This is a genomic window from Allofournierella sp. (genome assembly GCF_048388525.1).
Classification (GTDB): domain Bacteria; phylum Bacillota; class Clostridia; order Oscillospirales; family Ruminococcaceae; genus BQOK01.
This window is the reverse complement of sequence record NZ_DBGCTQ010000101.1, coordinates 1-43,642: the sequence shown is the minus strand read 5'-3', so window position 1 is coordinate 43,642 and position 43,642 is coordinate 1. Positions and strand designations below refer to the sequence as shown.

Sequence of the window (43,642 nt, the reverse complement as noted above, 5' to 3'; positions counted from 1 at the left end):
ACGTAATTAACGTTGATAAAAGAATTGAAATAATATTGCTTGCCAGTGTGTAGGAAAAATTTTTTATTGCTTTCATGTTTCCTCATATTATAACCTTTATTTCCAAAACCATTCACCATTAAACACAGGAGCTATAGTATATTCTGGTGAACTGTATATCGTAAAATCAAAAAGCGCCCACCCTAAACATAAAAATATCGTAAAAAGCATTATCATCCATCTTTGCTTTATTTTATTCTGACAAAAATATCCATTCGAGTATACAGCCAAATTGAAATAGAGCAAATTCCTAAGTAACCTGTAAAAAGTAAGATTCATCATAGTCAAAGGTACCGCCACCACAAAGCAACAATTTATCATTAGAACAATATTTCCAAATTTTATTGTTTCTTCATTAAAGGCTGTGGTATGCATTTGCCGTTTTATAAATAGCAGGCCCCAGATTCCTAAAATGTAAAGCCCTACAGGTCCCAAAAATCCCCGAGTAGTTACACTGGAAAAGTAATTTTGTGCCCGCTGCTCTTCACCTAGTAAAAAAGAAATTATTATCGAAATATAAGGAATGCGGTTTCCATTCAAATAGGTCAACAGGGCCATCCCTGCACCTAAGCCAAATAGCGCTTTCGTAAAAGTTTTTCTGCCCCGAATAAGTAATAAAACAAGAATAAAATAAAAAATACTTGCTGTATGAATACCACACGCTAAAATAATACATATACAATAATATATTAAATTTTTTGAAGTTTTTAACTCACACACAAACCGAATAGAAAAAACCCAAATACTCACAGCCAAAAAATTTCTTAATTGCCCTGAATCCATAAAGATCAAATGAAAGCAGTAAAAAAACAAAACAAACTCAACATTTCTCGTATACTTTTTCAAGGTGGATATAATTAAAACGTATCCGATAATGGAAACAGCCGCTCGAAACTGATAGAAATTGAGCTCCACTGCTTTCCCCATAACCTCTAAGAGATGGTATAAGGGTTCTCGATTAAATGTTTTTGTTGAGTTATAGCTTCGCACATAATTTATAATGTCGTTCCCTTGGCGATTCGCCGAAACAATCAGCACAATACAAAGCACTGTTATAATTACAGCAATTTGATTCGCAATTTTATCTTTTTGAATTTTTCTGGAAAAAGCGCATATCCCAGAAAACGCCAAAGTCCCCCAATAGAGCGGCTCTATCATTTCTATTCCTCGCTTTTAGCTATGTTTCTATTCTTTGTCATTATTCAGCCCACATTGTTTTAAGAATTCATGATATCCATTAAAAATCGGTTGGGATGCGTGAAACTTATGCAGGCTTACCTCTCTATTTCCGCCCAAAGATAAAATTTTATCATAACTATCTATTAACTTTATTTCAGTTGAGCGCTCTTCAAACAAAAAGAAAAAGTCCCGAAACAAATCTTTCGGGGGATTTGTTCCATATCTTATTTGATAGCTTTGCAACAATTCCTTTGCCTCATCAACCTGCAATTTTTTTCTTTTCAAAAAGAATTCTTGTAAAGAACAAATTTTTTTTGCAGGAACTCCCGCATACACTGCGTCGGAGTCCAAGTCTTTTGTAACTACCGAGCCGCTTCCTATTACTATATTGTCTCCTATTTCGACCCCTTCTAAAATGATTGCATTGATTCCCACAAACACATTGTTTCCAATATGTACGGCCCTGTTACAGCCCAGCACGTCTCCATTTAGCTGTTTTTGCACCGCCCACGCTAAATCATGGCATAAGACAACGACACCTTTTGTGATTTCAACATTATTTCCAATTTCAATAAGTGTCGGCTGCGTTATGTCAATAACCGTGTCTCTGGGATCATGAAAAGTAACGTTTTCTCCTATTCTTACGCCCTTTTTCCGTAAATAAGTTACATATTTTTCAGAAGATGAGCGCCAATACTCAAATTTTAAATTTCTAAAAATCTGCTTTATCAGATCAAACATTGTCTTCTCCAAAGCGGTTTATCCAATTTGCAACTTCATAGTAATCTAGTTCTGCTCTAATGGAACGGTCAAAGGGTTCTTCCAAAAGTTTCGGTAGCATTTTCCATTCATCTACACCAATAACAAACACATTTTTGGGACTGTAAAAAGGGCACTCCATAATTTTTTGATTATTCGTAATTAATTTTTTCTCCAAGAACATGGCTTCCATTGGTCGTAGCGTCAAACCAGTTTGGCCATTTCTCGAAATATCTAATGCCGCTTTGCTGCATTGAAGCTCATAAAGCGCCTGTTTGTAACAAAGGTTCTTTTTATAAATAACACCATTGCGAAAATCACTCGTTTTATCCGCAACAATATGTATTTCACTTTTTAAGCCTAGCTTTGCAAACGTTCTTGCTAGCTCCTGTAAATAAGTCGCACGATTTTTATCCCCACCTATAAACCAGACATCCCGTTTTAAAGGAGCCGGGCGATAAGTTACCCACGCACTATCAAAATATTGTGTATTAAATTTCATTCCATATTGTTTGCAATCATCCGGGTCAAAGCTCCACAATTCACATCCTGAACAAATTGGATCTTCAGGCAAAATTGAGTTTTTGAAAATTTTATTCCAATGCCATAGAATGATCCGCGTTCCACTGCACGCATGCTTTTTTACATACTGAATTAAAGGAATATTTGCAATTAATGCTTCTATAATAATCACATCATATTGCTGAACACTTTTTGACCATGCACCTAATGCAAATCTTGAAAATTTCTCTCCACACAAAAACAATTTTTGTTCAAGCTTTCGTCTCGCCCTATCTTTATGCTTCCATTTCGTATCAATGATCGCCTCTTTTTCAATGTGCTTGCAGTGTATCATGTCGCCCGAACCATTACATAAATATAAAATCATTTACTATCTTCCTTATTTGCTTAACTATTCCGATTTATCCACCCCACATAATCAAAGCAGTCATACTCCCGCCGAACCAGTGAACCTTTTTTGTAGGCAGTCATAATAGGCACGCAAGGTTTACATTCACAGTTTGGAACCACAACAGCGCATTTGATTTCAGGATGCGGAATATGGGTAAAAACAATTTTGTGGGGATACGGCAATGCATCAAATTCCTCTAAATCTTTTTGTGTACAACCATTTCTATCGTTAAAAATATAGAATACATTATTCCAATCGATTCGCTTTTTTCTGGCATTCCATTTTTCCTGTGCTTCTTCCACCGTTTGATAGTGGACTAAATGAAGTACGAGCTCCCCCCCCCGTTCCCAATTTTTGCCATTTTATAAAAATGAATTTCATCCTTCACTTCCTGCATTAGTAAATCCAAATACGCTTGGGGGGCCGAAATAAATTTTAAATAATCCGTTGCAGAAAAGAACATATTGATTGTTGGGCTATTAAAACATTCTTTTAAATCATGATAGATCATCCCGCCAACACAGTCGCTCGCTATAATTGTAAAGCTGTGGTTCTTCAATCTCGCCCGGTTGGGGCGATTGATCAAGTGATCCCGCATCGCATACCGCAACGTTTTTAGCGTCTCTTTAACAACCATTTTATTTTCCCCCTAAGTTTGATTGCCTAAGCGTTTCCTCTGCATGCTGCTGTATCGCTTGCTGCAAAATCTCTTCCAAACGCTTTACTTGAGTCTCTTTTCCACAGTTTTCTTCTGCAAATTTTTTTCCTTGCTGGCCCTTCCATTCCCAAGCTTCTCCTTTGGCCAACTCTTCTAACGCCTTTGCCATTTTCAATGGGCCATCACAAACTTGACCTCCGGGGAGATAACGAACAATTCCCACATCGCTAGAAATCCATGCGCAGCCTGCCGCCATACCTTCGACTAAGCTGACTGGGAATATTTCGCTAATGCTCGTAAGAAGATAGATTTTAGATTTTCGCACTAAGTTAATTGTTTCTTCTCTGGATACCCCCACCAAAATATCAACTTCCCGATGTCCATATTTCTTTTCCAACGCTTGTTGTTGTCGCACCACTTTTTCATAATATTTACTTTTTGATGATCCAATAAGAATTAGCTTCCACTCGGGCAAGTCGGCTTGATAAAAAGCAGTTAAACAGGCGATTTGATTTTTTCCTCTTGCATATGTCCCCACATTGATAATTTGGTTTTGCTTCTGATTCTCTTTTTCAAAAAAAGCATCGTCCACGGCGTTATAAAGAATTTCTTCTTTCTCCACCCCATGCTTTTTGAAATATTGCGCTGCAAAATCCTCTTCATGCAAGTGTGCTACAGCATCATACTGCTTAATGTTTTCCCAATTGCAGGCAAAGAAAAACGGCCACCGAATATCTCCCCAAATTTTACGTGCAATTCCGTATAGACTTTTATCATGAAAATTCCTCCACCGAAAATCATGAATCCCATGAACCATCATCATTTTGGCGCAAGGCAATTGCTGTACAATCGGAAGCGTCCAAGCTCCATTCCAGCTCGTAGGGCAAACATTGATAAGCACATCTATTTTAGATGTATATTTTTTTAATAATGATTGATATCCTCGTTTATCTCCAAAATTAATCATCCACTCTTTGTTTGCATCAATGCGTAGAATAGTAACTCCATTGTGGATTTCTTTTTTTGCTAAAGTACTTTTCCCAATATAATAGCTTGTTATTATGGTGACCTCATGTCCTAGCTTTACAAGCCCTTCGGCTTGATACTGTGTCACATTTTGCACACCGTCCACACATGGATAGTAAGTTGCAACCCCAATTAGGATTTTCAATTTATCCTATCCTCCATAACACCTGTACTGACCTTGTTTCCATCCAAAAAATTTTTTAACTTACAACTGCATCGCCTTTTCCATAATGATATCCCAAGAAAATGTTTTGCGTGCAAGCTCTCTCATTTCATGCGCCACCGTTGCACAATCTTCATTAGAAATATAAAGTTCTCATGTTTTAAGAAGGTAAAATTCAACGTACCTTTATCATCTCGCACTTGAAAATATAACCTTTCTTATTCAAACTCTTCTTTGTCAGCCTGTTGACGCCATTTAAGAACTTTAGCAGGCACACCTCCCACAATCGCGTTGGCAGGAACATTTTTAGTTACCACTGCATTGCATCCAATAATGCCCCCCCCACAGTAACATCTCCAATGACTTTGGCTCCGGCATATATGATAACGTTGTTTCCAATGGTTGGATATTTTCCTCGATTTTGTCCCAATGTAACATCATGATATATTGTCACATTATCGCCTATAGTACATCCGCTTCCTAACACAATATTTTGTGGATGAGGAATCCTTAAATTGCAACCAATTTTTAAAGCAGTATCTCCACCGCCCAGTGAAATTTTATACGCTGAAAACAAATGTTGATTAACCATTTTTCTAATTAATTTCATCCAGTGCTGTGGGTGGTTTAAAACAAAATAGATTAAGCGTATCACCCGTACATTTCGCTTGAATAAAAAATCAGTAATTTTTCTCATTTTGTTTCAACTCACTTCTTCAAAAACATCTTTCATAATTTTTTTCCACGAATAATTTTCTTTTGCAAATTTTCGCATTTGTTCGGCGTGATTTTGAATTTTTTCCACCTGCTTCCAAAAGCAAAATACTTGTTCAAAATCTATACTGCTTTCATCTGAAGGAACTTCCATAACAAATGGATAATTAGGGGGGATCAACCGTTCCTCTCCAGCATAAAAATACGGAATTCCTCTTGCAAAATATTCTTTTGTTTTTAGCCCTGTATCCTTTTTTCCGCCAACTCGGTGTTGGCCCAATGGACCCACCGCCATGTTGCATTTTTTATAGATATTATCCAATTCTTCTCCATGGTTTTTTCCACACAAAACAACTTGGTTTTCAAGCTTCAATTTTTTTACTAAATCTTTTGTTTTATCGCTTATTTCTCCAACTAAATATAACTTTACGCTGTAATCTCTTGGGTTCTTGTAGTAACAATAAATACTGTAAATTAATCGATCATATCCATGGTAAACGGTTTCGTTTGCTACAGAAATCAAATTCAACGCATTTGATTGCCCTAGGTATCTATGCTTTTCATAGTTATCAACAACAACTCCATTTCCAAACGGAATTGCTTTACAGCCAAACATCGTTTCATAAGATCCTTCTTCTAACACAAGATCTAAATATTTCCCCGCCTTTTTTCCATTTAAAATGGTAAAAATTCCGATATATGCCCAGCCTAAACTTCTTCCCCAAATTTTTGTCCCCGGAACCCAACTTAGCGATTCTAAAAGAATCACCATTTTTTGTTGTTTCATTTTTTTTAAAATTTTAATAAAGCTACCATCAAACCCAAGATATCTTAAATATCCTATATCAAAGGTTTCTTTTTTTAATTTTAAAAAATCATTAATAGTTTTTATTAACTCAAATCGTCGGAACTTTTTTATGTAATATGAATTTTTAATACTCCATGGTCTATGCCATAGTAATTCGTCATACTCATTCCAAATACAAACTCCATTTGATTCGTATGCACTATAAACTACCCGTGCTCCCATAGCACGTAATGTTTGAATTTCGCCTTCTATTTTTTTTGTTATTCCAACGCTTCTGTCGTTTTTTTCATAATTCACCACCATTAATATTTTTTTGCCTGAAATATCCATTTTTTAATTTTACCTCCTTCTCATGAAATGCAAACCATATTGGAAACTAGTTGTTATTCCAGCACTTCTTTCCACGCATCGTGTGGTTCAAATTTCCATTCCTCTGGAAAGAAAGTATTCTCCAGCGCAGTTGAATTTTCGCCGTTTATGGTTACCTTTGGTGATGTATAGGGAACAATGGCTTTACCGCCAGTTAGGTTCTTTATCAGCGGAATCCATGCAAAGTTAAATCCCATAAGTTTACAAAGTGTCGCATCAAAGGCGGCGGGATCCTCCCCGGCAATTACTATACCTGACTCTTTGGGAAATGGGCTTACCGGTCCATTACGCTGGCCGGCAATAATCATATCTCCGAAATTGAGCGTCACACGCTGCGGCTTTTCTTGCAGCGACCCGGTTTTATCTGCATAACAAACGATGTAATTCAAATCACAAATAGTGCGCCAAATCGTATCGTTACCATACCAACTGCCAATGTAATATGGATCTTTCCCAATCTTACACGCTGTCACCAGCGCAACACCGTAGACATATCGCAACAGTGTTGCATAAAAGAAATTGCCTGCATTCTCGGCACGAATCTTTCTTGTCAAGGCATCATCTGCCACACGTTTCAAGAAACTTTTATTTTGATAAGCATCCCCATGTTCTTCTACAGATCCGGCGGAACGATGCGGCAGGCACACTTTGTTATAGGTAATCCCCACCATGTTTTTCATGGAAGCCGTCAACCCAGCTAGCCGATGCGTCTTTGGTTTGCAGAAATTGACAACAACATCCGCTTCCAAAATTTCCTGAATGATTTCATAATTATGCACAGTGTTATGGTGAAACGCCGCAGTATCCGCCTTATCATAATCACTGACTTGATAGATTTGATTTGAGCCGGAACCAAAGTGTTGGGATTTCTCCCCCATGTGCACTATGACACCTTTAGTGGCATTCAGTCTCTTGCCAACAATAACCTTGTTGCCGTTGAACTTTGACTCATACTGTCGGAAATCCTTTAATTCCACTTCAATACCGTGCTGGCGGTAAAATGCCATTATCTTTGGCAGACCGCTCTTTTCAAGTAATGCATCAAAGTTGCATCCCTGCATGGGGGCATCTCCAACCAGCAAGCGCCCCTCCCCCTTCAGCGCAATCAGGCAGTAATCGCAAATCGCTCGTATACAGGATGGGTGGGTAATTAGGCATTCAAAACCATTTTCTTTGACCTGCCGGTTTTCATTTACGTGCATAACCAGATTGGGCTTGATAACGACAAAATCCCCTGGTTTAATATATATACCCAACGGATTCCAGGCCGAACTATCAAAGTGCTCTGTATCCAGCCCCATATGGAAAAGGCAATTCCTTATTAGTTCGTAGGCATCATTTCCGCTTGGATTGACTTCCATTTCGCCAAACTGATACTCAGGATAATTTTCCCCTGGATTAAAATCCCCAATAGGATATGTTGCGTTATTTTTATGCTCAATTGCAATAAGCGGTGTCATTGCTTCCTCGCTTTCGGCAGTTTGAACGCTTTCCCCATCAAAAAATCAAACTCGTCCGGGCCAAATTTCATATAGCCGCTGCCATCAAAAAAGGTTATTTCCCCAAACAGAATTTGCCCATCTTGATCATACAGGTCGATTCTCGCGTGGGGGAACGGTGCGGCCAGTGTTTCCGCACAGGTCAGCAGCTTAGCGTAGTTTGCAGGCTTTTCAATGGTGCGTTCCAACGGTTTCTCGTCCAAGCGGGTGTAGGGTAACAGTTCAAACTCCGGGGTATAGATCCCAAATCCTGCCTTTTGTCCCATCTTACGATCCGCTATGCCATAAACATAGGCGGCTTTTCCGTTAAAGCAGAAGAACTTGTAGTCGATCAGACCGCCTGTCGCAGGGTCAGAGGGGATATATTTTTCCACAATGATCCTGTTTTTCCCCTGATCGTAGACCCATTCGCGGCCCGGATGTTTCCCAGCAGTTGACTTGATCCATTGAGCCATTTTTTCAACAGTTTCAAGGATATTCAAACTGCTTTTATCCCTACAGATGATAACGCTGTTACCGCCGCCGCCAAGGGTATCTTTTAAAACGAACTGGTTCGGCAGCTCGTCAAAATCGATCTCTTTGGGATCATCGTATACTCCATATAATTCGTTCAAAATGCTGGCATATCCCTTTTCAGTCACATATTTACGCACTTCATATTTATCCACACATTGCGCCATTAGCGGATCACGGTAATTTAGTTTGTACCATTGCAGCTTTTCGGTGTAACGCTGGGGGTTATCCAAATTCAGTTTGCGTCCCATCTTAATTCGATACTGTAGCTTGAGCATCGTTTTATCCGGAATAAAACTAAGCGCCCGCATAATTTTCACCCGGGCCTGCCGGCTTTTAACAATTTTTTTATAGTCCACTTTTTACTGCCCCTACTGCCTTGCCTATTTCATCTAAGTAGGCATTCACCACGATCTGCCGGTCAAATTCTTTCTCCACTTTTCTGCGCCCCGCCAGCCCCATATCCCTGCGCTGCTCCCCGCTTAAAACAAGGAACTTTTCAATTTGCCGTATCAAATCCCCTGTGTCCTGCTGGCGGCACACAAATCCATTCACACCGTCTTCCACCACTTCCCGGCAGCCGCTGCGGTCGGTCGTTATGATCGGCCTGCCGCTGGCGGCGCTTTCCAGCAGCACATTGCTCAGCCCTTCCGGGTAATAAGTGGGGTGGATCGTGCAGCTGCTCATTGCCTGGAATGGCCGAACGTCCGGCTGCTGGCCATGATATACAATAATTCCCCGTTCTTCCATATCCTTTAGCCGTTCCAGATAGGCCGGGTCGTCGCATCCGCCGATCACATGGAACACCGTATTGGGGTAGTCGTTATGGATACACGCCGCTGCTTCCAGATATTGATCGATCCCTTTTTCTTTCATTATTCGCGAGATGAAAAGGAATTCTGTTGTGTCCCCTTGCGGATAAGGTAAAAGCTTAAACTGTTTCAGGCTCACCCCTGACCCCGGGATCAAGCGGTGATGCCCAGGGGCCATATGGCGCTCGTTGAAAAACGCCTCATTTTCGGTATTTTGAAAGAATACGCACCGCGCTTTTTTGACCCCTGCGCGGTACATCCTTACGGTCAGGTGTTGCAGCAGGCCGGGAACCTCCAAAGGGGTTCCCAAACCGCATACATTTACCAGATACGGGATTTTTTTGTGTGCGCAGGCAAGCCCTCCGTAAATATTCGGTTTGATGTTGTAGGTAAGTACCACGTCGGGTTTTTCTTTGTTCAAAAAAGCCAGGTATGTAAAAAGTATATTCAAATCTTTCATTGGGTTTTTACCGTGGCGCTCCACCCTGATTGCCAGCAGTTTGCAGCCCATTTCGCGCAGTTGCTGGGCGTGCTGCTTTTCTTCGCATACCACCACGACCGTATTGCCCTCTTCGATCAGCGCCTGCAGCAGCTCACGCCGCAAATTGTATACATAGGTGCTGTCATTGGCTAAAAGCATGACTTTTCGCTTCATTGACCTTCTCTTTCTCTCCATGCTTTTCCCACTCACTCCCCGCTGTCAAATGCTCTTCGCTTACCCCCGCCGTACTCTCCGGTAAGAAAAGGATCTTCACCGTCATCATCATGATCTTCAGATCGTTCGCCATCGACTGGTCGGCAATATACATCAAATCCATCTGCAGCTTGTCATACGGGGTGCTGTTGTAGCGGCCGTGCACCTGCGCGTAGCCGGTCAGGCCCGCCTTCACCTGCAGCCGCAGGTCGAATTCCGGCATCTGCTGCGCGTACTGCGCCGCGATCTCCGGGCGCTCGGGGCGGGGGCCCACCAGGCTCATGTCGCCCTTCAAAATGTTCAGCAGCTGGGGCAGCTCGTCGAACCGGATCATCCGTATCACCTTTCCAATGGGGGTGATGCGGTCGTCGTTCTCGCTGGCAAGGCGCGCCACGCCGTCCCGCTCCGCGTCCGGGCGCATGCTGCGGAACTTCAAAATCTCGAATTGTTTTCCGTCCTTGGTCAACCGGTATTGCTTATAAAACACCGGTCCCCTGTCGTACAGCTTGATGGCAATCGCCATCAAGACCATCAGCGGCCACAAAACCGCCAGCGTCGTCAGCGCGGCGCACAGATCCAGCGCCCGCTTTGCCGCCAGGTACCACATCGAAGCGTTGCTCCTGGCGCAGTAAAGGACCGGCACATTGAACATCTGCACCCGCTTTGCGCTGCTCACCAGCAGATCCCCCAGCTTGGGGCGCAGATACACCTGCACCCCCTGGCTCAAACAATCTTTCAAAATAACATTTCGGGTCGAACTTGCCACCCCGCACACGAACACCGCTTCGGCGGCCGTTGCCCGGATGGTCTGCAGCACCGCCTCCACGCCCCGGCCAATGGGCACTGTATCCACCACATAAAATTTCCACGGCATGCTGGCAATGCCCTCCAGCGGCGCGAGCGCCTCCTCCCCTTCGTACACGATCAGGGTGCGCTTGGGCGGGAAAAGGCGATTATTCAGCTTGTTGGCCACCCGGCTCCACAGAATGCCCAGCATAAAATTAAGCCCCGTGCACCCCAGCAGCGGCATGGGGTCCGGCAGGTGCCGCGTGAGCAGCCAGATCACCACATAGATCAGCCCGCCGGTCATCAGCAGGGCCACCCCCTGCGAATACACCAGCTCTGAGATGCGGGCCAGCCCCACCTGGAACCCCCCGTAAAGCCGGCATAAAACGATGAACAGCGCAAAGTACAGCCCGATCACCGCGATATTGCCCTTGCCATAAAAGGGCCTGTAGATCATCTGGGCGTAAAAGCCCTCCCAGGTGGCCGCGAAGATCGCGGTGGCAAGGCCCGCAAAGGCCAGCTTCACCACATGCAGCAGGGCGTTTTTATTGCGCGTCCTGCTGCTTGTTTTCGGGTCGGCCAACATACCAAAACGCCCCCCTTCCGCCTTCACCTTAGGCCAGATACAGGCTGTGATACTCGTTCAGCGTGAGCCCCTGCCCGTTCAAAAAGCGGGCCAGCTCGGCCCCCACATAGCGCCAGTGCCAGGGCTTCGGCTCCATGCCGGTCACCTCCTGCTTGCCCTCGGGGTATCGCAGAATGAACCCATACTCCGCCGCGTGCTCGGTCAGCCACTGGTACTCCGGCGTGCCCGCAAAGGCGGCTTGCCGCTGATCCGCCATCGCCACCAGATCCACCGCCAGGCCCGCGTTGTGCTCAGAATAGCCCGCCGGCTCCTCATAGCGCACGGCAGTGGCGTAAGCCTCCTCCGGCGCAAGGCCCTCGCCGCGCCAATAGGCCACCTCCTGCTCGTGCAGCTGGGTCTGGCGGGCGCGGCTGCGGAAGCCGGAATCGATCTTCAGCCGCATCCCCGCGTCGCTGGCGGCCTGCAGCATGTCCAGCAGCTCGGCCGAGGCGCGGGAATCAAAATAGTAGCCCACCGGGTCCACCAAGTCGGTCTCGGGGTCATAGCCCTCCGGCAGGGGGTGCTCCATATCCACCAAAATGGCAAACCAGTCGTCCGCGCTCACGGCCGGCCCCTCCGGGGTGGGCCCGGGGGTTGGTTCCGGCTCCGGCGTTGGCTCCGCCGGTGCCGCCGGCTGGCTCAAAGGCACCGAGACCGGCCCGGCCGCCGGCACGCCCTGGCTCCCCTTGCTTCTGCTCTTTGCCAGCAGCAGCACAGCAAACAGCGCGACCCCCGCCAGCAGCAGCCCCGCCACCCACACCACGGGCTTCACGCGCCGCCCGCCGCCTCTCCGGGCCGCTCCCGGTTGGGGCGGCTGGCCCGCGGCGGGGCTTCCTGCGGCCTGCTCGTGCTCGCGGCGCTCCTGGTCGGTAAAGAAATTCATCACATGCGGCATCTCTGCACACTCGCCCCTCCGGCTTTTGCCCTAAACTTCGTCCTCCTCCTGCATGCGGTACGCCTGCCGCCGCAGGGCCGCGCGGTAGCGCCTGCGCCCCCGCAGCCAGGCCACCAGCAGCACCGCCGCCGTCACCGCGCACAAAAGGCCAAAATACACAAAACTGAAAAGCACGCCGTCCACATACACCGCCAGCATATGCCGCAGGATGCGCGGCTCCAGGTTCAGCCGTTCCACCTCCAGCGTCAGGCCGGCGATGGCCGGAACAGCAAAGCTGAACACGGCCGCGGCGGAAAAGGGGTAGATGGTCCAGCGCAGCCGGGCGGGCCCGCTGCGCTGCAGGCCAAACAGCACCCCCAGCGCGGCCAGCGCCAAAAAGCCCAGCGCGGTCAGCACCATCCGGCTCAGGGTGTGCAGCTTCAGCAGATACGGTGCCAGCATGCCCGCCATGGGGATGCGCACGTAGTTCTCGTAATCCACCTGGCAGCCGTTCGCCAGGTCCTCAATGCCCGCGCGGATCTCGTCGTTCATCTCGATCCCCCGCTCGGCCAGGTTCTCTTCAATGGCGGCCAGCGCGGCGGCGGCCACCTCCGGGTGCGCCTGCGCGGTGCGCTCGCCCCTGTAAAAGCGCTCCACCTCGCTGAACAGGTCCTGCTGCACCTCATCCTCGGTAATAATGGCTCCCATCACGCTCTCGGGGATGCCCCCCGCGTTGCCGTAGCTTTTATAGTTCTGGTCCAGCTGATCCCACACATCCCGGTGGTACCCGCTCTCCAGGATCTGCGATTTCAAAAAGCTGGGGTTGTTCACGGTGCAGACCAGCACCCCCAACAGCACTGTCAGGCTCAGGGTAAGGCTCAGCAGCCAGCTTACCAGGGCGGTCAGGGCCGCGCGCATGTCCACTTTTTGTTTCATACCTTGCTTCCTCTCTCGCAGCCTTTCAGCGTGTGGGGTCCAGCACCGGGCCCGAGACGTATTCGCCGTACACGAAATAGCGCTGTGGGGTAAAGCCCAGCGCGTCGAAGGGGTAGCAGGTATATAGGATCAGGTTCTCGTCGGTGCGGGTGAAATCGTAGGTGGTGGTGTCCTGGTAATCCGCGATCTTCATTTCGGTCACCCGGTACACATACTCGCCGTAATGGGTCGAGATGTGCACCAGCGCCCCCTCCTGCACATCCTGCAGGCCGTTGAAAAAGGTGTTGTTATGGCCCGCCAAAAGAATGGTCTTCTGCTGGCCAGGAATGCCCGCGCCCGCCGAGTCGGCATAGGTGGCGGCGCCCCGGTTCAGCTGCTTTGTGGAATCGCCGTAATACAGCGGCGCGTCCACGCTGGTGCCCTCCACCGTGATCTGGCCGTACCGGTCGCCCTTTTGGGGGTAGGCGATCCCGCTCAAAGGGATCACCGCGGCCTCCTCCGGCTGCTCGCCGCTGTGGGCAATGCCCTCGGCAAGCCCCGCGTACAGGTCGGTGGGCTGGGGCTGCACCTGGTCGGAACACAGGTATTTCGCCAGCCCCACATAGGGGCTCAGGATCGGGCTTGCCACCAAAAACAGCAGCAGGCCGTTCAACAAAACAAAGCACAGCGGCGCCAGAAAAAAGCCCGCCGCCCTGCGTTCCTTGTGCGCGTGGTCCATCTTGAAAGCCCCCTTTGGAAACCCTTTTATAAAAACAGGCGCATGGGCGCCCGGTGATCTCAACGAAAGAAGAGGGGAGTTAGCACAATGGGTTCCTCCCCCCTGCCTTGCAAGGCCTTGACAATGCAAGGGGATGGTCTGCTAACAGGTTAACAGATCAGTCCAGTTTGCGAGCCTTCACGGTCGCCACGCCCAGCACGCCGGCAATGGCCAGAATGACCATCACCACAGCGGTGGTGTCAAAGCCGGTGGCCTTGATCACGCTGGAGGCTGCTGCGGCGGTGTTGCTGGTGGTGCTGCTGAAGCCGGAGCTGCCGCTGGTGTCCTTCACCTTCTGCGCAGTCGCATTGGCGGAAACATTCACGGAATTGCCACCATCCACGGTCACGGTGCCCTCAACGGTCACCTTGCCAGTCATGGGGTCCAGGCTCAGCTTGCTCACTGAAACGCTGATGCCGGTCACAGCGGCGTTCAGGCGGTCAACCGCATTGGTCAAAACCTGGTCCACAGTGCCCGCCGAAGCGGTGTTGTTCAACGCAGCCTCAACGTCGCTCCGAATCGCCTTCACAGCGTCGGTGTCCACAGTGATAGTGGCGCTACCCATAGCGCCCACCACCGCGTCAAACGCGCCCAGCAGTTCGCTGGGAACTTCGCCGCGCTTCGCAGCCAGCTGCGTCGCATTGTAGGTTGTCGTGCCTGCCGCCAACGCCGGCACGCACAAAGCGCAGGCCAGCACCAGCACCATCAGCAGTGCAAATACCTTTTTCATGGGAATCGTCCTCCTTTCCTCAAAAATTTATACAAAGCGGGCCCTTGCAGGCCTGCCTTATATAGCACGGTTAAAACCAGCGGCCAAACAGCTTTTTGGGCTGCCGGGGCTCGGGCAGGTCCGGTTCCAGGCCGTCAAACACGGCCTCCCCGGTCTGCACCAGCCGCTCCGCCGCCGCCTCGCCGCACCAGTCCCCCGCCTTGCGCAGGGCCTGGGGCAAAAGCGGGGGCCGCTTTTCCAGGGAATGTGTATCGGTGGCCAGGCAGTGCGCCAAATCCCACCGCAAAAGCTTTTGGATCATGGCGGCGCGGCTGCCGCCCTTCAGCAGGCTGCCCGCGTTCACCTGCAAAAGCACCCCCGCCTCGGCCAGCTCGTGCAGCCGCCGGGGGTCGCTCAGCATGTAAGGGTAGCGCTCTATATGCGCCAAAAGCGGGGTGATGCCCCGCAGCTGCAGCTCATAAAAAATGTCTTTGGCCCAGGCGGGGTAAAACGAGGGGTGGAACTCCACCAGCAGGTAGGGCGTGCCCGCAAGGCACAGGGGGTCAAGATCCAGGTCGGGCAGCTCCGGGCTGAAAAACACCTCGGCCCCCAGCTTCAGCCGCACCTGCAGCCCGGCCTCTGCCACCGCCGCCTCCAGCCGCTGGAACGCCTCGGCCCGCTTTTGGCAAAAGGCCTCCACCGTGGTGCGCTCGGCGTTGAAGTGCGGGGTCAGGGCAATGCGGTCCACCCCGCCCTCCAGCTGCGCGCGCAGCAGCGCCAGCGAATCTTCGGGCGTTTTGGCGCCGTCGTCCACCCCGGGCAGGATGTGGCTGTGCAGATCGACCATGGCCCTTCCCGCTCCTTACTTGTAATAGCCGTACTCGTACGAGTAGTAATATCCGGTATCCCGCGAGGTGCTCTTCAAATCGAACCCGTTCAGCACCGCGCCGATGATGTTCGTGTGGGTCGATTCCAGGTTCTTTTTCGCCAGCTGTGCCGACTCGATGGTGGCGTTGCCCTGGCTCACCACAAACAGCACGCCGTCCGCCAAGGTGCCCAACACCGCGGCGTCGGTCACCACCGAGGCGGGCGGTGTGTCCATAATGATATAATCGTATTGGCTCCCCAGGATCTGCAATATCTCCCCCATCCGGGCCGAGCCCAGCAGCTCGGCGGGGTTCGGCGGCACAATGCCCGCGGTGATCACATCGAAGTGCAGGTCGCTGAACCGCACCACCACGTCCGCCGGCGCCGCCTCGCCGCTCAGCAGGTTGCTCAGGCCCTGGGCGCGCCGGGTGATGCGCAGGTACTTGTGCAGCACCGGCTTGCGCAGGTCGCAGTCGATCAGCAGCACCTTCTTGCCGGTCTCGGCCAGCGACACACACAGGTTGATGGCCACGTTGCTCTTGCCCTCCCCGGGGATCGAGCTGGTCACCACGATCTTTTGGTATTTGTTGCTCACCGCCATGAAGTTCAGGTTGGTGCGCAGCGTCTTATACGCCTCCACATACTGAAAGGGCGCGGTCTTGGAGATGATCTGCAATTTGCGGGTGGAGCCCTGCTTTTTCTGGCTCTTTTTCCCAAACGAAAATCCTTTTAACTTCATGGCTCAGCCCTCCATCTCCACATGAGGGATGACCCCCAGCACGGTAAAGCCCAGATATTTCTGGATATCGTCGTCGGTCTTGAAGGTGTTGTTCAGCATCTCCCGCAAAAACACCACACCCACGCTCAGCACCAGCCCCAGCAGCCCGGCGATGGCCGTGTTCATCTTTTTGTTGGGCGAGACCGGCCTTTCCCCTGCCCGCGCCTCGCTGATTACCTTCACCGAGCCGGCTTCCACCTTGTCCTGGATGATGGGCGGGGCGATCTGTGTGATCGCCTCGGTAATGGCCTTGGCCTGGGCGGGGTTCTCATCCTGCACGGCGATCTTCATCACCTGGGTGGAATCCACCGCACTCACCGTCACCTTTTTTTCCAGCTGTTCATAGCTCAGCTCCAGCCCCAATTGGTCGATCACCTCGTCCAGCACCGTGTCGCTTTTTACGATGATGCTGTAGGTCGCCACCAGGTTTTTTGCCGTGGTGATCATGTCATTGGTCAGGTTGGCCGTTTGCTCCTGGCGCGAGTTCACGATCATCGTCGCGCTGGCCTCGTATTTCGGGGTGATCAAAAAGGTAGTCACGATAAATCCCAGCAGCGCACAGATCACCGTGCTGGCAACAATTGCCAGCAGATTGTTCTTAATTAAAAACAATATCTCGCGCAGATCGATCGTTTCATACTCCTGCTCCACTGTGGTTCCTCCCTGCGGCCAACTTCTTGGCGTTTTTGCCTTTAATTCCCATTGTTTTCCCCCTTAGGGGGAAAACAAAAAAGGGTACCCTTTTTTGGCATTTCTTCACATGTTCTTCATCAATATAACACAAATTGCCGGCGGATTCAAGAAGAGAGCCGCTTTCTCCCGCAAAAAGGGGAGAGCCTCCACCGTTCGGCAGAGGGCTCTCCCCTTTTACAGGCTATTTAAATTCCATGTTGGCGTAGATGCGCTGCATCCGTTCGTCCGGGTAATGTTCGTCCATGTAACTGCCCAGGGCCGTGGCCGGCGCGATGCTTTGGGTCCGCTCGACCCAGCGCTCCACCGCCACCGCGCTCATCACCGCGTTAAAGATCATAAACACCGTCAGCAGCCAGGTCAGGGGCTTGCCGATCTTGTTGGGGATCTTCAAAATCAGCCCCGTCAGCCTGGGGTACACGTCCTTCACCCAGGCGATGGCCAGAATGCCCCAAAACAGCGAATACAGCAGGTTGATGCGGCCGTTCAGGTTAAAGGGCATGGCCGAGTAATCCCACGAGGTCGAGCCGAACATCACCTCCTGCACCCAGCTGCACACATATTCCACCACGCTGCCCAGCACCGCGCCCCCCAGCAGGATCAGGGAGTCCCGCTTGCCCCGCAGCCAGTAAAGGCCTACACACAGGCTCAGCGCGCCGAACCCATATACCAGGTTAAAGGGCCCGTAAATCAAACCCACCCGGCTTTCGTAATGGCCGCGGGTCACAATGCACCAGATGGTCTCGATGACCACCCCCAAAAAGCAGCCGATGAAAAACACCCAAAACAACTTATAATAATTAAGCCCCCGGGCAAAATGCCGGGTCTTTTTTTCCTCACGCTCGATCTCTTTCAGGTCGGGCGCTCTGAGCCACCGCAAATCCATTTCTGTTTCCTCCCCAGTTGCGGGCGCCTGCCCGCAGCTTTTACACTAATATAACGAGGATACCATAAAAAGCCTTTCAGGGAAAGTGACAAATCCCTGTTTCAGGCAAAACCGCACCGTTCGGATAAGGTTTTTACTCAAAGCGTCAAACGCCGCCGGGCGTCCTGCGCAAAAACAGCGCCCCGGGGGCGAAAAACGCTCCGGGGCGCTGCCTGGGGCCGGCCTGGGCCGGCGGGAATCAATCCAAAAAGTCCTTGAGTTTTTTCGAGCGGCTGGGGTGGCGCAGCTTGCGCAGGGCTTTGGCCTCGATCTGCCGGATGCGCTCGCGGGTCACCTCGAACTCGTGCCCCACCTCTTCCAGGGTGCGGGGGCGGCCGTCCTCCAGGCCAAAGCGCAGGCGCAGAACCTTTTCTTCCCGGGGGGTCAGGGTGGACAGCACGCTGGAAAGCTGCTCTTTCAGCAGGGTATGGCTGGCGGCCTCGGCCGGCACAGGGGCGTCCTCATCCGGGATGAAGTCGCCCAGGTGGCTGTCCTCCTCTTCGCCGATGGGCGTTTCCAGGCTCACGGGCTCCTGCGCCACCCGCATGATCTCCCGCACCTTTTCCACCGGCATTTCCAGCGCGTCGCTGATCTCATCGGCCGTGGGCTCATGGCCGTTCTGGTGCAGCAGCTGGCTCGATACCTTTTTCACCTTGTTGATGGTCTCGACCATATGCACCGGAATGCGGATGGTGCGGGCCTGGTCGGCAATGGCGCGGGTGATGGCCTGCCGGATCCACCAGGTGGCATAGGTAGAGAACTTAAAGCCCTTTGTGTGGTCGAACTTTTCCACCGCCTTGATCAGGCCCAGGTTCCCCTCCTGAATCAGGTCCAGGAACTGCATCCCGCGGCCCACATACCGCTTGGCAATGGACACCACCAGCCGCAGGTTGGCCTCCGAAAGGCGCTGTTTTGCGCGCTCGCCCCGGCGGGCGGCGGTGTCCAGCCTGCCCAGCTCGGCCAGCTGTTCACGGGTGAGCACGGCGCGGGCCTGCTCCATCTGCTCCTTGCGCTCCACCACCGAAAGCGTCTGGTCCGCCTCGATGCGGCAGATCTCAGGGAACTGGGCGGTGCGCTTTTCCTGCGCCTCGCCCCCGGCCAGAATATCCAGCGCCAGCCGGATCTCCTCGTCGCTGCTCAGCAGGGGCACGCGGCCAATCTCTTTCAAATAGACCTTTACGGGGTCGTCGATGGCAACCCCCTCCGCCGACAGGGCGCTCTCGAACAAATCCACGCTCTCTTCGGTCAGGGTAAAGGTCTCGGCCTCGGGGTCGGGCTCCTCCACGATCTCAATTCCATGGCCCTCCATGGTTTCGTAGAGCTTGTCGATCTGCTCCACGTCAAACCCGCTCTCCTCGATAGCGTCGTTGATCTCTTTTGTGGTGAGCTTTCCGTTGCGCTTGCCGGTCTCGATGAGTTCGCGGATCACGTTTTTCTTTTCAGCCATAATGCTATACTTCCTCCTGATAGGTACTACTTTCCGGTCTCCCCTGCGGGGCTATGTTCAGGCCCAATGGGCAAAGGCGCGGGGGCGCTGTGCGCCTCGCGCCGCTCACTGCTTTTTTTCGCGCAGCCGCGCGAAATATTCTTCCAGCTCCTGTTCGCTCATGCGTCCGGCTTCCACGCTTTTGGGCACGCTCTGCTCAATGCGGTCCAGATACAGCTCCAGGTCCTTTTTGCCCAGCGCCACATCGTAATTGCGTGCCAAAAGCCGCGAGAGCAGGCTCACCGTATCTTCCGGCAGGCGGGTTGCCAGCACCGCCAGTTCGGGCGCCGCGCCCTCGTCGGCGCAGGCAAGCACGGCCCGGTAGGCGTCGGCCATATCCTGCATCAAAAAGCGCTCGGGCCCCACCCGTGCCCGGGCGACGGGGATGAGCGACGGGTCCTTGATCAGGGCTGTAACAAGCTGCTGCTCGGCGCTGGCCACCCCCAAAGCCTTTTCGCCCCCGGGGGCGTTGTAGGGCAGCTTGATGTCCGCCCCGGCGCCCTGGCCCAGCAGCCCCTGCTGGCGCTGGCGCTCGGCCCTGCGCCGGCCGGCTTTCACCGCCGCGTCCAGCTGCGCCAGAACAGCGCTTTTGGCCACATCGGTCTCCTCGGCCAACCGGCCCGCATACACGTCCCTCTCGGTGGGTGTCACCTTGCCCGCCAGCAGCTTGATGGCATCCTTGATGTATTCCACCCGGTCTGCCGGCCGGCCAAGGTCGTATTTCTCCCGCACCTTGGCAAGCTTGTACTCAATGGCATTGGCCGTGCCGTTCAGCAGGCTCTCAAACCGCTCTTTGCCGTACTTTTTGATGAATTCGTCCGGGTCCTTTGCGCCGGGGATGTTCAGCACCGAAACCTTAACCGGGCTCTCTGCAAAAAGGCCCAGGCTGCGGGCGGTGGCCTTTTGGCCCGCCTCGTCCGAATCGTAGCAGAGCACCACCTCGTCGGCGTATTCGCCCAACATGCGCACCTGGTCGGGGGTCAAAGCGGTGCCGCAGGCGGCCACCGCCGTGTTGAAACCCGCCTGGTGCAGGCTGATCACGTCCATATAGCCCTCGCACAGGATATATCTGCGGCTGGGCTCTTTTTTGGCAATGTTCAGCGCGAACATCGCCTTGCTCTTTTTGTACACCAGCGTTTCCGGGCTGTTGATGTATTTAGGCTTTTCATCGCCCAGCACGCGGCCGCCGAAGGCGATCACGTTCCCCCGCAAATCAAAGATGGGGGTCATCACCCGGCCCCGGAACGCGTCGTACACATTGCCCTTTTCGCTGCGCTTTACAATGCCGGAGGCCAGCATCTCCTCCTCGGAAAAGCCAAGGCCCCGCAAATGGCGCCGCATGGCCGAAAAGTCGTTGGGGGCGTACCCCAGGCCGAAGCGGCGGATGGTGGAATCGGACAGGCCGCGCCCCCGCCAATAAGCGCGGGCCGCCTTGGCTTCCTCGGTGTCGGCGTTGAGCTGCTCGTAAAAAAAGCGCGCCGCCGCCCGGTTGATGCCCAGCACCCGGCTGCGCAGCCGGCCCACCTTGTCGTCCTCTTCGGGCAGGGGCATGCCCGCCCGCCCGGCCAAAAGCTTCACCGCCTCCACATAGTCCAGGTTGCTGATCTTTTTGATGAAGGTGATCACGTCGCCCCCGGCCCCGCAGCCGAAGCAATAAAAACTCTGGGTCTCGGGGTAAACCACAAACGAGGGCGTTTTCTCGCTGTGAAACGGGCACAAACCGGTGTGAGTGCGGCCCCGGTGGCGCAGCTGCACATAGCTGCCCACCACGTCGGTGATGTCGTTGCGGCGCACCACCTCCTCCACATATTCGTGCGGGATCACGGCCCTGCCCCCTTCCGCCCGGCTGCTTTTGCCGGTTTAAAGTACGTGCCACTTTTGGGGCACAAAAAAGTCCTCGAAGGTGCGGATGGCGAACTCGTCGCTCATGCCGCTGATATAGTCGGTCACGGCCCGGTCGGTGCCCTGCTGGTACACGATCTGCAGAAAGCCGTCCGGCAAAAGGTTCGGATTGGTCACAAACCGCTCATACAGCTCTGCGATCACCTTTTCCACCTTTTGTTCCTCGCGCTTTGCCTGCTTGTCCACATACACGGTGGAATACATAAAATCGTGCAGCGCCTCGTACGCCTCGCCCACCTCGGGGCTGAACGCCAGGTCGGCAGGGGTGCTGTGCTCCACCAGGTCGGAGATCAGGGTGGTGATGCGCACGCCCTTGGTTGCGCCCAGCACCTGCACGATCTCCTTGGGCAGTGCGTCCGGGCGCAGCACGCCGGCGGTGATGGCGTCCTCAATGTCGTGGTTCATATAAGCAATGCGGTCTGCATAGCGCACCGCCCGCCCCTCCAGGGTGGCGGCCCACTTGCCGCGGGTGTGGCAGATAAAGCCGTTGCGCACCTCCCAGGTAAGGTTCAGGCCCTGAAAGTTCTTTTCCAGCTTGTCCACCACCCGCACGCTCTGCTGGTAGTGTTTAAAACCACCGGGGCACAAAGCGTTCAGCGCTCGCTCGCCCGCGTGGCCGAAGGGCGTGTGCCCCAGATCGTGCCCCAGGGCAATGGCCTCGGTCAGGTCCTCGTTCAGGCGCAGCGCCCGGGCGATGGTGCGGGCGATCTGGTTCACCTCCAGCGTGTGGGTGAGCCGGGTGCGGTAGTGGTCGCCCTCGGGCGAAAGGAACACCTGCGTTTTTTGTTTGAGCCGGCGGAAGGACTTGCAGTGGATGATCCGGTCCCGGTCGCGCTGGTAGCAGGTGCGCAGGGGGCAGGCCTCCTCCGGCCGCAGGCGGCCCCGGCTGTTTTCGCTCAGGGCAGCGCCGGGCGCCAGGGTCATGCGCTCGATCTCCTGGGTGCGCTCGCGCACTGTGGGCATAACCTTCACCTCCTGGGTCAAACGGGCGCGCCCCGCGCACCGGCAGGGCATGCCCCAATAATAAGACTGCATAAGTATATACGATACATTGCCCCAAAACCCTTTGGATAAACTGTAAATTTTTTGCGAAGTCACAAGTTTTGCCGCGCCCGCCCCGGCAAGGGGGGCGAAGCGCGGCGGCAAACGTCAAAAAGGCGCGTAAAAGGGCGGCGAAACCTGTGGCGCCGCCGCGCCGCGGGTCAGCTCGGCAAAGGCGGGCAGCAGCGGCGCCTCGGCCCCGGCAGGCAGGGTGGCGCGCAGGGTGACCAGCTGCCCGAATTGCGGCTCGGCCAGCTTTGCGCCCGCGCTGCGCAAAAGCAGCACCGCCCGCTCATACATCGAATATTCCAGCTCCAGGCTCAAGGTAACACAGGCCCGCACCGTGACCACCCGGGCGGCGGCCAGCGCGCGGGCCGCGCTTTCGGTGTAGGCGCGCACCAGGCCCCCTGTGCCCAGCAGCGTGCCCCCAAAATAGCGGGTCACCACCACGATGCAGTCGGTAAGGCCCGCATGCTGAATGGCCCCCAGCACCGGCAGGCCAGCCGTTTTGGCGGGCTCCCCGTCATCGGAATAGCGGGTTCGGGCGCCCTCGCGCAGCACATAGGCGTACACGTTGTGGCTGGCCGTGCGGTTGGCGGCGCGCACGGTCTCCAAAAACGCCAGCGCCGCCTCTTCCCCGCCGGCAAAAGCCGCCCGGGCAATAAAGCGGCTGCGTTTTTCTTCCAGCTCGGCGGCCGCCTCCCCCTGGATGGTGCGGTAATCCTGCATGGGCGTTTCCTCCCCTTTTGTACAACTCTCCCCGCGCGGCGGCGCACAGGGCGCTGAACACAACAAAAAAGGCGGTTTGAAATCAAACCGCCTTTTGGCTTTTGCGATGCTTACTTCTTCAGGCCGAAACGCTTGTTGAAGCGGTCCACGCGTCCGCCGGTGTCGACCAGCTTCTGCTTGCCGGTGTAGAAGGGATGGCATTTGGAGCAAACCTCCACGCGGATCTCGGGCCGGGTGGAGCGGGTGTGGATGACCTCGCCGCAAGCGCAGGTGATGGTGCAGTCCACGTACTTGGGATGGATACCCTCTTTCATTACGGTTCACCTCTTTCTGGTTTATGACTACGGGGGCCATGCTTGATACATGTGCCCATCACAACCTTCATTGGAGGCTACCAGCACGCGCCATCCTGTGCGCATGGAGCAGCCGTCGGAACGATTGCCAAAACAGTATAGCACAAGCGCCCACAGCCTGTCAACCATTCGCTTTGCAAGTCCCTGTCCGGCTCCCTAAGGCCGGCCCGATCAACAGAACCTCACAGATTTTTATCCAGCAGTCTGTTGGCGTAGGCGTTCAGCGCTTCGCAAGGCCCATATTGGGTCTTGTACCCAACGCCATCGATCACAAGAAATGGGTTATATGCCATAATCTCCGTCTGCGTCCCATCCGCCAGGGTGATCGCAAATGTCACTGCCTGACCGGCGTACTGCGTGTAAGAATTGTCTTCATGATAGATCACAACAGCGTCCAAATAGCTTGCCAGTTCTTCCAGGTCTGTAATCTGGACGGTTCGATCCGGGGGCGACAATCTCACAAAAGCGGACGTGATGTCTCCCGGCTCCAACCCTTTAAACGGCTTTTGGCCCGCCATGCGTGTAAAAAGCAGGATCCCGCCGACCACGGCCGCCAAACAAATTCCCGCTGCGGGCAAAAGCTTGCTTTTCCTCATAAAAACACCTCTCACGCAATGGCATGCGCGCCCACCTCATACGTCCAGCCGCCCGCCGCGCCCTTCGCGGCTCTGGCGGTGCAGTTCTGGAAAAAATAAGCGCCAAGGCCGCTGCGCCATTTCTGGGCGTCGAATTCAAAGCGGTCGGCGGCGGTCGGCGTGTTTTCCGCCGCATGAAAGGCAAAAAAGCAGCCCTCCGGCCATACCAGCCCCTCTTTTTGGATGTATCCCTGCTCTGCCAGCTCTTCCCAGGTGCCCTGTAAAGGGTTCTGCACGCCCCGCAGCTCCCCAAAGCGCCAGGCAATACCCGCCCGCTCCGCGGCATTCGGCACAAGGGCGGGGTCAATGTCCACCCCCAGCTCCACCACGCCGTCGTTCAGGCCCTCGTCGGTGTTCCACAGCTCATCGAATACCTCCAGCACCAGGCCGCAGCGGTCGTCCGCCCCCTGGCTTTGGGCGCGAATTTCACTCACACCGGAAAAGCCTGCGGGGTAGCTCTCCTGCACCTGGCCGTCAAAGTACACGGTCACCAGCATGCCGTCGGCAAGGTCTGCGGCCACGGCCGGCCGGTCGTCCAGGAACAGAGGCGTTTCGCCCACCCCCAACCGATACAGGCCCTCATCTTCCCCCTGGCCCGCCAGCAGCAGCACGCCGTCGGCCGCGCCGTCCACAATGCGGCAGGTGACCGCCACCGCGTCTCCCCCGGCCTCGCAGGGGTCCCAGGGATCCGGGGTGCCCGCCGGGCCGCTGCCCGGCGCGGCGCACCCCGCCAGCAGCGCAAGGCAGCCGGCTGCCAGCAGCGCAGCCAAACCTTTGTGTTTCATCCCATCCAGCCTCCTTTTTTGGTTCCTTTTACTCTGGATACGCTGCGCGCAAGCGTTTTATTGCACAGAACGCGAAAAGGGCGGCGCTGTTTTCCACAGCGCCGCCCGAATGCGGTTTAAAACGTCAGGCAAGCACAGGCCCCAGCGCCGCGGCCAGAGCTTCCTTTTGGGCCTCGGCGGCGGCAAGATCCTTGCCCAGGGTGGTGAAATAGGTCTTGATCTTGGGTTCGGTGCCGCTGGGGCGCACCACCACCGCGGCGCCCCCCTCCAGCGCGTAGATCAGCACGTTTGCGGCAGGCAGCCCGGTGGGCTGTGTGTTTCCGGTGGCCAGCTCGGTCACGGTGCCCTTTTCATAATCGGCCACCGTGAGCACCCTGTAGCCCGCAAATTCGCGGGGGGGCTGGCTGCGCAGCTTTTCCATGATGGCGGCCATTTTGTCCATGCCGGAAAGGCCCGGGAACTCGAAGGAGTCCACCTTGTTCAAATAGCGGCCGTACTGGGTGTAAATGCGTTCCAGCTTCTCCTTGATGGAGGAACCCTTGCTGCGGTAATAGGCGGCCATCTCGCAGATCAGCATGCTGCCGATCACCGCGTCCTTATCCCGCACATAGCTGCCCGCCAGGTAGCCGTAGCTCTCCTCGAAGCCAAAGATGAACCGCTCCACCTCGCCCGCAGCCTCCAGCTTTGCGATCTGGTCGCCGATCCACTTGAAACCGGTGAGCACGTTGCGGCACTCCACACCATAGTGGGCCGCAACCACATCCGCTAAAGGGGTGGACACGATGCTCTTTACCATCACCGGGTCCTCCGGCATGGTGCCGTTTTCCAGGCGGGCGGCGCAGATGTAATCCAGCAGCAGCACGCCCACCTCGTTGCCGCTGAGCAGCTCGTAGCTGCCGTTTTTGCAGCGCACCGCAATGCCCACACGGTCGGCGTCCGGGTCGGTGGCCAGCATCAGGTCGGCGCCGTTTTTCTCGGCCAGCTCCAGCCCCAGGCGCAGCGCCTCGAAGATCTCCGGGTTCGGGTAGGGGCAGGTGGGGAAATTGCCGTCCGGGTCCTTTTGCTCGGGCACAATGGTAATATCCGTGATGCCGATATCCCCCAGAACCCGCATCACCGGCACCAGGCCGCTGCCGTTCAGCGGGCTGTACACCAGCTTGAGCCCCGCGTTGGCGCACAGGCCGGGCCGCACCTGGCGGCTTTCGATGGCGGCGTACAGGGCCTCGCAGCAATCCTCGCCCACATACTGGATCAGCCCCTCGGCCAGCCCCTCTTCAAAGGGCATGGCCTTTGCGCCGGTCAGCACGTCGGTCTTCTGGATCTCGGCGTACACCACATCGGCCGCCTCGTCGGTCATCTGGCAGCCGTCCGGCCCATAGGCCTTATAGCCGTTGTATTTTGCCGGGTTGTGGCTGGCCGTTACCATGATGCCCGCATTGCAATTGTAATAACGGGTGGCAAAGCTCAGGGCCGGCACCGGCATCAGCGCGCTGTAAATGCGCACCTTAACCCCGTTTGCGGCCAGCACCTCGGCCGCGGCGCGGGCAAACACGTCGCTTTTGTTGCGGCTGTCGAAGCTGATGGCCACGGTCTGGCTGCCGCCCTGGGTCCTGACCCAGTTTGCCAGGCCCTGGGTTGCCTGGCGGATCACGTACACGTTCATCCGGTTGGTCCCGGCGCCGATCACGCCCCGCAGCCCGGCGGTGCCGAACTTCAGCGAAACGGCGAACCGGTCCTTGATGGCCTCGTCGTCGCCCGCCACGCTCTCCAGCTCGGGCTTCAGGTCAGGGTCGCTGAGCTCGTGGGCAAGCCAGCGCTCGTATTCTGCTTTATACATTGCACACACCTGCTTTTTGTGATGTCCGGCACTTTTTGTATAAAGTGTCCAGTTTCTTCTATTGTAAGGCAGGCGGGGGCGAATGTCAATCGAACCGGGTCGGTTTTGGCAAGGTTTGGCTTGCGGGCGCACCCGCCTGCGTGGTATGCTTATTCCAGTGCTTTATAAAGGGAAGTGGTTTTGCGTGCGGGACTATCTGGAGCTGTTCCTCACCTTTGCAAAGATCGGCAGCGTGACCTTTGGCGGCGGCTACGCCATGCTGCCCATTCTGGAGCGGGAGTGCGTTGAAAAGCGCGGCTGGGTCACCGAAGAGGACCTGGCCGACTATTTTGCCATCGGGCAGTGCACCCCCGGCATCATTGCGGTGAACGTGTCCACCTTTGTGGGCAACAAGCGCAAGGGGCCCCTGGGCGGGGTGGTGGCCACGGTGGGTTTTGCCTTTGTGCCCATCATCCTGCTGTCGCTCATTGCGGCGGGGCTGGGCTATCTGCTCACCTACCCCGTGGTGCGCAGCGCGTTCGCAGGCATCCGGGTGTGCGTGTGCGTGCTGATCCTGAACGCGGTGCTGCGCCTGTGGAAAAAGTCCGTTCTCGACAAAAAGACCTTTGCCATCTTTGCGGTGATCTTTGTTTTGTCCGTTTTCGGCGACCTGCTTCCCATCGGCGTCAGCCCCGCGGTTTACGTGGTGGCGGCTGCGGCGGCCGGCATCCTGCTGAAAAGGCCGGAAGGAGGGCGGTGAGGCATGCTGTGGACCTATCTGCGCCTGTTTTATGAATTTGCCAAGGCGGGCCTGTTCGCGGTGGGCGGCGGCCTTGCCACCCTGCCCTTTCTCTACAACATTGCCGACACCACCGGCTGGTACACCCACGCAGACGTTGCCAACATGATCGCGGTGAGCGAGTCCACCCCCGGCGCGCTGGGCATCAACATGGCCACCTATGCCGGCTACCTGACCGCAGGCGTGCCGGGCGGCGTGGTCGCCACGCTGGGGCTCATTTCGCCCTCCATCGTCATCATCCTTGTCATCGCCCGCATGCTGAAGCGCTTTCAGAACAGCCCGCTGGTACAGCGCGGCTTTTATGGGCTGCGCCCCGCCTCCATCGCGCTGGTGGCCGCGGCGGGAATGAGCGTGTTCAAGGTGACCATGCTGGACCTGCCCGCCTTCGCGGCCAGCGGCAGCCCGGGGGATCTGTTTGTATGGAAGGCGCTGGCATTGGGGGTATTTTTGTTCTGGGCCCAGCGCAAATTCAAAAAGATCCATCCCATCGCGTTCATTGCATTTGCCGGGCTGGTGGGCGCAGTATTCAGTTTTTAAAAGCAGGGAGGCATGGGCCATGTTCGCAAAGGTAAACAGCTTTGGCGTGAAAGGGCTGGCCGGCTTTGCGGTGACCGCCGAGGCGGACATCAGCGGCGGGCTGCCGCAGCTTGCCATTGTGGGCCTGCCGGACAGCGCCGTGAAAGAGGCCGCCGACCGGGTGCGCAGCGCGGCAAAAAACCTGGGCTACGCCTGGCCGCCCAGCCGCATCACGGTGAACCTGGCCCCGGCCGATGTGCGCAAGACCGGCCCGGTGTATGATCTGCCGGTGCTGCTGGCTTTGCTGTGCGCCAGCGGGCAGCTGCCCCGGCAAAACGGCGCGCGGGCTTTTGTGGGCGAGCTCTCGCTGGACGGGGCGCTGCGTCCGGTGGCGGGCATTCTGCCCATGGCGCTGGCGGCTGCGGGCTGCGGCGTGAACGAGCTGTTCGTACCCACCGAAAACGCGGCCGAGGCCGCAGCCGTGGAAGGTCTTTCCGTCTACGGTGCCGCCACCGCGGCCCAGGTAGTGCGGCATCTCACCGGCGAAGAGCCCCTCACCCCTGTCCCGGCGGCTCCCTTTTCCGGCGGCTGTGCCGACTCCGCGCTGGATTTTGCCGACGTGCGCGGCCAGCTTGCGGCCCGCCGCGCCATGGAGATCGCGGCCGCGGGCGGTCACAATCTTTTGCTCATCGGCAGCCCGGGCGCCGGAAAGTCCATGCTTGCAAAGCGCCTGCCGGGCATCCTGCCGCCCCTCACCCGCGAGGAGGCCATGGAGTGCACCGGCATCTACTCGGTGGCGGGGCTTTTGCCCGGCGGCGCCGGCCTGCTGGCGCGCCGGCCCTTCCGCAGCCCCCATCACAGCGTCAGCGCGGCGGCCCTGGCGGGCGGCGGCGCGGCGCTGCGCCCCGGCGAGGTGAGCCTGGCCCACAACGGGGTGCTTTTTCTGGACGAACTTCCCGAATTTCACCGCGACGCGCTGGAGGTGCTGCGCCAGCCGGTGGAGGACGGCGCGGTCACCGTCAGCCGCGCCAGCGGCACCGTGACCTACCCCAGCCGCTTTATGCTGGTGGCGGCCATGAACCCCTGTAAATGCGGCTATTTCGGCCACCCCACCCGGCCCTGCACCTGCACGCCCAGCGCCGTTGAGCGGTACCGCCAGCGCATCAGCGGCCCGCTTTTGGACCGCATCGACCTGCATGTGGAGGTTCCGCCCGTGGCCTACGGCGAGCTCAGCGGCCCTGCCGCCGGCGAGCCCAGCGCCGCCATCCGCGCCCGGGTGCTGGCGGCCCGCGAGGTGCAGCGGGCCCGCTACAAGGCGGCCGGGGTGCACTGCAACGCCCAGCTGCCCAGTGTGCTGCTGCGCGCGGCCTGCCCGCTGGACAAAGCGGCCGAGGCCACCCTGAAAGCCGCCTTCGACCGGCTGGGCCTCTCGGCCCGTGCCTACGACCGGGTTCTCAAAGTCAGCCGCACCATTGCCGACCTGGCCGGGCGCGAAACCATCGGCGCGGCCCAGGTGGCCGAGGCGCTGCAATACCGCACCCTGGACCGGAAATATTGGTACGATACCTGACGGAAAGGCGGGAAAACGATGATTAACTCCACCCTTTGCTACCTGGAACGGGGCGGCGAATACCTGATGCTGCACCGCACCAAAAAGCGGCGGGACGCAAACGCGGGCAAGTGGATCGGCGTGGGCGGCAAGTTTGAAGAGGGCGAAAGCCCGGACGAATGCCTGTGCCGCGAAGTCAAAGAGGAAACAGGCCTCACCCTGACAGGTTGGACCCCGCGGGGCATCGTGACCTTTGTTTCCAGCGAGTGGCCCACGGAATACATGCACCTTTTCACCTCCGATTCCTTTTCCGGCGTCCTCCGGCCGTGCAGCGAAGGCGAGCTTGCCTGGGTGCCCAGGGCCAAGGTGGCCGGGCTGCCCCTCTGGGCGGGCGACCGGCTGTTTTTGGACCTGCTGGAACGAAACGCCCCTTTCTTTTTCCTCAAGTTGGAATACGAAGGAGAACAGCTGGTGCGGGCGGCGCTGAACGGTGAGCCGTTTCCCCTGTGAGCCGCCGCTCCAGCGTCTTGCCTCTGCAAAAGGCCCGGATCACGCTGCCCAAATGGGGGCGGCTGATCCGGGCCTTTTCTTTTTAAAGCAGAGGCTCCGCACCGGGCGCAGCGCACAGCTCCGGCCCACGTTCCATCCGGGCCTTTTTTTCGTACATGCCCCGGTCAGCACGGGTGAATGCCTGGTCAATGGTTTCACCCGGCGCCGGGCGGCACCAGCCCCAGGCGGCTTTCAGGGGGTACGGCACGCTTCGGCCCCGTTCTTCCATGCCCGCTTCAAAGGCGGCCGTCCCCTCCTCAAAGGCCGCGTCCGCCCTGGCGCCATCTTCTGTGCAGAGCACGCAAAACTCGTCGCCGCCAATGCGGTACACCCTGCCTGCCGTTCCAAACGCCTCTTTCATGGCCGCGGCACAGTGAATGATCGCTTCATCGCCCGCAGCATGGCCAAAGCCGTCGTTGATGGCTTTCAGTCCGTTCAGGTCGGCCACCAGAATGATCGGCCTTCCCTGCCTTTGGCCCTGGCGATACGCTTCCATGCTCAGTTCAAACGCCGTCCGGTTTTCAAGCCCGGTAAGCGCGTCGGTGTAGGCCAGGCGGCGCAGGGCCTGCTGTTCCACAAAAGCCGCCCGCTCGGCGCTGGCCTGCTGCACAACCTGCCAGCCCAGCGCCCCTGCAAAGCATAAAAACCCCCAGCGGGTGAAGAGCACGTCGTCCTGCGTGTGGTCGCCCAGGTAAAAGCGCAGCATATCCACCATGCCAAAGCCCCCAAAGAGCAGGCAGGCGGCAAACAGGTGGGGCTGCAGGGCCGCGTTCGGGCCGCGGCCCTTTTTCAGCCAAACCGTCACAATGCCCCCCGCCGCCGCCAGCACCAGCAGGTGGACCCCCGTAATGGTGCGCAGATACGGCGCCCACCCCAGAAACTGGGCGGCCTGAATCCATACAAAATTCACCGCACTCAGCCAGTAGATCACGTGGAAGTAGCGAATTTGTTCAAAGTCCGGGTAGGTGAGCAAAAAGCCAAGCACACAAACCGGCACCAGCGCAAAGCTGGTGAATACCAGTGCATAGCACAGGGTCACATTGCCGCTGAAAAGCTGAAAGGAACGGGTTTCCAGCGCCGCCCAAATTCCGGCGGTCACGGCCAGGGCCCCCAGCCAGCGCAGCCGCGAAGCCGCCAGCCCCTCCCGGAACAAAAGGCTGGCGGCGAGCAGGGCCAGCCCCATTGCCACCGCCAGAAAGCAGGCCGCCAGGCCGGGCAGCGCAGTCCGGAACACCAGGGTAAGCAGTGCTGCCTTGGTCCCCAAATACACCATGTCCACAGCGCCGGCGCCGCCTGTAAACCGCAGGGTCAGGGCAGCGCCCTGCCAGCCGGCAGGCAGCCGCACAATGTGCTTGGAGGTTCCAAAGCCCACGTCCACCACCGCGCCCTGCTGGCCGCTGTATTCGTAAAGCAGTTTTCCGTTCAAAAACACCTGCACCGCCTGCTGGCTGGTGCGCAGCAAAATGGAGTTTCCCTGCGCCGCGTCCTCGGTGAGCACCCTGCTGATCTCAACCGCGCCGTCCGGCCCCGCCTCCAGCACGGCGGGCAGTTCGCAGGCGGCCCCTTCGGCCGTTGTCCAGCCGGTGCGCAGCGCCTCCGCCTGTTCCCCGGCGAGCCATACGTCCGGTGCCCCGGGCCGCAGCGCCAGGCCAAGCGCAAAGCAAAAACCAAAAAGCAGCAGCAGCGCAAAAACCGTGCCGCGCCCCCTGTTTTTTCCAAACGCCGCAAGGAATCGTTTCATTCCCACGCCCCCCGCCTGCATCGCGCAAAAAAATCACGGTCTATATAGTATATGTTATCATACTCTTTACGGCAGCGCAACGAAAAAAAGAAGCCCTCCTCTTTTCAAAGAGAAGGGCTTCTTTTCATTTCTTCTGCCCGAATTTGTACTCAGTTCCATTTTTGAGGCGCTGAATATTTGCCCGGTGCATCCAGATCACCAAAAGGCCCATGACCAGGGCGCACAGGGTGGTGAACCACACGCTGCGCCCCGTGTACCAGGACCAAAGCGCGGTAAACACCGGATACAGCGCCGCCACCGTGACCGAGGAAAGGCTCACGATGCGGGTGGCGAACGCCAGGGCAAAAAACACCACTGCCAGCGCCAGCAGCACCACCGGCTCGGTGGCCAGGATCGCTCCCGCGGCCACGGCCACGCCCTTACCGCCCTTAAAACCGAACCACACCGGCCACAAATGGCCGCACACCGCAAAAATGGCCGCCACATAGCCGCCGTACACCGCCCAGGCGGGGCTCACGGTGCACAGCCCAAAAAGCAGCCGGCCCAGCGCCACGGCCAGCACACCCTTGCCAAGGTCGCCCGCCAGGGTCAGGGCGGCCGCGGCCTTGCCATAGGTGCGAAGCATATTCGTGGCGCCCGCGTTGCCGCTGCCCTTGGAGCGCACGTCCTCCCGGTAAACCAGCCGGCTCACCACCACGCCAAAGTCAATGCTTCCCAGCAAATACGCCGCTGCGGCTGCCGCCGCCAGCAGCAGCGCCGCCAACAGGATGGGGTTCATAAAACGGCCTCCTTTTTATGTTCGGCCGCGCTGAAAGCCTGCGCGGCAGGGCCACTGCGGGCGGGGGCTCATTTGGTCTTTCCGTCGCCCCGCTCCCGCACGATCAGCCGGACGGGAGTGCCCTCCAGCCCAAAGGTCTCGCGGATCTGGTTTTCAATATAACGCTGGTACGAAAAATGGAACAGATCCCGCCGGTTCACAAAGCACACAAAGGTGGGCGGCCGGGTGGAGATCTGGGTCATATAAAAGATCTTGAGCCGTTTGCCCTTATCGCTGGGGGGCTGCACCCGGGCCGTGGCCCGGGCCAGCAGCTCGTTCAGCATACCGGTGGTCACCCGCAGGGCATTCTGCTCGTCCACATATTTGATGAGCTGGAACAGCCGGTCCACCCGCTGGCCGGTCTTTGCGCTGATGAAAATGATGGGGGCGTAGCTCATAAAGCTGAAATCGTTCACGAGCTTTTTGCGGGCCGCGTCCATGGTCTTGTCGTCCTTTTCCACCGCGTCCCACTTGTTCACCGCAATGATGCATCCCTTGCCCTGCTCGTGGGCATAGCCCGCCACCTTGCTGTCCTGCTCGGTAAAGCCCTCGGTGGCGTCGATCATGATCACGCACACCCGGCTGCGTTCCACTGCCGCCAGGCTGCGCAGCACGCTGTAGCGCTCAACCCCGCTCTCCACCCGGCCCTTTTTGCGCAGGCCCGCGGTGTCGGTAAAAATAAAGCTGCCGTACTGGTTGTCCACCTGGGTGTCGATGGCATCGCGGGTGGTGCCGGCCTCGTTTGCCACGATCATGCGCTGTTCGCCCAGCACATAGTTCACAAGGCTGGATTTTCCCACGTTGGGCCGGCCGATCACCGCCACGCTGATCCGCTCGTCCTCTTCCGCCCGCTCTTCGGCCGGTTTCAGGTGGCTGCACACCGCGTCCAGCAGATCGCCGGTGCCGTGCCCGTGCACGCTGGACACCGGGAACACCTCGCCCAGGCCCAGGCTGTAAAAGTCGTACAGCTCCAGCGGGGGCGCCCCCACCTTGTCCACCTTGTTCACCGCCAGCACCACCGGCTTGCCGCTGCGCATCAGCATGGCCGCCACATCCTGATCCTGCGCAGTCACGCCCGCGTGCAGGTCGGTGACCATAATGATGCAGTCGGCCGAGTCGATGGCCACCTGCGCCTGCTCGCGCATGTGCAGCAGAATGCCGTCGTCGATGCCCGGCTCGATCCCGCCGGTATCCACCAGCAAAAACCGGTGCTCCTGCCACTCGCAGTCGCCAAAAATGCGGTCCCGGGTCACACCGGGGGTGTCTTCCACAATGGCCAGGCGCTGGCCGATCAGCTTGTTGAACAGGGTGGATTTGCCCACATTGGGGCGGCCTACCACCGCTACGATGGGTTTTGCCATGCTCGGGGCCCCCTTTCTCACTTAGTCCTTAGTATTGCCCGCAAGGGCCGGGCTTCACCCAAGCCGGGGCGCAAGCAGGGCTTTCACAAGCTCTCCGCCCCCGCTGGGCAGAATATGGACCTTCACTTTCAGGGCCTTTTCCAGATCCTGGATGGTCCAATCGTCCAGAAACCGGTCCCGCTCGGCCCGCAGCATCACGTCCGGCACGCCCAGGTGGCGGCTTTTGAGCCGCCCCTTGCACTGAGCCACGATGTCGGTGGCGGTAACAAGTCCCGCCACGCTCACATTGCCCCCAAAAAAGTCGTTCCGGATGGGGTGCACCGCCACCTGCACGGTGGGGTGGCGCAGGGTCAACGCGCGCACCATCTCGGTGATCAGGGGCGCGGCCAGGGTGCCGGTCACCAGGTCGATGCGGCGGGGCACGGGCCAGCGCCGGCGGTAAAATTGCAGTTCGGCCATGAACTCATCGCGGAACAGCCGCCACATGCCCACGCCGTTTTCCAGCTGGGCGTAATCCTCGTAAAACGAGCCGGGCGGAATGGGCCTCCCCGCGCACAGATACCACTCGTCGCCCGGGTACACAATGCGCGCGCCATACTTTTTTTTGCAGGCGGCGCCCTGTTCCTCCAGAATATCCAGCACGGCGGCGCTGCTGGCTGCGTCGTAGGCCTCAAGCTTATAAAGGCCCTTGCGGTAACGGGTCAGCCCGCTGGGCACCGCGGCGATGCTCTGCACCGCCGGGTACATGCCGGTGAGCTTTTCCAGGCTTCGGCGCAAAGCGTCCCCATCGTTCACGCCCCGGCACAGCACCAGCTGGCAGTTCATCTGAATGCCCGCCCCGGCGAACTCGTCCAGATATTTCAGTGTTTCACCCGCGCGCTTATTTGCCATCATGCGCACCCGCAGCGCGGGGTCTGTGGTGTGCACCGAAATATTGATGGGCGAGATGTGCATCTTTTTGATGCGCTCCACCTCATGGTCGGAAAGGTTTGTGAGCGTGACGTAGTTGCCGAATAAAAACGAGAGCCGCTCGTCGTCGTCTTTGAAGTAAAGGGTGTCCCGCAGGCCGGGGGGCAGCTGGTCGATAAAGCAGAACATGCAATGGTTGGAGCAGGAGTGCTTCTGGTCGATCAGATACGTTTCAAACTCGCAGCCCAGGGGCTCATAATCGCCCTTTTCCACCTGCAGATAGTCCAGCTTGCCCTGTTTCATCACTGCCAGCTCAAACTTGGTTCCGGAGGTGTAGAACTGGTAGTCCAGCATGTCATTGATCTCGTTGCCGTCCGCCGAATAGAGCATCGAGCCCGCCGTAAGGCCCAGCCGTTCGGCCGCCGAGCCCTTCTGCACGTTTTTCACGCGCACCGCCATGTTCCCTCACCTGCCTTTCGCGCCCTGTGGGGCAAAGAAAAAGGGGAAGGCTGTGCCCTCCCCTTACTTTTGCGGAAAGCGGATCACGCTTCCTTTTTCACGATTTCCTTGCCCTTGTAGTAGCCGCAGTTGCCGCATACCTGATGGGGGAGCTTGTACTCGCCGCACTGGCTGCACTTCACCAGCGCAGGGGCTTCCAGCTTCCACACAGAGGAGCGACGCTTGTCGCGCCGTGCCTGGGAAACCTTTCTCTTGGGTACTGCCATGTTAAGCACCTCCTCTAATGTGAATCATTCGCTCAGCAGTTCTTTCAATATAGCAAGCCTTGCGTCTGCGGGGGCGCTCTGCCCTGCCGTACAGCAGGAACAGCCTGCCGCTTTTGGGGTTCCGCACACAGGGCATAGCCCTTCACAGTCCGGGCTGCACAGCAGCACCGGGGGTACCTCCAGCACCAGTTCCTCAAAGATCAGCTCGTCCAGATCAAGAGCGCCTTTTTCGCTGATGGGAAGCTCCAGCTCCTCGCTGAAAAGGTCTTGTTCGCGCACCTGCCATCGCCTGAAAAACGAATGATCCTGGCGCACAGGTTCAAGGCAGCGGGCGCACGCGGCGCTGATCCCGGCCGAAACGTTCAGCTGCAGCTCCGCCCCATTCTCACCGGGGACGGCCGAGAAACTGGCCTTCACCGGGCCGCAGGGGGCGTAACCGGGCCAATCCCACCCGGAAAGATCGCACGCAAATGCCGTTTCATAGGGTGTGCGACCGGTCTGCAAAAACTGTTTCAGGTCAAAAACCATAGTCCACCTCGAAAAGACCGCCTACCTAGTATATCGGATGCGGGGCGGTTTGTCAATAGCAAATTCAAGGCGGGGGCCAAAAAATTGGCCCCCGCCCGAAACACAAAGCAGTCCCAGCGCTTTACAGGTATTTCTGCACGTCGGCGGGCAGAACAGCCGCATCCGCGGAAATGGTCACGGTCACGTTCACGCTGGCGGCAATGGCGTCCACCTTGGCCAGGAACGCGCCCAGGCCGGCCAGGTCGTGGTCGCACACCTTCAAAATTCCATCGATATACAGCTCGGTGATGTCGTAGTTTCCGGCCAGCACGCCGGCCACAAAGCCGTACATCATCTCATAACCGTTCACCTTATATTCATCCAGATCAATCAGCCGGGCCGCGTGATCGATGTTGTAGGTCAGCTGCATGGACTTTTCCAGCACAACAACATTGCCGGAAGTGGTCTTGGTCACAGCGTTGATGCTCTCGATCATTGCCTTGGTCTTGCCGGAGCCTTTGGTGCCAACGATCAGTTTAATCATATAGGGGGTACCTCCTTTTATTTTAAGAGGCGGACAGCCGGGCCGCCGCGCCCCTTTCAGGCGTTTTTCGGGGTGCGGTCACCGCAGCTTTGCTTCCAGCTCGGCCTTGCGGTCCTCGTAGCCGGGCTTGCCCAGCAGCGCGAACATATTCTTTTTGTAGCTCTCCACGCCGGGCTGGTCAAAGGGGTTGACCCCCAGCATATAACCGCTCACGGCGCAGGCCTTTTCAAAGAAGTAGATCAGCCAGCCCAGATCGTATTCCGCAAGGCTGGGCACCTCCAGCAGGATGTTGGGCACGCTGCCGTCGGTGTGGGCCAGCACGGTGCCCTGCATGGCCTTTTGGTTCACCACGCTCATGGGCTGGCCGGCCAAAAAGTTCAGGCCGTCCAGGTCGGCGGCGTCCGGCTCGATGAACAGGTCGGCGGCGGGCTTGTGGATGTTCACCACCGTCTCAAACATCACCCGGCTGCCCTCCTGCACGAATTGGCCCATGCTGTGCAGGTCTGTGGAAAAGATGACGCTGGTGGGCATGAGGCCCTTGTTGTCCTTGCCCTCGCTCTCCCCGTAAAGCTGCTTGTACCACTCGTTCATCATGGCAAAATTCGGTTCATAGGCGGCCAGCAGCTCCACCGATTTTCCCTTGCGGTACAGGATATTGCGGGCGGCGGCGTACCTGTAGCAGTCATTTTCAGGGGTGCACTGGGCATACGCGGCGCGCGCGTCGGCCGCGCCCTGCATCAGCCGGTCAATGTCACACCCGGCGCAGGCGATGGGCAAAAGGCCCACGGCGGTAAGCACCGAATAGCGGCCGCCCACATCGTCCGGCACCACAAAGGTGGGCCAGCCCTCTTCGTCGGCCTCCTGCTTCAGGGTGCCGCGGGCCTTGTCGGTGGTGGCGTAGATGCGCTTTCCGGCTTCCTCAGCGCCATAGCGGTCTTCCAGATACTTTTTGAATACCCGGAACGCCAGCGCGGGCTCGGTGGTGGTGCCGGATTTGGAGATCACGTTCACGCTCACCCGCTTGCCCTCGCAGCAGGCCAGGATGTCGTTCAGGTAGGCGGGCGAGATGGAATTGCCCGCAAAAAAGATCTGCGGGCAATTCTTGCAGGTGCAGTTGTACATCTGGCCCTTAACAGCCTCGATGGCGGCCCGGGCGCCCAGGTAAGAACCCCCAATGCCGATGACCACCAGCACGTCGGAATCCTGCCGGATCTTTTCAGCGGCGGCCTTGATGCGCGCGAATTCCTGCTTGTCATAATCCACGGGCAGGTCCACCCAGCCCAAAAAGTCGCTTCCAGGGCCGGTGCGGCTCTCCAGCAGCTCGTGCGCCGCCCGCACCTGCGGCCAGATGGCACTGAACTCAGCCTCTTTCACAAAGCCCGCCAGGTGCTTGCCGTTGAATTGGATGCTCATTGCAAAACCCCCGTTCCCGGGCCCGCGCCGCGCCCGGAAAAGGGCGGGCGGGTCAAGGTATTTTCTTTGTAATAACTATACCGTTTTGAGGGGGCAAAGTCAAGGTATGTTGGGTCGAACCTCACAAAATATGCACGTCCTGCCTCAGTGGGTCAGCAGGGCCTGCCACAGCCGTTCAAAGCCCAGCGCCACGGTCATGCGGGGCACCTCGCCCCCCGCCGTGACCGGCCAGGAGCCAAGCTCCGTGTCGCCTGCCGTGACCGTAACGGTGCCCACCTCGGCGCCCTCGCTCACCGGCGCTTCCAGCTCCTCGGGCAGCTCCAGGGTGCTGGCAAGGCTCTGGCCCTCGCCTTTTTTTACCAGCAGATTCTCCGGCATGGCGTAGGCCAGCGGCACCGTTTCCTCGCTGCCGCGCTTCACCGGCAGCTCGGCGGGCGCGCCCTCCGGCATGGGGGCGCAGGCGCTCTCAAAATTGGCAAAGCCGTAGTCCAAAAGGGCAGTGGCGGCGTCGAACCGCTCGCCGCTGGAAGGGCTGCCCAGCACCACCGCAATCAGGGACAGGCCGTCCCGGGTGGCGCTGGCCGAAAGGCACACGCCGGCGCCGCTGGTGGTGCCGGTCTTGAGGCCGTTCACGCCGTTGTAGCGCTTGAGCAGCTTGTTGGTGTTGAGCAGCTGGGTTTCCCCGCCCCGCAGGGTGTCCATCCAAATGGTGGTGTAATGGGTGATGGAGGGGTGATGGGTAAGGATCTCGCGGCTCATGATGGCCACATCCCGCGCGGTGGACAGATGCCCCTCCTCGTCCAGGCCGCAGGCGTTTTTAAAATGGGTGTTCGCCATGCCCAGCTCCGCGGCCTTTTGGTTCATCAGCTCGGCAAAAGCGGGCTCGGAACCGCCGATGAACTCGGCCACCGCCACCGCCGCGTCGTTTGCGCTGGACACACAGATGGCCTTGAGCATCTCGTCCAGGGTAAAGGTTTCGCCCGGCTCCAGCCAGATCTGGCTGCCGCCCATGTTGTAGGCGTGCTCAGACACGGGCACCGTGTCCTGCAGGGTCACCTTGCCGCTGTCGAGCGCCTCCATGGTAAGCAGCAGGGTCATCACCTTGGTGATCGAGGCAATGGGCATCTGCTGGTCCGGCTGCTTTTCGTACAGCACCGTGCCGCTGTTCTGCTCGATCAGGATCGCGCCCTTGCAGGGCACATCGAAATCGGGCAGGGCAAACCGCCCGGCAGTGAGCTCCTCGGCCCCCGCGGGCAGGCAAAGCGCCGCCGCCAGCACCAGGCAAAGCGCCAGCGCAAACGCGCGTTTTTTGAACATACAGGCATCATCCTTCCCTTTTTGCTGTTGGAACACAGTTTGTCTATGGCATGTATATGCTGGCTTTTCGGGAATATAGCCCCGCCGCTTGCGATTTTGCCCCCTACCCTTTATAATAGGGCAGGAACAAGGCCGGCAAACGCCGGCTGCAAGGAGAAAAATAATGCGCGTAAGTTTTTATACCCTGGGGTGCAAGGTAAATCAAAATGAGACCGGCGCCCTGGAACAGCTGTTCTGCCGCAGCGGTTATACCCTGGCAGGGCCCGGCGAGGCGGCGGATGTATATGTGGTGAACAGCTGCACCGTCACCGCCGGGGGCGATAAAAAAAGCCGCCAGTGGCTGCGGCGCGCCAAGCGCGAGGCCCCGGGCGCGGTAACCGTGCTTGCCGGCTGCTACCCGCAGGCCTTTCCGGCCGAGGCGGCCGCGGTGGCCGAGGCCGACGTGGTGGTGGGCAACGCCGCCCGGCAGGAGATGCTCAGCGCGGTCGCCAGGGCGCTTGCCACCGGCGAGCGCGTGGTGGACATCCGCGCCCACGAAAAAGGCGAGGCCTTCGAGGAGCTGCCCATGGAGACCTTTGAGGGGCACACTCGCGCCTTTATCAAGGTACAGGACGGCTGCGACCGGCAGTGCGCCTACTGCGTGATCCCAAAAGCGCGGGGGCGCAGCCGCAGCCGCGCTCAGGGCAGCATCCTGGCCGAACTGCGGGCCCTGGGCGCGGCGGGCTACAAAGAGGTGGTGCTCAGCGGCATCAACCTGCCCAGCTACGGCAAAGACACCGGCGCCAATCTCACCGGCCTCATCGAGGCCTGCGCAGGGGTGGCCGGCATCGAGCGCATCCGGCTGGGCAGCCTGGAGCCCGACCTGCTCACCGACCGGGACATCGCCCGCATGGCCGCCTGCAAAAAGCTGTGCCCCCAGTTCCACCTTTCGCTGCAGAGCGGGTGCGAAACCACCCTGCGCCGCATGCGCCGCACCTACACCGCCGCGCAGTATGCCCTGGTGGTGGACAAGCTGCGGGCTGCCTACGGCGGCGCCGCAAGCTTCACCACCGACGTGATCGTGGGCTTTCCCGGCGAGACCGAGGCCGATTTTTGCGAGAGCATGGCTTTTGTGGAGCGCCAGCGCTTTTTAAAGGTGAATGTGTTCCCCTATTCCAGCCGGCCCGGCACCCCCGCGGCCTCGTTCCCGGGCCAGCTGCCGGAGGCGGAGAAAACCGCCCGGGTGCATCGGCTGCAAACCCTGGCGGACGGGGTGCGGGCCGGGCTGATCGAGGCGATGCTGGGCGTCCGGGACGAGGTCCTGCTGGAAAAACCGCTCAGTTCGAACCTTTTTACCGGCTACACCCGGCTGTATGTGCCGGTGGCGGTAAAAGCGCCGGGCGGCAGGCCCGGGCAGATCGTGACCGCCCGGCTCCAAAGCTGGGACGGCGAGCGCTGCCGGGCTGAGGCGCTGCCCGGCTGAGCCGGCCGTGCAGGTTTTCCCGCTGCGCTTGGCGCGGCGCTCTTCCTGTGATATAATTTTGACAGATCTTCTCTCCACTGCTGAAAGGAGCTATGAGCCATGAGCAATATGCGCGGCATTTACACCACCGTGACCGACATCCGGCGGCGCGTTTTCACCGAGGTCGCCCGCCTCTCCTACGAGGGGCAGGATTACGCCCACGAGATGGCGCGGCTGCCCTACAAAATCATTCCCGGCGAGGTGGGCACCCACCGCAACAGTATCTTTTTGGAGCGGGCCATCGTGTCCGAGCGGGTGCGGCTTGCCATGGGCCTGCCCCTGCGCCCCATCGACGAGCAGGCCCCCATCAACGCGGGCATCGAGAACAGTGTGATCGCGCAGAAGTATTACGACCCGCCGCTGGTGAACATCATCAAATTCGCCTGTTCGGCCTGCCCGCCCAAGCTTGTGGAGGTCACCGAAATGTGCCGCGGGTGTCTGGCGCACCCCTGCAACGACGTGTGCCCCAAAAATGCCATCCACTTTACCCCCGGCGGCCACTCGGTGATCGATCAGGACAAATGCATCAAATGCGGCAAGTGCGCGGAGGTGTGCCCCTACCACGCCATCGTAAAAATGGAGCGCCCCTGCGCCGCCGCCTGCGGCATGAACGCCATCGGCTCAGACGAGCTGGGCCGTGCCCGCATCGACTACGACAAGTGCGTCTCCTGCGGCATGTGCCTGGTGAACTGCCCCTTCGGCGCCATTGTGGACAAGGGCCAGATCTTCCAGCTCATCCAAAGCATCCGCCAGGGCGACAAGGTTTACGCCATCATGGCCCCCGCCTTTGTGAGCCAGTTTCCCGGCCTGACCCCCGCCAAGCTCCAGGCCGCCATGCGGCAGCTCGGCTTTGCCGACACGGTGGAAGTGGCGATCGGCGCCGACCTGTGCACCATTGAGGAAGCAAAGGACTTCATGCGCGAGGTGCCTGAGCATCAGCCCTTCATGGCCACCAGCTGCTGCCCCAGCTGGAGCATGATGGCCAAAAAGCTGTTCCCGGAGCTGGCCATGAACATCAGCATGGCCCTGACCCCCATGGTACTGACTGCCCGGCTTTTGAAAAAGCGGGTGGGCAGGGATGTAAAGGTGGCCTTTATCGGCCCCTGCGCCGCCAAAAAGCTGGAGGCCAGCCGCCGCACCATCCGCAGCGATGTGGACTTTGTGCTCACCTTTGAAGAGCTGATGGGCATGTTCGAGGCCCGCGAGGTGGATTTTGAAGCCCTGGAAGCCGCCGAGGGGGACGAATTCGACAAAGCCAGTGCCGACGGCCGGGGCTTTGCTGTGACCGGCGGCGTGGCCCAGGCGGTGGTGAACGCTATCCACGAGCTCGACCCCGCGCGGGAGGTAAAGGTGGCCAGCGCCCAAGGCCTGGCCGAATGCAAAAAGCTGCTCATGATGGCCCGGGCCGGCAAATACAACGGCTATCTGCTGGAGGGCATGGGCTGCCCCGGCGGCTGCATGGGCGGTGCCGGCACCCTGGCCGACCCGGCCAGGGCGGCGGCGGCCCTGGCCAAGTACAAGGCCGAGGCCCCCATGCAGCGCTCCACCGAAAGCCCTTACGAGATTGACCTGGGCTTTTTGAACTGAGCGCGCCGCCCTTTTAAAACGACGCAAAAACGTGCCCGCCGGGGTGTCCCGGCGGGCACGTTTGCTTTTTTGATCGGGCCGTATTTTACCCGGCGGGCCAGGCCGCCAGCTCGGCCACACCCCAGCCCTCGGCGGTCTTCACCCAGGCCCTGCCGCCGGTGGCGGTCTGCGCATCCAAAAAGGTCATGCTGGTCTTTTGGGTGCCCGCAAGGCTCACATAACCCCAGCCGGTGTCCGTCTGCACAGCGGCCAGGCCATTTTTATAGGGCCGCACCTGCCGGTACTGGCAGGGCACCATCTCCTCGCCGTCCGCAGCGCTCACAAAGCCCCAAAGGCCCCCCTGCTTCACCGGGAAAACGCTCTCGCTGGCGGCCCGGATCTCCTCGTACCGCACCGAGTTCAGGGGCGTACCGTCCGGCAAAAACAGCATCATGGCGCTGGCCTCGCTGATCTCCACCGGGTGCTCCTCGTCGCCGATGTGGTACCGGCTGCTGCCCGGGTCTTCCGGCCCGGTCAGCGCGGTGATCGTGACCACCTTCGCAATGATGGGTTCGGGGCTGTAGGTCATCTCCTGGCTCCAGGGCTGCAGGTAGCCCATCCAGTCCTCCAGATACAGGGTGCCGGAGGCTTCGTCGTAAAAAATGCCGCTCTCGCTGATGCCGTGGCCGCCGCTGCCCACCACCTCGCCCTGGGCGTTGTAAATCTCGGTCTCGCCCTCGTTGGTGATGCCGCAGACCGGGCACCAGTGCACGTTTTTTTCGGCGGGCACCACAATGTTGCCCGCCAGGTCGATCACGCCCGTGCCGCCGTTCTGGGTGAACAGCGCCAGCTGCTGGCGCTCGGCGGTGGTGAGATGATCCACCGGCAAAAACTCCGCCAGGCTCTGCACAATCTCCAGGTCACTGCGGGGCTCCACCACCCAGCCCGGGGCCGGGGTGGCGCTGGGCTTTGGGGCCTCGGTGGCTGC

At 57.6% G+C, this 43,642-nt stretch carries 44 protein-coding genes; 6 read left to right on the top strand and 38 right to left on the bottom strand.

All coding sequences use genetic code 11. From position 1 onward, the window contains the following. Positions 1-96: 96 nt before the first annotated feature. From ACMLHZ_RS12295 to ACMLHZ_RS12160, 28 genes are all read right to left on the bottom strand, one after another. Complete coding sequence (locus tag ACMLHZ_RS12295) at positions 97-1,197, bottom strand: EpsG family protein (protein WP_418667984.1); 1,101 nt, start codon at positions 1,195-1,197, stop codon at positions 97-99. A 27-nt stretch (positions 1,198-1,224) separates the two neighbouring features. After that, entirely contained in the window at positions 1,225-1,959 is a 735-nt protein-coding gene (locus ACMLHZ_RS12290) for an acyltransferase (protein ID WP_418667983.1), read from the bottom strand. Then, positions 1,952-2,866: a hypothetical protein gene (locus ACMLHZ_RS12285; protein WP_418667982.1), complete on the bottom strand. Its 915-nt coding sequence runs from the start codon at positions 2,864-2,866 to the stop codon at positions 1,952-1,954. The genes ACMLHZ_RS12290 and ACMLHZ_RS12285 overlap by 8 nt, the downstream gene beginning before the upstream one ends. Positions 2,867-2,886: 20 nt before the next feature. Further along, positions 2,887-3,192 carry a DUF1919 domain-containing protein gene (locus tag ACMLHZ_RS12280; RefSeq protein WP_418667981.1) on the bottom strand — a complete coding sequence of 102 codons (306 nt, stop codon included), beginning with the start codon at positions 3,190-3,192 and terminating at the stop codon, positions 2,887-2,889. A 14-nt stretch (positions 3,193-3,206) separates the two neighbouring features. After that, complete coding sequence (locus tag ACMLHZ_RS12275; RefSeq protein ID WP_418667980.1) at positions 3,207-3,527, bottom strand: DUF1919 domain-containing protein; 321 nt, start codon at positions 3,525-3,527, stop codon at positions 3,207-3,209. Position 3,528: 1 nt separating this feature from the next. Further along, positions 3,529-4,719 carry a glycosyltransferase family 4 protein gene (locus tag ACMLHZ_RS12270; protein WP_418667979.1) on the bottom strand — a complete coding sequence of 397 codons (1,191 nt, stop codon included), beginning with the start codon at positions 4,717-4,719 and terminating at the stop codon, positions 3,529-3,531. Positions 4,720-5,047: 328 nt separating this feature from the next. Then, positions 5,048-5,434: a serine O-acetyltransferase gene (locus ACMLHZ_RS12265; protein ID WP_418667978.1), complete on the bottom strand. Its 387-nt coding sequence runs from the start codon at positions 5,432-5,434 to the stop codon at positions 5,048-5,050. Between the two features lie 6 nt (positions 5,435-5,440). Next, positions 5,441-6,589, bottom strand: a complete 1,149-nt coding sequence (locus ACMLHZ_RS12260; protein WP_418667977.1) for a hypothetical protein — start codon at positions 6,587-6,589, stop codon at positions 5,441-5,443. A 53-nt stretch (positions 6,590-6,642) separates the two neighbouring features. Beyond that, a complete protein-coding gene (locus ACMLHZ_RS12255) occupies positions 6,643-8,088 on the bottom strand; it encodes a DUF362 domain-containing protein (protein WP_418667976.1) in 1,446 nt (481 codons plus the stop codon). After that, a complete protein-coding gene (locus tag ACMLHZ_RS12250) occupies positions 8,085-8,999 on the bottom strand; it encodes an ATP-grasp fold amidoligase family protein (protein ID WP_418667975.1) in 915 nt (304 codons plus the stop codon). Before ACMLHZ_RS12250 ends, ACMLHZ_RS12255 begins: the two co-directional genes overlap by 4 nt. Beyond that, positions 8,989-10,107, bottom strand: a complete 1,119-nt coding sequence (locus ACMLHZ_RS12245) for a glycosyltransferase family 4 protein (RefSeq protein WP_418667974.1) — start codon at positions 10,105-10,107, stop codon at positions 8,989-8,991. Before ACMLHZ_RS12245 ends, ACMLHZ_RS12250 begins: the two co-directional genes overlap by 11 nt. Then, positions 10,076-11,518 (bottom strand): sugar transferase, encoded by a 1,443-nt coding sequence (locus ACMLHZ_RS12240; RefSeq protein WP_418667973.1) that lies wholly within the window; start codon positions 11,516-11,518, stop codon positions 10,076-10,078. The genes ACMLHZ_RS12245 and ACMLHZ_RS12240 overlap by 32 nt, the downstream gene beginning before the upstream one ends. A gap of 28 nt (positions 11,519-11,546) precedes the next feature. Then, positions 11,547-12,452, bottom strand: a complete 906-nt coding sequence (locus tag ACMLHZ_RS12235) for a M15 family metallopeptidase (RefSeq protein WP_418667972.1) — start codon at positions 12,450-12,452, stop codon at positions 11,547-11,549. Positions 12,453-12,482: 30 nt separating this feature from the next. Beyond that, the gene (locus ACMLHZ_RS12230; RefSeq protein ID WP_418667971.1) at positions 12,483-13,367 is read right to left on the bottom strand and encodes a hypothetical protein; all 885 of its coding nucleotides are present in this window, start codon (positions 13,365-13,367) and stop codon (positions 12,483-12,485) included. Positions 13,368-13,392: 25 nt separating this feature from the next. Continuing rightward, complete coding sequence (locus ACMLHZ_RS12225) at positions 13,393-14,085, bottom strand: class D sortase (protein WP_418667970.1); 693 nt, start codon at positions 14,083-14,085, stop codon at positions 13,393-13,395. Between the two features lie 157 nt (positions 14,086-14,242). Next, positions 14,243-14,854: a hypothetical protein gene (locus ACMLHZ_RS12220; protein WP_418667969.1), complete on the bottom strand. Its 612-nt coding sequence runs from the start codon at positions 14,852-14,854 to the stop codon at positions 14,243-14,245. A 70-nt stretch (positions 14,855-14,924) separates the two neighbouring features. Next, positions 14,925-15,680 (bottom strand): tyrosine-protein phosphatase, encoded by a 756-nt coding sequence (locus ACMLHZ_RS12215; RefSeq protein WP_418667968.1) that lies wholly within the window; start codon positions 15,678-15,680, stop codon positions 14,925-14,927. A 15-nt stretch (positions 15,681-15,695) separates the two neighbouring features. Continuing rightward, positions 15,696-16,439, bottom strand: coding sequence for a CpsD/CapB family tyrosine-protein kinase (locus ACMLHZ_RS12210; RefSeq protein WP_418667967.1), 744 nt, complete (start codon positions 16,437-16,439; stop codon positions 15,696-15,698). A 3-nt stretch (positions 16,440-16,442) separates the two neighbouring features. After that, positions 16,443-17,129 carry a YveK family protein gene (locus ACMLHZ_RS12205; protein ID WP_418667966.1) on the bottom strand — a complete coding sequence of 229 codons (687 nt, stop codon included), beginning with the start codon at positions 17,127-17,129 and terminating at the stop codon, positions 16,443-16,445. A 223-nt stretch (positions 17,130-17,352) separates the two neighbouring features. After that, positions 17,353-18,054 carry a putative ABC transporter permease gene (locus tag ACMLHZ_RS12200; RefSeq protein WP_418667965.1) on the bottom strand — a complete coding sequence of 234 codons (702 nt, stop codon included), beginning with the start codon at positions 18,052-18,054 and terminating at the stop codon, positions 17,353-17,355. 238 nt (positions 18,055-18,292) lie between these two features. After that, positions 18,293-19,540: an RNA polymerase sigma factor RpoD gene (rpoD, locus tag ACMLHZ_RS12195; RefSeq protein ID WP_418667964.1), complete on the bottom strand. Its 1,248-nt coding sequence runs from the start codon at positions 19,538-19,540 to the stop codon at positions 18,293-18,295. 105 nt (positions 19,541-19,645) lie between these two features. Further along, complete coding sequence (gene dnaG / locus ACMLHZ_RS12190) at positions 19,646-21,403, bottom strand: DNA primase (RefSeq protein WP_418667963.1); 1,758 nt, start codon at positions 21,401-21,403, stop codon at positions 19,646-19,648. 36 nt (positions 21,404-21,439) lie between these two features. Next, positions 21,440-22,444 (bottom strand): deoxyguanosinetriphosphate triphosphohydrolase, encoded by a 1,005-nt coding sequence (locus ACMLHZ_RS12185; protein ID WP_418667962.1) that lies wholly within the window; start codon positions 22,442-22,444, stop codon positions 21,440-21,442. Between the two features lie 186 nt (positions 22,445-22,630). Further along, positions 22,631-23,251, bottom strand: coding sequence for an IMPACT family protein (locus ACMLHZ_RS12180; protein ID WP_418667961.1), 621 nt, complete (start codon positions 23,249-23,251; stop codon positions 22,631-22,633). Between the two features lie 110 nt (positions 23,252-23,361). Next, on the bottom strand, positions 23,362-23,565 hold the full coding sequence (rpmE, locus tag ACMLHZ_RS12175) for a 50S ribosomal protein L31 (RefSeq protein WP_177562677.1): 204 nt from the start codon (positions 23,563-23,565) through the stop codon (positions 23,362-23,364). Positions 23,566-23,786: 221 nt separating this feature from the next. Further along, positions 23,787-24,200 (bottom strand): hypothetical protein, encoded by a 414-nt coding sequence (locus ACMLHZ_RS12170; RefSeq protein WP_418667960.1) that lies wholly within the window; start codon positions 24,198-24,200, stop codon positions 23,787-23,789. Positions 24,201-24,211: 11 nt separating this feature from the next. Continuing rightward, positions 24,212-25,024, bottom strand: a complete 813-nt coding sequence (locus ACMLHZ_RS12165) for a hypothetical protein (protein ID WP_418667959.1) — start codon at positions 25,022-25,024, stop codon at positions 24,212-24,214. Between the two features lie 124 nt (positions 25,025-25,148). Continuing rightward, positions 25,149-26,861 carry a phospho-sugar mutase gene (locus ACMLHZ_RS12160; RefSeq protein ID WP_418667958.1) on the bottom strand — a complete coding sequence of 571 codons (1,713 nt, stop codon included), beginning with the start codon at positions 26,859-26,861 and terminating at the stop codon, positions 25,149-25,151. A 184-nt stretch (positions 26,862-27,045) separates the two neighbouring features. On the opposite strand from ACMLHZ_RS12160, the gene ACMLHZ_RS12155 reads away from it, so the two are divergent. The 4 genes from ACMLHZ_RS12155 to ACMLHZ_RS12140 are packed head-to-tail and all read left to right on the top strand — an operon-like array spanning position 27,046 to position 30,214. Beyond that, entirely contained in the window at positions 27,046-27,600 is a 555-nt protein-coding gene (locus ACMLHZ_RS12155; RefSeq protein ID WP_418667957.1) for a chromate transporter, read from the top strand. Between the two features lie 3 nt (positions 27,601-27,603). Further along, the gene (locus tag ACMLHZ_RS12150) at positions 27,604-28,176 is read left to right on the top strand and encodes a chromate transporter (protein ID WP_418667956.1); all 573 of its coding nucleotides are present in this window, start codon (positions 27,604-27,606) and stop codon (positions 28,174-28,176) included. A 19-nt stretch (positions 28,177-28,195) separates the two neighbouring features. Then, positions 28,196-29,725 (top strand): YifB family Mg chelatase-like AAA ATPase, encoded by a 1,530-nt coding sequence (locus ACMLHZ_RS12145; RefSeq protein WP_418667955.1) that lies wholly within the window; start codon positions 28,196-28,198, stop codon positions 29,723-29,725. 18 nt (positions 29,726-29,743) lie between these two features. Further along, positions 29,744-30,214: an NUDIX hydrolase gene (locus tag ACMLHZ_RS12140; RefSeq protein ID WP_418667954.1), complete on the top strand. Its 471-nt coding sequence runs from the start codon at positions 29,744-29,746 to the stop codon at positions 30,212-30,214. 82 nt (positions 30,215-30,296) lie between these two features. On the opposite strand, the gene ACMLHZ_RS12135 is transcribed toward ACMLHZ_RS12140, so the two are convergent. The 9 genes from ACMLHZ_RS12135 to ACMLHZ_RS12095 all read right to left on the bottom strand — a co-directional run bounded on the left by ACMLHZ_RS12135 (position 30,297) and on the right by ACMLHZ_RS12095 (position 39,587). Further along, a complete protein-coding gene (locus tag ACMLHZ_RS12135) occupies positions 30,297-31,994 on the bottom strand; it encodes a GGDEF domain-containing protein (protein ID WP_418667953.1) in 1,698 nt (565 codons plus the stop codon). A gap of 124 nt (positions 31,995-32,118) precedes the next feature. After that, on the bottom strand, positions 32,119-32,772 hold the full coding sequence (gene plsY, locus ACMLHZ_RS12130) for a glycerol-3-phosphate 1-O-acyltransferase PlsY (RefSeq protein WP_418667952.1): 654 nt from the start codon (positions 32,770-32,772) through the stop codon (positions 32,119-32,121). A gap of 68 nt (positions 32,773-32,840) precedes the next feature. Next, positions 32,841-34,172: a ribosome biogenesis GTPase Der gene (gene der, locus ACMLHZ_RS12125; protein WP_418667951.1), complete on the bottom strand. Its 1,332-nt coding sequence runs from the start codon at positions 34,170-34,172 to the stop codon at positions 32,841-32,843. A gap of 54 nt (positions 34,173-34,226) precedes the next feature. After that, entirely contained in the window at positions 34,227-35,540 is a 1,314-nt protein-coding gene (locus tag ACMLHZ_RS12120; RefSeq protein ID WP_418667950.1) for a DUF512 domain-containing protein, read from the bottom strand. A gap of 83 nt (positions 35,541-35,623) precedes the next feature. Beyond that, positions 35,624-35,806, bottom strand: coding sequence for a 50S ribosomal protein L32 (gene rpmF, locus ACMLHZ_RS12115; protein ID WP_177562648.1), 183 nt, complete (start codon positions 35,804-35,806; stop codon positions 35,624-35,626). Positions 35,807-35,830: 24 nt separating this feature from the next. After that, entirely contained in the window at positions 35,831-36,334 is a 504-nt protein-coding gene (locus ACMLHZ_RS12110) for a YceD family protein (protein WP_418667949.1), read from the bottom strand. Between the two features lie 121 nt (positions 36,335-36,455). Beyond that, on the bottom strand, positions 36,456-36,857 hold the full coding sequence (locus ACMLHZ_RS12105) for a hypothetical protein (RefSeq protein ID WP_177562646.1): 402 nt from the start codon (positions 36,855-36,857) through the stop codon (positions 36,456-36,458). A gap of 78 nt (positions 36,858-36,935) precedes the next feature. Continuing rightward, complete coding sequence (locus tag ACMLHZ_RS12100) at positions 36,936-38,270, bottom strand: glucose-6-phosphate isomerase (RefSeq protein ID WP_418667948.1); 1,335 nt, start codon at positions 38,268-38,270, stop codon at positions 36,936-36,938. A 144-nt stretch (positions 38,271-38,414) separates the two neighbouring features. Beyond that, positions 38,415-39,587, bottom strand: a complete 1,173-nt coding sequence (locus ACMLHZ_RS12095) for a D-alanyl-D-alanine carboxypeptidase family protein (RefSeq protein ID WP_418667947.1) — start codon at positions 39,585-39,587, stop codon at positions 38,415-38,417. A 163-nt stretch (positions 39,588-39,750) separates the two neighbouring features. On the opposite strand from ACMLHZ_RS12095, the gene mtaB reads away from it, so the two are divergent. Together mtaB and ACMLHZ_RS12085 are read left to right on the top strand one after the other, a co-directional pair. After that, positions 39,751-41,049, top strand: coding sequence for a tRNA (N(6)-L-threonylcarbamoyladenosine(37)-C(2))-methylthiotransferase MtaB (gene mtaB, locus ACMLHZ_RS12090; RefSeq protein WP_418667946.1), 1,299 nt, complete (start codon positions 39,751-39,753; stop codon positions 41,047-41,049). Positions 41,050-41,157: 108 nt separating this feature from the next. After that, a complete protein-coding gene (locus ACMLHZ_RS12085; RefSeq protein WP_418667985.1) occupies positions 41,158-42,675 on the top strand; it encodes a 4Fe-4S dicluster domain-containing protein in 1,518 nt (505 codons plus the stop codon). 85 nt (positions 42,676-42,760) lie between these two features. Here ACMLHZ_RS12085 and ACMLHZ_RS12080 read toward each other — a convergent pair. Beyond that, positions 42,761-43,642, bottom strand: an 882-nt coding sequence (locus tag ACMLHZ_RS12080; RefSeq protein WP_418667945.1) for a WG repeat-containing protein, incomplete at its 5' end; no start/stop codon positions are given.

Bases quoted from the DNA above. Each gene is read 5' to 3' on its own strand.
- ACMLHZ_RS12295 (WP_418667984.1), bottom strand. From the start codon at position 1,197: ATGATAGAGCCGCTCTATTGGGGGACTTTGGCGTTTTCTGGGATATGC.
- ACMLHZ_RS12290 (WP_418667983.1), bottom strand. From the start codon at position 1,959: ATGTTTGATCTGATAAAGCAGATTTTTAGAAATTTAAAATTTGAGTAT.
- ACMLHZ_RS12285 (WP_418667982.1), bottom strand. From the start codon at position 2,866: ATGATTTTATATTTATGTAATGGTTCGGGCGACATGATACACTGCAAG.
- ACMLHZ_RS12275 (WP_418667980.1), bottom strand. From the start codon at position 3,527: ATGGTTGTTAAAGAGACGCTAAAAACGTTGCGGTATGCGATGCGGGAT.
- ACMLHZ_RS12265 (WP_418667978.1), bottom strand. From the start codon at position 5,434: ATGAGAAAAATTACTGATTTTTTATTCAAGCGAAATGTACGGGTGATA.
- ACMLHZ_RS12260 (WP_418667977.1), bottom strand. From the start codon at position 6,589: ATGGATATTTCAGGCAAAAAAATATTAATGGTGGTGAATTATGAAAAA.
- ACMLHZ_RS12255 (WP_418667976.1), bottom strand. From the start codon at position 8,088: ATGACACCGCTTATTGCAATTGAGCATAAAAATAACGCAACATATCCT.
- ACMLHZ_RS12245 (WP_418667974.1), bottom strand. From the start codon at position 10,107: ATGAAGCGAAAAGTCATGCTTTTAGCCAATGACAGCACCTATGTATAC.
- ACMLHZ_RS12240 (WP_418667973.1), bottom strand. From the start codon at position 11,518: ATGTTGGCCGACCCGAAAACAAGCAGCAGGACGCGCAATAAAAACGCC.
- ACMLHZ_RS12235 (WP_418667972.1), bottom strand. From the start codon at position 12,452: ATGCCGCATGTGATGAATTTCTTTACCGACCAGGAGCGCCGCGAGCAC.
- ACMLHZ_RS12230 (WP_418667971.1), bottom strand. From the start codon at position 13,367: ATGAAACAAAAAGTGGACATGCGCGCGGCCCTGACCGCCCTGGTAAGC.
- ACMLHZ_RS12225 (WP_418667970.1), bottom strand. From the start codon at position 14,085: ATGGACCACGCGCACAAGGAACGCAGGGCGGCGGGCTTTTTTCTGGCG.
- ACMLHZ_RS12220 (WP_418667969.1), bottom strand. From the start codon at position 14,854: ATGAAAAAGGTATTTGCACTGCTGATGGTGCTGGTGCTGGCCTGCGCT.
- ACMLHZ_RS12215 (WP_418667968.1), bottom strand. From the start codon at position 15,680: ATGGTCGATCTGCACAGCCACATCCTGCCCGGGGTGGACGACGGCGCC.
- ACMLHZ_RS12210 (WP_418667967.1), bottom strand. From the start codon at position 16,439: ATGAAGTTAAAAGGATTTTCGTTTGGGAAAAAGAGCCAGAAAAAGCAG.
- ACMLHZ_RS12200 (WP_418667965.1), bottom strand. From the start codon at position 18,054: ATGGATTTGCGGTGGCTCAGAGCGCCCGACCTGAAAGAGATCGAGCGT.
- rpoD (WP_418667964.1), bottom strand. From the start codon at position 19,540: ATGGCTGAAAAGAAAAACGTGATCCGCGAACTCATCGAGACCGGCAAG.
- ACMLHZ_RS12185 (WP_418667962.1), bottom strand. From the start codon at position 22,444: ATGCCCACAGTGCGCGAGCGCACCCAGGAGATCGAGCGCATGACCCTG.
- ACMLHZ_RS12180 (WP_418667961.1), bottom strand. From the start codon at position 23,251: ATGCAGGATTACCGCACCATCCAGGGGGAGGCGGCCGCCGAGCTGGAA.
- rpmE (WP_177562677.1), bottom strand. From the start codon at position 23,565: ATGAAAGAGGGTATCCATCCCAAGTACGTGGACTGCACCATCACCTGC.
- ACMLHZ_RS12170 (WP_418667960.1), bottom strand. From the start codon at position 24,200: ATGAGGAAAAGCAAGCTTTTGCCCGCAGCGGGAATTTGTTTGGCGGCC.
- ACMLHZ_RS12165 (WP_418667959.1), bottom strand. From the start codon at position 25,024: ATGAAACACAAAGGTTTGGCTGCGCTGCTGGCAGCCGGCTGCCTTGCG.
- ACMLHZ_RS12160 (WP_418667958.1), bottom strand. From the start codon at position 26,861: ATGTATAAAGCAGAATACGAGCGCTGGCTTGCCCACGAGCTCAGCGAC.
- ACMLHZ_RS12150 (WP_418667956.1), top strand. From the start codon at position 27,604: ATGCTGTGGACCTATCTGCGCCTGTTTTATGAATTTGCCAAGGCGGGC.
- ACMLHZ_RS12145 (WP_418667955.1), top strand. From the start codon at position 28,196: ATGTTCGCAAAGGTAAACAGCTTTGGCGTGAAAGGGCTGGCCGGCTTT.
- ACMLHZ_RS12140 (WP_418667954.1), top strand. From the start codon at position 29,744: ATGATTAACTCCACCCTTTGCTACCTGGAACGGGGCGGCGAATACCTG.
- ACMLHZ_RS12135 (WP_418667953.1), bottom strand. From the start codon at position 31,994: ATGAAACGATTCCTTGCGGCGTTTGGAAAAAACAGGGGGCGCGGCACG.
- plsY (WP_418667952.1), bottom strand. From the start codon at position 32,772: ATGAACCCCATCCTGTTGGCGGCGCTGCTGCTGGCGGCGGCAGCCGCA.
- der (WP_418667951.1), bottom strand. From the start codon at position 34,172: ATGGCAAAACCCATCGTAGCGGTGGTAGGCCGCCCCAATGTGGGCAAA.
- ACMLHZ_RS12120 (WP_418667950.1), bottom strand. From the start codon at position 35,540: ATGGCGGTGCGCGTGAAAAACGTGCAGAAGGGCTCGGCGGCCGAACGG.
- rpmF (WP_177562648.1), bottom strand. From the start codon at position 35,806: ATGGCAGTACCCAAGAGAAAGGTTTCCCAGGCACGGCGCGACAAGCGT.
- ACMLHZ_RS12110 (WP_418667949.1), bottom strand. From the start codon at position 36,334: ATGGTTTTTGACCTGAAACAGTTTTTGCAGACCGGTCGCACACCCTAT.
- ACMLHZ_RS12105 (WP_177562646.1), bottom strand. From the start codon at position 36,857: ATGATTAAACTGATCGTTGGCACCAAAGGCTCCGGCAAGACCAAGGCA.
- ACMLHZ_RS12100 (WP_418667948.1), bottom strand. From the start codon at position 38,270: ATGAGCATCCAATTCAACGGCAAGCACCTGGCGGGCTTTGTGAAAGAG.
- ACMLHZ_RS12095 (WP_418667947.1), bottom strand. From the start codon at position 39,587: ATGTTCAAAAAACGCGCGTTTGCGCTGGCGCTTTGCCTGGTGCTGGCG.
- mtaB (WP_418667946.1), top strand. From the start codon at position 39,751: ATGCGCGTAAGTTTTTATACCCTGGGGTGCAAGGTAAATCAAAATGAG.
- ACMLHZ_RS12085 (WP_418667985.1), top strand. From the start codon at position 41,158: ATGCGCGGCATTTACACCACCGTGACCGACATCCGGCGGCGCGTTTTC.